Source organism: Paenibacillus sp. FSL R10-2736, assembly GCF_038000245.1.
Classification (GTDB): Bacteria; Bacillota; Bacilli; order Paenibacillales; family Paenibacillaceae; genus Paenibacillus_AQ; species Paenibacillus_AQ phytohabitans.
Genome location: NZ_JBBOBN010000001.1, coordinates 3400584 through 3458254, shown reverse-complemented (window position 1 = coordinate 3458254; position 57671 = coordinate 3400584). Strand labels below are relative to the sequence as shown.

The 57671-nt window shown below is 47.0% G+C and carries 48 protein-coding genes and 1 pseudogene (2 of these 49 cut by a window edge); 40 read left to right on the top strand and 9 right to left on the bottom strand.

Going from position 1 to position 57671, the window contains the following annotated elements; all coding sequences use genetic code 11:
* A protein-coding gene (locus NSQ73_RS14935; RefSeq protein WP_445669670.1) for a phosphoenolpyruvate hydrolase family protein crosses the window boundary here: on the top strand, nucleotides 1-698 show its 3' portion. The gene continues 106 nt to the left of window position 1, outside the view; 698 of the gene's 804 nt are visible here — the last part of the coding sequence; its start codon lies beyond the left edge, outside the window; the stop codon is at nucleotides 696-698.
* Between the two features lie 160 nt (nucleotides 699-858).
* Nucleotides 859-1035 (top strand): hypothetical protein, encoded by a 177-nt coding sequence (locus tag NSQ73_RS14930; RefSeq protein WP_340987049.1) that lies wholly within the window; start codon nucleotides 859-861, stop codon nucleotides 1033-1035.
* 46 nt (nucleotides 1036-1081) lie between these two features.
* On the opposite strand, the gene NSQ73_RS14925 is transcribed toward NSQ73_RS14930, so the two are convergent.
* Complete coding sequence (locus NSQ73_RS14925) at nucleotides 1082-1732, bottom strand: helix-turn-helix transcriptional regulator (protein WP_340987048.1); 651 nt, start codon at nucleotides 1730-1732, stop codon at nucleotides 1082-1084.
* Between the two features lie 166 nt (nucleotides 1733-1898).
* Between NSQ73_RS14925 and NSQ73_RS14920 the strand changes: the two genes are divergently transcribed.
* The 7 genes from NSQ73_RS14920 to NSQ73_RS14890 all read left to right on the top strand — a co-directional run bounded on the left by NSQ73_RS14920 (nucleotide 1899) and on the right by NSQ73_RS14890 (nucleotide 8603).
* Nucleotides 1899-3302, top strand: a complete 1404-nt coding sequence (locus NSQ73_RS14920; protein WP_340987047.1) for an MFS transporter — start codon at nucleotides 1899-1901, stop codon at nucleotides 3300-3302.
* 17 nt (nucleotides 3303-3319) lie between these two features.
* The gene (locus tag NSQ73_RS14915) at nucleotides 3320-3679 is read left to right on the top strand and encodes a HesB/IscA family protein (RefSeq protein WP_445669512.1); all 360 of its coding nucleotides are present in this window, start codon (nucleotides 3320-3322) and stop codon (nucleotides 3677-3679) included.
* 242 nt (nucleotides 3680-3921) lie between these two features.
* Nucleotides 3922-4377: a GntR family transcriptional regulator gene (locus NSQ73_RS14910; RefSeq protein WP_340987046.1), complete on the top strand. Its 456-nt coding sequence runs from the start codon at nucleotides 3922-3924 to the stop codon at nucleotides 4375-4377.
* Nucleotides 4370-5059, top strand: coding sequence for an ABC transporter ATP-binding protein (locus NSQ73_RS14905; RefSeq protein WP_340987044.1), 690 nt, complete (start codon nucleotides 4370-4372; stop codon nucleotides 5057-5059). Before NSQ73_RS14910 ends, NSQ73_RS14905 begins: the two co-directional genes overlap by 8 nt.
* Nucleotides 5056-5868, top strand: a complete 813-nt coding sequence (locus tag NSQ73_RS14900; protein WP_340987043.1) for a hypothetical protein — start codon at nucleotides 5056-5058, stop codon at nucleotides 5866-5868. The genes NSQ73_RS14905 and NSQ73_RS14900 overlap by 4 nt, the downstream gene beginning before the upstream one ends.
* A gap of 14 nt (nucleotides 5869-5882) precedes the next feature.
* Nucleotides 5883-7139, top strand: coding sequence for a hypothetical protein (locus NSQ73_RS14895; protein WP_340987041.1), 1257 nt, complete (start codon nucleotides 5883-5885; stop codon nucleotides 7137-7139).
* Nucleotides 7140-7355: 216 nt separating this feature from the next.
* On the top strand, nucleotides 7356-8603 hold the full coding sequence (locus tag NSQ73_RS14890) for an MFS transporter (RefSeq protein ID WP_340989278.1): 1248 nt from the start codon (nucleotides 7356-7358) through the stop codon (nucleotides 8601-8603).
* A gap of 161 nt (nucleotides 8604-8764) precedes the next feature.
* Here NSQ73_RS14890 and NSQ73_RS14885 read toward each other — a convergent pair whose 3' ends face one another.
* Both NSQ73_RS14885 and NSQ73_RS14880 read right to left on the bottom strand, forming a co-directional pair.
* Nucleotides 8765-9643, bottom strand: coding sequence for a carbohydrate ABC transporter permease (locus NSQ73_RS14885; RefSeq protein WP_340987039.1), 879 nt, complete (start codon nucleotides 9641-9643; stop codon nucleotides 8765-8767).
* A gap of 32 nt (nucleotides 9644-9675) precedes the next feature.
* Complete coding sequence (locus NSQ73_RS14880) at nucleotides 9676-10611, bottom strand: ABC transporter permease (protein WP_445669669.1); 936 nt, start codon at nucleotides 10609-10611, stop codon at nucleotides 9676-9678.
* A 139-nt stretch (nucleotides 10612-10750) separates the two neighbouring features.
* Between NSQ73_RS14880 and NSQ73_RS14875 the strand changes: the two genes are divergently transcribed.
* The 7 genes from NSQ73_RS14875 (at nucleotide 10751) to NSQ73_RS14845 (ending at nucleotide 23122) form a co-directional block, all read left to right on the top strand.
* A complete protein-coding gene (locus NSQ73_RS14875) occupies nucleotides 10751-12514 on the top strand; it encodes a cache domain-containing sensor histidine kinase (RefSeq protein WP_340987038.1) in 1764 nt (587 codons plus the stop codon).
* Nucleotides 12492-14102 (top strand): response regulator transcription factor, encoded by a 1611-nt coding sequence (locus NSQ73_RS14870; protein ID WP_340989275.1) that lies wholly within the window; start codon nucleotides 12492-12494, stop codon nucleotides 14100-14102. Before NSQ73_RS14875 ends, NSQ73_RS14870 begins: the two co-directional genes overlap by 23 nt.
* A gap of 111 nt (nucleotides 14103-14213) precedes the next feature.
* Nucleotides 14214-15941 (top strand): extracellular solute-binding protein, encoded by a 1728-nt coding sequence (locus NSQ73_RS14865; protein ID WP_340987037.1) that lies wholly within the window; start codon nucleotides 14214-14216, stop codon nucleotides 15939-15941.
* Nucleotides 15942-16103: 162 nt separating this feature from the next.
* The gene (locus tag NSQ73_RS14860) at nucleotides 16104-17243 is read left to right on the top strand and encodes a hypothetical protein (RefSeq protein WP_340987036.1); all 1140 of its coding nucleotides are present in this window, start codon (nucleotides 16104-16106) and stop codon (nucleotides 17241-17243) included.
* A 35-nt stretch (nucleotides 17244-17278) separates the two neighbouring features.
* Nucleotides 17279-20296 (top strand): beta-xylosidase family glycoside hydrolase, encoded by a 3018-nt coding sequence (locus NSQ73_RS14855; protein ID WP_340987035.1) that lies wholly within the window; start codon nucleotides 17279-17281, stop codon nucleotides 20294-20296.
* Between the two features lie 315 nt (nucleotides 20297-20611).
* A complete protein-coding gene (locus NSQ73_RS14850; RefSeq protein ID WP_340987034.1) occupies nucleotides 20612-22474 on the top strand; it encodes a beta-L-arabinofuranosidase domain-containing protein in 1863 nt (620 codons plus the stop codon).
* Between the two features lie 345 nt (nucleotides 22475-22819).
* Entirely contained in the window at nucleotides 22820-23122 is a 303-nt protein-coding gene (locus tag NSQ73_RS14845; RefSeq protein ID WP_197074245.1) for a MazG-like family protein, read from the top strand.
* Nucleotides 23123-23221: 99 nt separating this feature from the next.
* On the opposite strand, the gene NSQ73_RS14840 is transcribed toward NSQ73_RS14845, so the two are convergent.
* Entirely contained in the window at nucleotides 23222-24826 is a 1605-nt protein-coding gene (locus tag NSQ73_RS14840) for a M4 family metallopeptidase (RefSeq protein WP_336100285.1), read from the bottom strand.
* A gap of 552 nt (nucleotides 24827-25378) precedes the next feature.
* Here NSQ73_RS14840 and NSQ73_RS14835 point away from each other — a divergent pair.
* From NSQ73_RS14835 to NSQ73_RS14815, 5 genes are all read left to right on the top strand, one after another.
* Nucleotides 25379-29155 carry a glycosyl hydrolase 53 family protein gene (locus tag NSQ73_RS14835; RefSeq protein ID WP_340987033.1) on the top strand — a complete coding sequence of 1259 codons (3777 nt, stop codon included), beginning with the start codon at nucleotides 25379-25381 and terminating at the stop codon, nucleotides 29153-29155.
* A gap of 275 nt (nucleotides 29156-29430) precedes the next feature.
* Entirely contained in the window at nucleotides 29431-30273 is an 843-nt protein-coding gene (locus NSQ73_RS14830; protein ID WP_340987032.1) for a hypothetical protein, read from the top strand.
* A 327-nt stretch (nucleotides 30274-30600) separates the two neighbouring features.
* Nucleotides 30601-31041, top strand: coding sequence for a hypothetical protein (locus NSQ73_RS14825; protein WP_340987031.1), 441 nt, complete (start codon nucleotides 30601-30603; stop codon nucleotides 31039-31041).
* 312 nt (nucleotides 31042-31353) lie between these two features.
* Nucleotides 31354-31830 carry a MarR family winged helix-turn-helix transcriptional regulator gene (locus tag NSQ73_RS14820; RefSeq protein WP_445669509.1) on the top strand — a complete coding sequence of 159 codons (477 nt, stop codon included), beginning with the start codon at nucleotides 31354-31356 and terminating at the stop codon, nucleotides 31828-31830.
* Between the two features lie 45 nt (nucleotides 31831-31875).
* A complete protein-coding gene (locus NSQ73_RS14815) occupies nucleotides 31876-32814 on the top strand; it encodes an NADP-dependent oxidoreductase (protein WP_340987028.1) in 939 nt (312 codons plus the stop codon).
* 176 nt (nucleotides 32815-32990) lie between these two features.
* On the opposite strand, the gene NSQ73_RS14810 is transcribed toward NSQ73_RS14815, so the two are convergent.
* Nucleotides 32991-33359 (bottom strand): winged helix-turn-helix transcriptional regulator, encoded by a 369-nt coding sequence (locus NSQ73_RS14810; RefSeq protein ID WP_340987026.1) that lies wholly within the window; start codon nucleotides 33357-33359, stop codon nucleotides 32991-32993.
* A gap of 217 nt (nucleotides 33360-33576) precedes the next feature.
* Here NSQ73_RS14810 and NSQ73_RS14805 point away from each other — a divergent pair, with 217 nt between their 5' ends.
* The 4 genes from NSQ73_RS14805 to NSQ73_RS14790 all read left to right on the top strand — a co-directional run bounded on the left by NSQ73_RS14805 (nucleotide 33577) and on the right by NSQ73_RS14790 (nucleotide 38785).
* The gene (locus tag NSQ73_RS14805; protein WP_340987024.1) at nucleotides 33577-34545 is read left to right on the top strand and encodes an NAD(P)H-dependent flavin oxidoreductase; all 969 of its coding nucleotides are present in this window, start codon (nucleotides 33577-33579) and stop codon (nucleotides 34543-34545) included.
* A 102-nt stretch (nucleotides 34546-34647) separates the two neighbouring features.
* Nucleotides 34648-35073, top strand: a complete 426-nt coding sequence (locus tag NSQ73_RS14800) for a MarR family winged helix-turn-helix transcriptional regulator (RefSeq protein WP_340987023.1) — start codon at nucleotides 34648-34650, stop codon at nucleotides 35071-35073.
* An 873-nt stretch (nucleotides 35074-35946) separates the two neighbouring features.
* A complete protein-coding gene (locus tag NSQ73_RS14795; protein WP_340987021.1) occupies nucleotides 35947-37305 on the top strand; it encodes a glycoside hydrolase family 28 protein in 1359 nt (452 codons plus the stop codon).
* A 40-nt stretch (nucleotides 37306-37345) separates the two neighbouring features.
* Complete coding sequence (locus NSQ73_RS14790) at nucleotides 37346-38785, top strand: glycosyl hydrolase family 28 protein (RefSeq protein WP_340987019.1); 1440 nt, start codon at nucleotides 37346-37348, stop codon at nucleotides 38783-38785.
* 565 nt (nucleotides 38786-39350) lie between these two features.
* On the opposite strand, the pseudogene NSQ73_RS14785 reads toward NSQ73_RS14790, so the two are convergent.
* Both NSQ73_RS14785 and NSQ73_RS14780 read right to left on the bottom strand, forming a co-directional pair.
* A pseudogene (locus NSQ73_RS14785) lies at nucleotides 39351-39863 on the bottom strand (C40 family peptidase); the annotation flags it as partial.
* Nucleotides 39864-41098: 1235 nt separating this feature from the next.
* The gene (locus NSQ73_RS14780; RefSeq protein WP_340987017.1) at nucleotides 41099-41641 is read right to left on the bottom strand and encodes a TetR/AcrR family transcriptional regulator; all 543 of its coding nucleotides are present in this window, start codon (nucleotides 41639-41641) and stop codon (nucleotides 41099-41101) included.
* Between the two features lie 158 nt (nucleotides 41642-41799).
* Here NSQ73_RS14780 and NSQ73_RS14775 point away from each other — a divergent pair, with 158 nt between their 5' ends.
* From NSQ73_RS14775 to NSQ73_RS14765, 3 genes are all read left to right on the top strand, one after another.
* Nucleotides 41800-42636: an aldo/keto reductase gene (locus NSQ73_RS14775; RefSeq protein WP_340987015.1), complete on the top strand. Its 837-nt coding sequence runs from the start codon at nucleotides 41800-41802 to the stop codon at nucleotides 42634-42636.
* 93 nt (nucleotides 42637-42729) lie between these two features.
* Nucleotides 42730-43473 carry an SDR family oxidoreductase gene (locus NSQ73_RS14770; RefSeq protein ID WP_340987014.1) on the top strand — a complete coding sequence of 248 codons (744 nt, stop codon included), beginning with the start codon at nucleotides 42730-42732 and terminating at the stop codon, nucleotides 43471-43473.
* A 421-nt stretch (nucleotides 43474-43894) separates the two neighbouring features.
* On the top strand, nucleotides 43895-44875 hold the full coding sequence (locus NSQ73_RS14765) for an aldo/keto reductase (protein ID WP_340987013.1): 981 nt from the start codon (nucleotides 43895-43897) through the stop codon (nucleotides 44873-44875).
* 500 nt (nucleotides 44876-45375) lie between these two features.
* On the opposite strand, the gene NSQ73_RS14760 is transcribed toward NSQ73_RS14765, so the two are convergent.
* A complete protein-coding gene (locus NSQ73_RS14760; RefSeq protein ID WP_336100994.1) occupies nucleotides 45376-45921 on the bottom strand; it encodes a TetR/AcrR family transcriptional regulator in 546 nt (181 codons plus the stop codon).
* A 196-nt stretch (nucleotides 45922-46117) separates the two neighbouring features.
* Here NSQ73_RS14760 and NSQ73_RS14755 point away from each other — a divergent pair, with 196 nt between their 5' ends.
* The 9 genes from NSQ73_RS14755 to NSQ73_RS14720 all read left to right on the top strand — a co-directional run bounded on the left by NSQ73_RS14755 (nucleotide 46118) and on the right by NSQ73_RS14720 (nucleotide 54217).
* The gene (locus tag NSQ73_RS14755; RefSeq protein ID WP_340987012.1) at nucleotides 46118-46450 is read left to right on the top strand and encodes a carboxymuconolactone decarboxylase family protein; all 333 of its coding nucleotides are present in this window, start codon (nucleotides 46118-46120) and stop codon (nucleotides 46448-46450) included.
* Between the two features lie 45 nt (nucleotides 46451-46495).
* The gene (locus NSQ73_RS14750; protein WP_340987011.1) at nucleotides 46496-47215 is read left to right on the top strand and encodes a flavodoxin; all 720 of its coding nucleotides are present in this window, start codon (nucleotides 46496-46498) and stop codon (nucleotides 47213-47215) included.
* Nucleotides 47216-47235: 20 nt separating this feature from the next.
* Nucleotides 47236-47931: a DUF4405 domain-containing protein gene (locus tag NSQ73_RS14745; protein ID WP_340987010.1), complete on the top strand. Its 696-nt coding sequence runs from the start codon at nucleotides 47236-47238 to the stop codon at nucleotides 47929-47931.
* Nucleotides 47932-48003: 72 nt separating this feature from the next.
* Nucleotides 48004-48600, top strand: coding sequence for a cyclophilin-like fold protein (locus tag NSQ73_RS14740; RefSeq protein WP_340987009.1), 597 nt, complete (start codon nucleotides 48004-48006; stop codon nucleotides 48598-48600).
* 70 nt (nucleotides 48601-48670) lie between these two features.
* Entirely contained in the window at nucleotides 48671-49264 is a 594-nt protein-coding gene (locus tag NSQ73_RS14735; protein ID WP_340987008.1) for a cyclophilin-like fold protein, read from the top strand.
* A gap of 51 nt (nucleotides 49265-49315) precedes the next feature.
* Complete coding sequence (locus tag NSQ73_RS14730; protein WP_340987007.1) at nucleotides 49316-50395, top strand: cyclophilin-like fold protein; 1080 nt, start codon at nucleotides 49316-49318, stop codon at nucleotides 50393-50395.
* A 130-nt stretch (nucleotides 50396-50525) separates the two neighbouring features.
* Nucleotides 50526-51077, top strand: coding sequence for a sugar O-acetyltransferase (locus NSQ73_RS14725; protein WP_445669668.1), 552 nt, complete (start codon nucleotides 50526-50528; stop codon nucleotides 51075-51077).
* A gap of 515 nt (nucleotides 51078-51592) precedes the next feature.
* Nucleotides 51593-51802, top strand: a complete 210-nt coding sequence (locus tag NSQ73_RS34975) for a GH32 C-terminal domain-containing protein (RefSeq protein WP_445669508.1) — start codon at nucleotides 51593-51595, stop codon at nucleotides 51800-51802.
* 36 nt (nucleotides 51803-51838) lie between these two features.
* Nucleotides 51839-54217 (top strand): alpha-L-arabinofuranosidase C-terminal domain-containing protein, encoded by a 2379-nt coding sequence (locus NSQ73_RS14720; RefSeq protein WP_340987004.1) that lies wholly within the window; start codon nucleotides 51839-51841, stop codon nucleotides 54215-54217.
* A 609-nt stretch (nucleotides 54218-54826) separates the two neighbouring features.
* Here the strand turns inward: NSQ73_RS14720 and NSQ73_RS14715 are convergent.
* Complete coding sequence (locus NSQ73_RS14715; RefSeq protein WP_336100988.1) at nucleotides 54827-55720, bottom strand: LysR family transcriptional regulator; 894 nt, start codon at nucleotides 55718-55720, stop codon at nucleotides 54827-54829.
* Nucleotides 55721-55944: 224 nt separating this feature from the next.
* On the opposite strand from NSQ73_RS14715, the gene NSQ73_RS14710 reads away from it, so the two are divergent.
* From NSQ73_RS14710 to NSQ73_RS14700, 3 genes are all read left to right on the top strand, one after another.
* Nucleotides 55945-56331, top strand: coding sequence for a DUF2255 family protein (locus NSQ73_RS14710; protein ID WP_336100987.1), 387 nt, complete (start codon nucleotides 55945-55947; stop codon nucleotides 56329-56331).
* A gap of 70 nt (nucleotides 56332-56401) precedes the next feature.
* Nucleotides 56402-57145 carry an SDR family oxidoreductase gene (locus NSQ73_RS14705; RefSeq protein ID WP_340987003.1) on the top strand — a complete coding sequence of 248 codons (744 nt, stop codon included), beginning with the start codon at nucleotides 56402-56404 and terminating at the stop codon, nucleotides 57143-57145.
* 60 nt (nucleotides 57146-57205) lie between these two features.
* A protein-coding gene (locus NSQ73_RS14700) for a cyclophilin-like fold protein (RefSeq protein WP_336100985.1) crosses the window boundary here: on the top strand, nucleotides 57206-57671 show its 5' portion. The gene runs 71 nt beyond the window's last position; 466 of the gene's 537 nt are visible here — the first part of the coding sequence; it begins with the start codon at nucleotides 57206-57208; its stop codon lies beyond the right edge, outside the window.

The window sequence follows — 57671 nt, the reverse complement described above, 5'->3', positions numbered from 1 at the left end:
TGATTATATATAATTCCGGCCGTTACAGAATGGCAGGCCGCGGTTCACTCGCGGGCTTGCTGTCCTATGGAGATGCCAATCAGATCGTTGTTGATATGGGCGCTGAGGTGCTGCCCGTTGTCAAGCATACACCTGTTCTGGCCGGGGTATGCGGTACCGACCCGTTCCGGGTGATGGAGGTATATCTGAAGCAATTGAAGGAGCAGGGCTTCAGCGGTGTTCAGAACTTTCCTACGGTAGGCTTGATTGATGGGGTGTTCAGACAGAATCTGGAGGAAACCGGTATGGGGTACGACCTGGAGGTTGAAATGATCCGTATCGCGCATGAGCTGGATTTATTGACCACCCCATATGTCTTTGATCCTGTACAGGCCAAAGCCATGGCGGAGGCGGGTGCTGACATTCTGGTTGCCCACATGGGCTTGACGACCAAAGGCACGATCGGTGCCAAAACAGCGCTGACCCTGGATGACTGTGTTGAACGAATTGAAGCAATTATTGAAGCAGGCCGGGCGGTGAACCGGAATATTATGATTATTTGCCACGGCGGACCGATTGCAGAGCCGGAGGATGCCACTTATGTCATTCAGAGAACGAAGGGCATCGATGGGTTCTTCGGCGCATCGAGCATTGAGCGCTTTGCGGCAGAGAAGGGCATTACCCAGCAGACCGAGTTTTTCAAATCGATTCGTCAATAACCACGGATACCAGTCGTTGAAGTAAAAAGGCTTTCCCGTAGCACGGCGGTAAATACCGTTTCATGGATCGCCTTCATTTGCTGGAAACGGAAAGTCTTGCAACAAGCAAGTGGAAAAAGGTATCTTAATTCGTCAATTTCTGAGCGATGTAAGGAAGCAAGTGGAAAAACAACATCTAATATTGGTGGTTTCACTAATTTGGGTGAAACGGAATGATTTAAGTGCTGTTTTTCCAACTCCTGATTTAACAGGAGGCATTGTCTCATCAGCAAGTGTAGAAAATCCAACTGCTATTTCTGGTCTCTATAGCGGGCTGTCCCAAGCTGTCATTTCATGACTTAGGACAGTCCCTTTTTGATACAAACCCAGAGCCGAAGCTCCTATTATTGCCTAATCCTATACACGCAGTTTCTTCCTCCGGCCAGAATGTACTCTCCCCGTTCAATATCAACCTTATTTCCCAGCACAGTCTTAAACAAGTGCAACTCATTCTTACATAACCCGGTGCATGCAGCAGCAGCTTCACAGATCGGACAATGCTTCTCAATGAATAAAAGACTGCCATCCTCCTGCTCCTTAACCTCGGCCATATAACCTTCATTTGTCCGAATCTCGGCCAGTTTCTCCAGCCTCTCTCTAACGTCAGATGAATCGCCCAGATGCTGAAGATATTGTTCTTGCATCTTCTTATTCCGGACAGCCAGCAGCTTGTCCAGCCCCTCAATTCCGAAGGCTTCCTTCATGGAATTGATCAGACTGACGGATAAATCCGAATAGCCGTTTGGAAAAAACTGATTAGCCGCGGGAGTTAATATCCATAGCTTAGCTGGTCGGCCCATGGGACGGGCTTCTTCTATATTGGTAACCAGCCCTTCTTCTTTCAGCCCGTTCAAATGTTGACGAATAGCCATTCCAGATAGCGAAAATCGGGAGGAGAGGGCCGCAACATCCATTCCCCCTTGCTCCTTTAACAGATTAATGATCGCTCTTCGGGTACTGGTGGAGACATCGTTTGTGGTTTGATTCCGGCTCATAATGCACCTCCTTTTGAAGCAGCTGAATCCACATCACTGACTACATTTTAAACATAAATGTTGACAAAGTCAAAGCGGAACTGTAGGTTATACATTATAAACAATAATGTTTACTAAGTATCCGGATACGATGTATACATACCAAATTTCCTGGAGGTCTCATTTCATGCCGTCTACACCTCAAAGCATTTTCAGTCCGCATTATTTTGCACTAACCATCGGGATTATTCTGTCCGTGATGGCCGTCGGCTTCGAAGGCCTGTCCGTAACCACGATTGCCCCTTCGATTGCCGGGGACTTGAACGGCCTTAGCCTGTTTGGGTGGATATTCAGTACGTATCTGCTTGCACAGATTATAGGGACTCTGGTCGTCGGTCGAATTATAGATCGAAGAGGACCTGCAGCACCGTTCACTTTCGCACTTCTGTTGTTTATCTTAGGGCTTATCGCCGCCGCGACATCAGGCGATATGTACACCATGATTGGATCACGGGTCCTGCAGGGTCTGGGTGCCGGAGCTATGATGACTTGCGTGTACACTGCAATATCCTTAAGCTACCCGGATGAACTGCGTGCCAAAATCCTCGGAGCATTCGGCACGGCTTATGTTCTTCCGTCCATGCTCGGTCCATATATTGCAGGACTTATCGCAGATCAGTGGTCCTGGCGGTTTGTTTTCTGGGGAATACTGCCAATCCTGATGATTTCAGCACTGCTTAGCTTACCAGCGTTTACGAAATTAAAAACGCAGAAGACGAAAGGAGACAACGGGTCTTCATCGACTTGGATGGCCTTACTGTTAACGCTGGGTACAGGGATTTTCCTGGTTGGTCTAAGCAAGCTTCCGGGCATTATGGGATTTGTTCCAGTCATTATCGGCCTAGTACTTATGGTATTTCCGCTCCGCAAACTGCTGCCGAAGGGAACACTTACGTTCCGAAGAGGCATGCCGGCTATTCTGGCATCACGCGGGCTGTTCTTCGCTGCCTATGCCAGCACACAGAATTTCCTGGTCCTGGCTTTGATTGAGGTTAAAGGAATTACACCTTCTCAGGCCGGATTAATTGTGGCAAGTGCTGCGCTCAGCTGGTGTGTCATTGCCTATCTACAGGGACGGTGGGATTCGGCAGATCTGGGCCGTGGGCGTCATACGAGAATTGTTCTGGGTGTATTGCTGCTTGCCGCAGGGATTGCCATCGTATTTTGGGTACCTGTTGTGACCGTTACGGTTGCAGTTGTGGGCCAGATTATCGCTGGAATCGGCATTGGATTGGCGCATCCGATAAGCGGTGTGGTTGCTTTTTCCCAGACAGGGGAAGGAGGCGCGGGGCAAACCTCGGCAAATCTGCAATTTGCAGATTCTTTCACCCCCGGGGTAATCATCGGGATCGGCGGTTCCATCCTTGTGGTTTGTCAGGCGGGCGGCATGTCACTTCAATCCGGATTAGTGGTAGCCATGGGCTTCCATCTCTTGTTGATCGTCATGAGTCTGTGTGCCAGCACCCGGATTTCGCCACTCGCTGAACAAATAAGCACGGGTATCCCGTCTATAGGTGTGAAGATCAAATAAACCAAGGAGGAATGACGATGATCATCGGGGTCAGTGATAAAGCATCAGAAAAAATCTCCGAAATCTTACGAAGTGCGGATATCCGAAACCCCTTCCTTAGATTGGGCGTTGATGAAGGGGGATGCAGCGGTTTATCCTACAGTCTTGTCGTGGATGAGCAGCAGGCAGAAGAGGATATTGTATTAAATAAAAAGGATTTCAGAATATTGGTTCACAACAATAGTATTCCATACATTGACGGTCTTGAAATTGACTATGAAGAGAGTGGAATGGTAGGCGGCTTCACCATGAACAATCCTAATGCTAAGGTGTCATGTGGATGTGGAGCCAGCTTCAGAATGGCCAATTATCGTGGCGAAGTCAAAAAATGTGATTAAACGGCATGTTTTCAAACAAAAATCTCCTGATTCACCTAGCCATATACAAAATATTCACTAGTAATAACCCCATGCGAAGCCTCTTCTGAAAGTGGAGGCTCGTTCGGGGTTATTTGCAATGATTTTGTTTTTTGAATGGAGAGTAACAATTAATTGACAACTTAATGTATTAACCTCATAATACACTTTGAAGTGTATGTACCGCTTAATACACACACTTGAGAGCATAAGGGGTGTCACTTTTGAACAAAGTCAACGAATGGGCCGGAATCACCTTCAACAGCCGCGATCCTGTCTATTCTCAAGTAGTCCGCCTTTTCAAGGAGAAGATCGTAACCGGTGTTATACAGTCTGGTCAGACCATACCGTCTAGAAGAGAGCTGGCAGCCCTGCTAAAGATTAACCCTAATACTGCTCAGAGAGCATACAAGGAAATGGAGGATCAGCGCTTGATTGTAACGGAAGGCAACTCCCCCAGCCGCATCACTCTGGAGCTGGATGTATTGAGACAGATTCGGGCAGAGCTGCTCGGCACAGCCGTCGAGGCGTTCGTGGCTTCCATTCGCAACATAGATGTTCCACTGGACGAGCTGCTTAATGTGATTCAGCAAAAATACACAGAGGCACAGGCGGGGAAAAGACAGGAGCCCCCGGAAGCCCCCTTTGAGAGTGGACAAGGAGGAAAGAACGATGATTGAGCTCGTGCGTGTCAGCCAAAGATACACATACAGAGAGGTGTTAAAGGACGTCACGTTCACTGCCGAGAAGGGACAAATCACTTGTCTACTCGGACTTAATGGAGCGGGCAAATCAACGGTACTCAAAACGATTATGGGACTGACGCCGATTCATGGGGGGAGCATTCGGATTGATGGCGAACCGATTAGTCAGAATACTTATGAGCGAGTCTCCTATATTCCTGATCATTTGGCGATTCCGGCTTCCATGAGGCTGTCTGACGCGCTTCGGTTCATGGAAGACTTTTATAGCCGCTGGAACAAGGATAGCGCGAACGAACTTATGTGTTTCTTCGATCTTGATCTCAATGAACGTGCGGGCCGCTTATCTAAGGGGACTGCTGCCAAGTTCAATCTGGTGCTTGGTTTGGCTCAAGACTCCGATTATGTGATCATGGACGAGCCCTTTGCCGGAATAGACTTATTCAACCGGGAGAGAATCGCGGAGGTGTTCTCCAGTGAGCTGGTCGGCAACCGCGGCGTTCTACTGACTACTCACGAAGTGAGAGAGGTCGAGTATCTCATAGACAAAGCAGTGCTGCTGCGTGATGGGGTTGTTGCCCGTACTTTTGAATGTGAACAGGTCCGAAGCGAGGAAAGCAAATCTGTCGTTGACGTCATGAAGGAGGTGCTCTTCACTTGAATAGATATCTAAAGCTCGTCCATCTGGAGGTTCATCGCTTCCGGTACGCTCTCTTCAGCCTGATGTTCTTGACGGCGGCCATTCAGATCATCGGACTTGTGCATACTACGCAGGTAAGAGTTAAGGGGTGGAGAGAGACAGCCCGCCTGGGAGAGCATTCTTCACGTAACTTTTCATTTGCCGATGTCATCGGAGATTCGCAGTTCTTGTTTGCCGTACCTATTTTGATCAGCATTATAGTATTGGGTTTATATGTCTTTTTGATTTGGTACCGTGACTGGACCGGCAGAGATAAGTTTGCTTATCGGTTGTTTACCCTGCCGATGGCAAGGCGGAACGTGTACATGGCCAAAGCCACTGCTATCTTTGTATTCGTCTTTGCCATGGTCACATTCCAATTGTTGATGCTACTGCTGGAACGCCAGCTGTTTAACTGGATGGTTCCCTCCGAATACTGGATGTCCTCCCTGCTTGCCGAAGCGGTTGCGTCAAACCGGGTGTTCGTCCTTTTCTTGCTGCCGCCGGATGGGATGCAATTTGTTGTCTATTATGGAATAGGCATTCTGGCTGTCTTTGTTATCTTTACGGCAGTATTACTCGAGCGAAGCTACCACCTGCCCGGTATTGTCTATGCGATCTTGTATGTTGCCGTATGTGGGGCTGCAATCGGAGGCGCAGTTTATCTTAATCTGTATAATTATTTCTATCCTCGAGAGATAACAGCCATCCGTTTCTGCATCTACCTTATTGTGATGGGCTTTACGCTCACACTCGGCTTCAGGCTCGTCTCGAAGAAGATAACTGTGTAGGGAGTGAAAGACTAATGAAACGTTATAAGATCACGGGCGCACTTATTCTGTTAATAATGGCTTCGCTCGGAACTTTCTATGCTTATGGTGCAGAATTACGCCTGCCGGAATATCAGCTGCAGACTATAGAAGGGGATCTGGCCGAAGCATCCAAATTGACTCTGCTCGGGAGTTATGTGGGCGGCAAAGGTTCTTATCCCATAGAAGTATCCACATCGGGCAGCAAGAGATCTGAGCAGACGTTCTGGGATCAATGGATGAAAAGCAAGGGACCATTGGACGAGCAGACTTTTTCCGAGTTTAAAGCGCTGTATAAGGAGCATCCCGGGTTCATGAGGGGGAAGAAGGGTACTGATGGCTATTACTCGGATCAAGACGCACTCATTTTTGCGAAAGCGAGTTATACCCATTCGAAAGATACGGATCAGGAGGGAAAGATTCGCTGGAGTATCGATTCGCTGGATTTGGCAACCGGCAAACAATTCCGTTACGAGGATGAACTGCTCGATTCCGTGCAATATGCTAACGTGATAGACGTACAGAAGACCGGATCAGAAATACACGTTCTTACCAACGTTAATAGAGTAAACCAAGATAATGAGATCATCGACAAGGTGTTCAACGCCGAAACGGGTTCGCCCATTCGCAGTATCCAAGTGCCATTAGGTGAATCCTCCAGAAACGATCGTGAGCTGCGAAAACAGATCATCGCCGAAGAGAAGCCGACAGCGGCCAACCCCCGAGTGCTGTTTTTGGTGAAAGAGAGCAGCAAGCACTGGACTGATGGTAGAGTATCAGCAAGCGATACTATTCCTGAAGTGTTCTCTGAAAGACTTTTTGAGTACCAATACGCTTCTGGAGAAGTGAAGGCATTGCCGCTTGCCGCCGGGGAAGAAGAAAACAGACAGGGGCTTTCGACTCAACATATCCTGGAAGGAGTTACCTATACTACCTTACGCGTATCGGAGGAAGCGGTGACAGTGGACCGCTATGACCTATCAACCGGCCTTGTTCATCCTCAAGTAATTATTACAGCAGGTCAACTCAACAAGGGAAAATTCAGTCAAGCTCAGGCAGCGGACGGACGGATTTATCTGCTGCTGCAAACCGGCGAACCTCTTGCGAACAACAGAATGCCTATTACAGCAGTAGCTGACATAGCTGACGGACGGATTCTCTACCAGGGTACGCCTGCTCCCGTTAAAGCAAATGGAAGACCGGATGACCAATTAGAGGATGCGTGGTTTTTGAATATGAAGATCATGCGATAATCACTCCATCACGGGACGAAGTAAATCCAATAGGATAATTCTATTACAACTGCGGTGCCGAACTTGGTGCCGTGTTTTTTTGTAGAACCTGTTAGCAAATCAGCCGATTTATCTTTAAAGATCCGGGTCTGGTCCGTATAATAAGGAAGGGAAAGGAGACCCTTGCCTATCATTAAGGGAAGTATATTTATGGATCAATAGGAGGTATAAAGATTGATGAGGCCTGAAACAAGCGCAAACCCGCCGAGCCTGTTCCGTAACCGGTTCCTGCAGACAATTCTTTTATCAAGCGTGCTGCTGCAGATTGGCATTTGGGTGCGTAATTTTGCTATTCTCCTCTATGTTGCCGACAGGACCAACAATGATCCCTATGCTATTTCCCTGATCAGCGTAGCTGAATTCGCGCCTATTTTTGTTTTTTCATTCATCGGAGGTACGTTTGCCGACCGGTGGCGGCCGAAGCGGACGATGATCTGGTGCGATTCACTATCCGCAGTATCGGTGTTCGCCGTTCTGATGAGCATTCACTTCGGTTCCTGGGAATCTGTGTACCTGGTGGCCTTCATCTCGGCTATTCTTTCCCAGTTCTCACAGCCTTCCAGCATGCGGTTATTTAAATACCATGTGCCTGAAGAACAGCTTCAGCAGGGCATGGCGCTCTTCCAATCGCTGATGGCCATCTTCATGGTGCTTGGGCCCATGCTGGGCACTTTCGTTTATAGCACCTTTGGCCTGGAAACCTCAATCGCTGTAATGGGTGTTGTTTTTCTGCTGTCTGCGCTCGTCCTTGTTCGTCTGCCCGAGGATCGGATGGAATCCCAAACGGTCAAGGTAAAAGGTCAATTCCGTAAAGATTTCATCGAAGGCTTTCGTTATGTCTGGCAGAGCCAGGTGCTGCGTATGCTCGGACTCGCGTTTATTCTGGCTGGACTTTCGGTTGGAGTAGCTCAAGCACTCAATCTGTTTATCGTAACAGAGCGGCTGGGCCGAAGTGAGGAGTTCCTGCAATATATGCTGATGGTGAATGGAGCAGCCATGCTGATCGGGGGAGGGATTGTAGCCGTCTTTGCCAAAAAAGTACCGCCCCAGCTTCTCCTGGCAATAGGCATGCTGACAGGCGCCGTCTGTACCACGATTGTCGGGTTTTCGACAAGCGTTCCGCTCACGCTGACCATCCAGTTTCTGAATGGGCTTGTTTTCCCTTGCATTCATATCGGGATCAGTACGATGATTCTGAAATGGTCACATACATCCATAGTCGGCCGGGTCAACGGAGTGCTGAATCCGATGTTTGTCGGTATGATGGTCGTTTCCATGTCCTTCGCCGGTGCGCTTAAGAATGCCTTTTCACTGAGTACAATCTTTAGCGGAGCAGGGGTATTATTTCTCCTCGGCGCAATGGTGATGTTGCCGATTCTGAATCAAAAAGCGCCGGATCATACCCCTGCTGCACAAGAAATATAATCTCACGGATAAAGATGGTGTACTTACTTTATTCCCTTCTGATATTGTGTGCAAGATGCGAAGCAGCATTCCCCGTTATCGGAGAATCGCTGCTTCATTGACGTTTTACGGGTGCTGCATAAACAGTTCTTAATGGGCTGTAATCCCTGTCAGGGTTCAACCTACTCCTTAACGGCACCAAGCACGATACCCTTGACGAAAAAGCGCTGGAGAAAAGGGTAGACCAGCAGGATGGGCAGCATGGCGATGAAAATCTGCGCGGATTTGACGCTCCGGTTGGAGAGCGTTTGCAGATCCTCGAAGCGGATACCGGTCTTACTGAAGTCCTGCACAACGACGATAGTCTGCAGCAGCGTGGCGAGGGGCCAGCGGTCGGGCGAGGTCATATAGAGCATGCCGTCAAACCAGGCATTCCAATGGCCCACAAGGGTGAACAGGGACAGGGTGGCGATGGCCGGAAGCGACACGGGAAGATAAATCCTGGACATAATCTGGAAGGAGGTTGCACCGTCCATAATCGCGGCTTCATCCAGGTCGCGCGGCAATGCCCGGAAGAAATTCATCATCAGGATGATATTCCAGACATTGACCAGGCCCGGGAGGATGAAGATCCAGAAGGAGTTGATCAGGTTGATCTTCTCCATCAGGATATAATGCGGGACGAGCCCGGCGTCGAAGATCATAATGATCAGAAAGAACCATACATAGAAGTTCCGGCCCCGGAATTCCCGGGAATTCCGCGAGAGGGGGAAGGCGGCAAGCACCGTTACGCACATGGCCAGTACCGTGCCGACAGCGCTGCGCAGCACCGAGATTTTAAGTGCCGACAGGAAATTACTATTCTCGAAGGTACGCAGATATCCATCCAGCGAGAAATCCACGGGAATCAGTCCGACCAGGTTGGAATCAGCCGCAGATTTGCCGCTGAGGGATACCGCAAAGATATGAACCAGCGGCAGCACGCAGACAACGGAAATCAACACAAGGAAAGCGATATTGAACAGATAGAATACGCGGTAGGTGGGATTTTTATAGTACATGAGGCCGTTCCTCCTTCAAATTGACAAGCATGTCAGAAAATCCGGTAATTTGCCCACTTGTAGGCTGAATAGTAGCCTCCTCCAATCATGATGAAGCCGATCACCGACTTGAACAGGCCGACGGCGGTGGATAGGCTGTATTGGCCTTCCTGGAATGAACGGTAGACATACGTATCAATAATGTCGCCCTTGTCCAGCACCAGCGAATTGATCAGATTATAGATCTGGTCGAAGTTGGCGTTCAGCATGTTGCCGAGCGACAAGGTGAAGACCACAACGATGATCGGCAGCATCGAGGGGAGCGTGATGTAGAGGGTCTGCTTCATGCGGCCCGCCCCGTCAATCTCCGCCGCTTCGTAGAGCGCGGGATTGATGCCGGACAGTGAAGCCAGGAAGACGATGGCGCTGAAGCCGAATTCCTTCCACAAGTCACTTAGAATAACGGTGAAGCGGAACCAGTTCCCTTCACTGAGGAACATCACGGGCTGCATGTGGAAGAAGCTGAGCAGCTGATTCACTATCCCTTCCAGGGACAAGAGATCAAGGAGAATGCCGCCCAGAATCACCCATGACATGAAATGGGGCAGATAGACCAGGGTTTGAACCGAACGCTTAAGCCCCATCTGGCGGATTTCGTTGAGCAGAAGGGCGAATATCACCGGAACTACGAGCCCGAAGGCAATTTTGAGACAGGAGATAATCAGTGTGTTGAGAATGACCTGCCGGGAATCATGCATCGAGAAAATCAGCTCGAAATTGCTCCAGCCCACCCACGAAGAGCCGGAAATGCCCTGCCAGGGCTTGAAGTCCTGAAAAGCGATGATGATGCCCGGCATAGGGGCATATTTGAATATCAGCGCGATGATGACGGCTGGCACCAGCATAAGATGCAGCCTCCATGTGGCGGCAAACTGCCTGGCTATTGTGCCGGTTCCGGGATTGGCCTTGGGAGCGGCATTGGCCGCCATATCTGTGCCTGGCTTCATACGGGTCTCCTCCTAAATGTCCGCCGCTTGCGGATTCTACAACCATATTAGGCTTGACAATCCTGAACTGTACAGATATAGATATTTAAGGTAACTGTCAATTTGTTAAGGGGGTGCTGCCATGCGGAGATACCGGCCGGTATTTGTCAAAATCACTGCTGTTATTTTTATGCTGATTTTGCCAATGGCTCTGCTCTATACGTATTTCAGTGAGAAGAGTCTTGAAGTCATCGATGGACAGATTACAGATAACAACGAAAGCCGCTTGTTTTTCCTGAAGAATCAGATTGAGTCGAACATCGACCGGTTGTCCTTATCCTCCAGTGTGCTGACGAGAGATTCCTCCATTACGGATTTGCAGCTCAATCTGCTTACCGAGGATTATTATCAGACGCTATACTACCAGACACAGGTCAAGGAAAAGCTGCAGCTGCAGAGCCTTTCCAGCAACTGGCGCAACGATCTGTCCGTCTATTTGCCGGAGAGCCGGCGACGTATATCCACCAATCCGGGCGACACGTTCGACATGAAGGAGATGAAGCTGTCTCCAGCGGGTGTATGGAGGCTGCATCCGGGCACCGGTGCGGTGAATCCGTATTATCAGATGTTCGTCTGGGACCCTTATCTTTCGCAGGAGCAGAACCAGGAGCCCGTTGCTGTATTCGAGGTACGGTTCACGGTCGACAATATCCGGCGGATGCTGGGTGACTACAAGCAGGATAATCCGGGCAAAGCTTTTCTGCTCACGGCTTACGGTACAGCTTACGGCGCGGCATCCGCAGACGATGCCGCCGCAAGGGAAACCGGGCGCCGGCTGCTCAAAGACCCGATGGAGGAATCCGGACACCGGAGCCTTGAAATCGGCGGGGAGGATACTTTTATCAGCTATGCATATCTGCCCTCCCTAGGCGCCTATCTGGTGGATTATGTCCCGCTTGATGTTATTCACGCACCGATTGTGCAGAGCCGCAGAATGTTCTATCTCAGCTTTGTTGTCTTGGCCCTGCTGGCGCTTATTGCCTCTTATCTGCTGTACCAGCATGTGCAGAAGCCGGTGTCAGAGGTGGTTAAGGGCTTGCGGAGCTTTGAGCGGGGTAATTATTCCTTTCGCATAAGAAAGCGCTTTAATAACGAATTTGACTACATGCGCCTGCGGTTCAATGAGATGGCCGAGCAGACCCAGCATTTGATCAATGACGTCTATGAGGAGCAGAACCGTTCAAGGCTCGCAACACTGAAGCAGCTGCAGTCCCAGATTCATCCCCACTTTCTGTACAATTGCCTCTCCTTCATCGCCGCCTGCGCCAAGGCAGGGGAAACGGAAACGATCCGTGAGATGGTCTATCATCTGGGTGATTATTACCGCTATACGACACGGGTGGAGAACCAGCGTCCGCTCCTGGAGGAAGAGGTACAACAGGCCAGGAACTATCTGCATATCTACGCCTTCAGACTGGAGCGTCTGGATTTCGGGCTGAATATTCCGCCTGACATGCTGGCTGAGCCTGTCCCCCGTTTGTTTCTGCAGCCTGTAGTTGAGAATGCCATTATCCATGGTGTGGAGCCGCAGCCGGGAGCGGGAACGATACAGGTCACAGGTGTACAAGAAGGGGAGTATAATCTGCTGCAGGTTGAGGACAGCGGGGCGGGCATGACGGAGGAGCAGATCGCCGGCTATTTGAAAGAGCTGGAGCTGCCCATGAATGAGCAGACAGGCTGCGGCCTGTGGAATGTCAATCAGCGTCTGAAGCAGCAGTACGGTCCGGGGTCCGGCATCAGGCTGGACGCCTCGCCGGGTCTCGGCGGTTTACGGGTCACCCTGCGCTGGAAAAGGGAACATGAAGGAGGACAGCCAAGTGAAAATGCAGCTGATGCTCGTAGATGACGAGCCGATGATTCTTAAGAGCATGGTCCAGAATGACTGGGCTTCCGCCGGTGTGGAGCATGTGTATCAGGCAGCATCCGGTCTGGAGGCGGCAGAGCTGCTGAAGCATCATCCGGTCGATATTGTGGTCACGGATATCCGCATGCCCGGAATGGATGGTTTGGCCTTATGCAAGCATGTGCATGAGCATTATCCAAGAACCCGCTGTGTGCTGCTGTCAGGCTTCGGCGAATTTGAATACGCCCGGCAGGCGATTGAGCACCGGACGGTAGGCTATCTGCTGAAGCCGGTCAAGGATGAAGAGCTGCTGGCCGAGGTGAAGCGGGTTGCCGCCGGCCTCCGCACGGAATGGGAGCAGATTGCTTCCCAGGAACGGGCGCGGCGGACCTTGCACCAGCATATGCCGATGCTGCGGTCGGGATTTCTGAATGATCTGCTGTCAGGCCAGCTGCCGGAGACTAGAGCGTTAGCCGAGCGGTTGAAGGAGTATCAGTTACCCTTCCATGCGGAGGATTCGCTGCTGCTGGTGATGGTGCGGCCCGAGAAGGTATTCGGCAGCGGAGAAGAACCGGATGCCCTGCTGTTTGAATATGCGGTGCGGAATATTGCCGCAGAGATTCTGGAGCCGGACTGTGATGTCTGGCACTGCCGCGATGCCTATGGCTATCTCGTCTTTGCGCTGCGCAGCCGGAAGCAACCGCAGGAGATGGATGAAATGGAGGTGAAAGCTCTGCATACCAAGGCACATGAACTGCAGCTGAAGGTGTCCGGCCTGCTCAAGGGGCAGGTCTCGCTTTTGCTGAGTGAACCGCTGCGCTTTCCCATGGAGCTGGCGCAGGTCTACCGCAAATCACTGAACGAATTCCGGAAAATCCCGCGCAGTGAGCAGGAATTCCTGGCTCTTGCAGGCGGCAACCGGACGGTTGACCGCACCTTGACCTCACTCTATGCGCCGCCCGCATTCCTGCGGCTGATGGAGGGAGGCCGGTGGGAGGAGGTGCGCAGCAAGCTGGCCGCCATTGTCCGCGAAATGGAGGAGAAGCTGCTCGATTCCGAAGAGCATCTGGCCGAGCTGTACCATACGCTGGTGAGCGCTTTTCTGGCCATTGCCCACCAGCAGGGAAAGACCCTGATGGAGGCGACATCCGGGAAGGGAGAGATTGGTGAATCAGCCCGGATTATGCGCAGTGCCGGCACCATTGCGGACTGGGCGGAAGAGATATTGTCCTGTCTTGCGCAGTCGGAGAATGCGGAATACAACGATCACAAGCGCCAGCTGCTGGCGAGAATCCACCGCTTCATCGAAGAGAATCTTGCCCGGGATGTCTCCCTGCAGAGCATTGCCGACCACGTGAAGCTCCATGCGGTATATCTGTCCTCCATGTACAAGCTGGAGACGGGCGAGAATCTGAGTGATTACATTATGCGTTACCGGATGGAGCAGGCGGCGGTGCTGCTGCGCTCTACGGAGATCCGGATTTATGAGCTGGCCGCCCGGCTGGGCTTCCAGAATCCTCCGTATTTCAGCAAGCTGTTCAAGAACTATTACGGGATTACGCCGCAGGAATACCGGGAACGCCTGCTGTAACAATGCTTAAGAATTTAGCATATCACCTTAAATCTTTCTCTCTTACTCCCGTGAAAGCGTTGTAATAAGATGAATGCGTCAGAGATTACAGGAACACAGGGAGGCTCTTGCATGAAGAGGACAAAAAAAAGGTTCGCGCTGCTGCTGTCGGCAACGCTGCTGCTGTCGCTGCTCACAGCCTGTTCACCGAACAGCAGCAACGGGGCTGCCGGCACAGCGCCGCCGTCATCCGCCCAGCCGTCTGCGCCTGCTGAGGCGGAGGGAGACGCTGCCCGGATTGAAGGGATCAGGGACGGGACATACCGCTTCGATACCCCGGTCACAATTACTACGGTTACTGCCACGGATTCCAGCTTTAAGTACAAAAACGGGGAGACGCTAAGCGACAATGTGCATACCCGTTGGGCGAAGGAGCAGCTGGGGATTGATATCCAGCATCTGTGGGAGGTGCCCGGCGAGCAGTTCGCCACCAAGATGCGGCTGATGCTGACAGCCAAGCAGGAGCTGCCGGATGTCGTCACAACGATGGATATCGGACTGATGAATGAGCTGATCGAATCCGGAGCCTACAAGGATGTTTCAGCCGATTTCGACAAGTATGCCTCGGACCGTGTGAAGGAGATCTTCAGCTCCCACCCGCTGATCTGGAGCCAGGTGACCTTTGAAGGCAAGCATATGGGCCTGCCTTACTTCGCCAACGCCGGGAACGATAATGCTGTCATGTGGGTCCGCCAGGATTGGCTGGACGCACTGGGCATGCAGGCACCGGCGACCTTTGAGGAGCTGGAGGCCTTCATGCAGGCGCTGCTTGATAAGAAGCCGGGCAATACGGATTCTATCATTCCGCTAGGCGTGAGTCTCGGCTCGGGCGGCGGCCACCCGAATCCGCTGGCAGGCTGGCTCGGGGAGAGCACCTGGATCTTCGGGCCGTTCGGAACCGTCCCTTACCAGTGGAACCAGGGCGCGGACGGTAAGCTGGTGCACGGTTCGACCGTACCGGAGATGAAGAAAGGCCTTGAGGTAATGCGGAACTGGTACCAGAAGGGCTATATCTCCAAGGAGGCCGGGCTGCACGATGAGAACAAGCTCGCTGAGCTGATTGGCCAGGGACGGGTAGGGGTTGTGGTGGCTCCATATTGGCTGGGCAGCTGGCCGGTTCCGGACCTGCAGAAGAACGTGCCGGGAGCGACAATGAAGCCGTACCCCATTCCCGCTGAGAATGGCAAGGCGGGAGCGCGGGATACCACGTTCCTGAAGGGAGGGATGCTCGTAAGGGAAGGCTTTGAGCATACCGATGCTCTGTTCCTGTATCTTAACCGTCTGTTCGCCGGAGTGGACAAAGAACCAGGCAGCGAATTCGAGCACGGCTGGGCCGAAGACTATGACTATACCCTCAAGGCGGACGGAACAGTCTCCACAGTTAGCGAGGATATCCCCGGAGGCTCGGTAGGGGTCTACAAATACTTCCTGTATGAGCCAAAGGACCCGTTCAGTGTGCTGCAGCAATCCGCAGACAAAGGGGATTTGCTGGAACAGGGAAATCTTACAGACGCTGAAGCTGCGGCTCTTGGCAATCCCGATATTCTGAAGGCGGCGCAGATCGTCGTCGATGGATGGGCCAAGGACAGCTACTGGGCGCCCAAGTTCCTGGGTGCCAGTACACCGGCGATGCAGTCCAAGGGAGGCATCACGACCAAGCTTGAAGGAGAGGCGATCATGGCGATCATCTACGGCCGCAAGCCGCTGGAGGATTTCGATACATTCGTCAAGGAATGGTACAGCATTGGCGGAGAGCAGATGACGAAGGAAGCCAATGAATGGTTTGACAGCACGAAGTGACGGGCGAACCCAGCAGGAGTTATCCGGGCTAAAGCTGCCTGCTACTGCCGGAGTCTAGCCGGAAGGAGGAGGAGAAACGGACGGGAAGCCGGGATCATCTCCTCCTTTTTGCTGCCTGGTGAATATGCAATGTATACCTGTTAAGGAAGGTGGGAGAATGCGGTGAAATGGACAAAAAGCAGAGCCGCCGCAGCTTCGGGTGTCCCGCTGTGTCTGGCCGTTATCCTGCTGTTAAGCGGAAGCGGAGTCCCGGAAAGGCTCGTTGGGCCTGAGGGAAAGGAGAATGCTTCCGCCAAGGCCCAGGGCATAACGGAGCGGATGGCAACGGACGCCGAGGTGGCAAGGATCAACGGGCATGCAGTGACGGCGGCGGAACTGCAGTATGCGATGGGACTCCAGCGTACGAAGGTGATTGAATACTTCCGGGATACTTACCATCAGGCGTATGAAGGGAACTTCTGGGAGCTGGAGATTGGCGGGGTGAATCCGCTGGAGCTGCTCAAGCGTGAGGCGCTTACGTCCTGGACACGAAGCCGGATTCTGCTGGAGATGGGTCATGAAGAAGGGCTTGTTGACAGCACGGACTTTGACGGGCTGCTCTCTGAGATGGAACGCGAGAACAAACGGCGGGCTCAGGCAGCGGCTGCCGGGATAGCGGTGTTTGGTCCAGCCGAGCTGGATGAAGGCAGCTTCATCCCCTACTATCTGAGCAATCTGGAGGTTGCGCTTCGGGAGAGGATGACAGTGCCTGGGGAACACGGACGGGATGATGAACCGGCACGGGAGGATCAGGTTAGCAGCATTCCTGAGGAACAAGAGCTTACGTTTACCCGCATTTCCATAGCATACCGGAGCAAAGGGCAAGGTGTAGCGGATAACAAGCCGGGAACACAACAGCTTCTGTCTGAGGTGCGTCAGCTGCTTCTTGAGGGCAGAAGCCCGGAAGAGGCGGTTTCAGAACCGAGAAATGATAACGCTTCCTTTCCTGGCTTGACTCTAAGCAGTGAAAGTCTGGACAGCACTAACGCCAGAGTGTATTTCCGCGAGCAGGGCCAGCTCTATGCCTGGCTGACCGGAGAGCGGGAGTCCGGCGAGGTCAGCCCGGTCATGGATGAAGGCTTCACCGGGGAATGGGTAATGGCGGTGCTTGGTGATGTAAAGCCGCAGAAGCCCGAAACAGCAGCGGAGGAGCGGAACAAGAAAGCGGCGACGGAGACAGGCTTCGGGCGGGAACTGGAGCAGCGAATCCGTTCCGCCCGGATTGAACTAACGGAGCCGGGATATTCCGGCCTGCAAATGTAGTAGCTTACCATTCATTACGGGAGGTTTAAGCGAAGATGACAAGAAAACCATGGCATCAGATGAACAAGCTGATTTTGGCGGCAATCCTGATTCTCGCATCTGTTCTGTCCGTATTAGTCCCGTCAACGGTCCGCGCAGACGGTACGTCCTATTATGTCGATTCGGCTGGGGGCAGCGACAGCAACACAGGCAGCTCCGAAACACAGGCCTGGAAGACGCTGGACAAAGTGAACGCCACAGTATTTCAGCCTGGAGACCGCATTCTGTTCAAGGCGGGCGGGGTCTGGACGGGGACACTGTCACCCCAGGGCTCGGGCAGCGAAGGCAGTCCGATTCAGATTGACCGCTACAGCGAAGGGGCTAAGCCGCTGATTGCGGGGGGAGGGGCCGCCGCTGCCGTATATTTTTACAATCAGGAGCAGTGGGAGGTCCGCAATCTCGAGATTACCAATAATGCAGCCAGTCCGGGCGAGCGCAGAGGCATTCATGTCAGCGGCAGCAGCGGAAGCTGGACCAATCCCAAGGTCTATAAGCATTTCGTGTTCGAGAATCTCGACATCCATCAGGTCAAAGGGACGACGGCCACCGATTATGTGCATAATGGCGGAATCATCGTCTGGGGTCCGGACTGGGATCTGCATGTGTCGGATGTGGTCATCAAGAATAACCACATCTATTCGCTCGACAGTGTAGGGATCTATCTGAATGGAGCCCAGCGCACTTACTCCACGGGGCTTAAGGTGCAGAATAATGTAATTAACGATGTTGCTGCCGATGGTGCGGTTGTACTCAATACAACGGGCGGCCTCATCGAGCATAATGTAGTGTACGATACCCATGTCCGCGCGTCCGGGTATCATGTGCCGCTGTGGGTATGGGGCACGAAGGATGCGGTCATCCAGTACAATGAAGTGTACAACACTGCCCCCGGCGGCGACGCGATGGCCTACGATGCGGATTATAACAGTGACGGCACTATTATCCAGTACAACTACAGTCACCATAACGCAGGAGGTATGGTACTGGTCGTCAATGACGGGACAGCTGCCTCCAATTATAATACCAATGCGCTCGTCCGCTATAATATCAGCGAGAATGACGGCGGGGCGGTGTTCAATCTGAACGGCCCGGTCAGCGGCGCGAAGTTCTATAACAATACGGTCTATCTGCCGCTCACTTCCAGCACCAAGGTGGTCAATTACGGCTTTTGGGATGGCTATGCTTCAAATACGGCCTTTTACAACAACCTGATCTATAATCTGGGCACCGGGGGATACCAGTTCGGCTCCAGCACCGGCAACATATTCGATAATAATCTGTTCTACGGCAACCATCCATCCAGCGAACCGGCTGACCCTCACAAAATCACCACTGATCCGAAGCTCGCTTCGCCAGGCTCGGGTGGCATCGGACGCGGCACGCTGGCCGGTTATCAGCTGCTGAATACCTCTCCGGCCATTGGCAGCGGCAGAATCATCAGCAGCAACGGCGGCAGCGATTATTTCGGCAATCCTGTTCCGGCAGGCACTACCCCCAATATTGGGGCCTACCAGGGAGCGGGACTGGACCCGAACAATCTGCCTCCGCTGCCGCAGCCGCCTTCCCAGAATAATCTGCTGCTTAATCCGGGGTTTGAGACAGGTGATTTCAGCAACTGGCCGCTCCATTACAATGGAGCTTCTATCGTGAATACCGGAGCGCACAACGGTGCCTACGCTGCGGCACTTACCGGCAACTATGCCGGAATGGAGCAGAACATTGGCGGCCTGCATCCGAACACCATGTATAAGCTTTATGCTTACGGAGCAGCCAGCGGCGGCGGCTCAGCCGTATTCGGAGTCAAGAACCACGGCAACGCCGAACAGAGTGTCTATATGACTGCAGCTGATTATACCCGCAAGGAAATTACATTTACAACAGGGGCCTCCAGCACTAGCGCTACAATTTTTCTGTACAAAGCCGGAGGGGCGGGGCAGGTGATGTTCGACGATTTGGAGCTGATTCAATTCAGCGCATCTCCTGCCGGTCCAACCGAACCGGTGTTCACCGAAGGAGGAAGTGACGAATTCAGCGGGGCGGCTCTGGGCAGCCAATGGACCTGGGTGCGGGAGAACAGTGCAGCCTGGTCGCTGACGGCCAATCCCGGCTCTATGCGGATTACTGCCGAGAACGGAGAAATCGCAGAGGGGGCTGCAACGGCCAAGAACCTTCTGCTCACCGGAGCGCCTGAAGGGGACTGGACCCTCGAGACTAAGCTGACGGGATTACCGGCGTCCCCATGGGCCCAGGGCGGACTGATTGTCTATGAGAGCGATGCGACCTTCGTCCGGATTACCCGGATGTACGGCAACGGCAACGAATTCCAGTTCACTGCGCAAAAAGACACCGTGCGGCAGCATGTCGAAACTGCCGATACCCTGGGATCGGCGGTTTACCTCAGACTCGTAAAGACGGGCAATACGTACAGCGGCTTCTATTCCGCTGACGGTGTGAGCTACCAGCAGGCCGGAGCGGATCAGACAGTGGAAATTGCGGAGCCGAAGATCGGCCTGTTCACGGGAGGCGGTACAGGATTTACGGCGAACTATGATTATTTCCGGTTCATTCCCGTGGAGACCGAACCGGAACCGGAGCCGGTCAACCTGCTGCAGAATCCCGGCTTCGAGAGCGGTGATTTCACCGGCTGGGCAGTCCATTATAATGGTGCTGCGATCTCAGACACTGCCCCGTATACAGGGAACTATGCTGCCCGGCTGAGCGGGCAGGCTTCAGGCATGGAGCAGACGGTCTCCGGCCTGCTTCCGGACACGACCTACAGGCTGTCCGGCTTAGGACAAAGTGCAGACGGTGGTGTAGCGGTATTTGGAGTCAAGAATTACGGCGGCACATTCACGGATGCCTGGGGCTTCGAGCAGGGCACAGGATATGTGCACAAAGAAATTGAATTCACAACAGGAAGCGCCAACACCAGCGCCACGATTTATCTGTATAAAGGCAGCGCCGCCGGTGAAGTCCATTTCGACGACCTGGTGCTGTCGGCGGTGCAGCAGTAGAAGCCAAGGTAACACAATAGATCAACAACCGTATTGAAGCGGTGAAGTGGATTACGATAATTCCGGTATAACCGGCAATCAAAAGGGACGGTTCTTCAAGTCACTTCAGTGACTTAAAGGACCGCTCATTTTAAAAAAAACGAGGCTAACAAACCGAAAGTGGAGACAATCTATCATAATTTTATTTAACACCGGCTTTCAGTTTATTACTCAGTATGGATCAACTTTATATTAGGATTAATCATTGGATTGATGGAAGCGCTGCTATATACTTTCATTGTAAAATCAATGTCAGTATATTAAGGGGCTGCAGCAATGAGAGAACTTAAGGGCAAGCATGTCGTTCTTCATGATAATGATCTGACACGCAGGGAGGAAGCAAACCGGCGGTATTTAATGAAACTGACAAATGATAATCTCCTGTTTAACTATAAAGTAGAAGCGGGAAGATATCATGGCAGAGATATTCCAGAGGATGCACATGGGGGATGGGAGACGCCAGTCTGTCAGATCCGGGGACATTTTCTTGGACATTGGCTGTCTGCGGCAGCTATGCGGTTTCATGAGACCGGCGATCTGGAACTCAAGCTCAAAGCGGATCTCATCCTGGACGAGCTTGCCGAATGCCAGAAGGACAACGGTGGACAATGGGCAGCGCCTATTCCGGAGAAATATTTACACTGGGTTGCTCAAGGTAAAGCGATATGGGCTCCGCAGTATAATATCCATAAGTTATTTATGGGACTGGTGGATATGTACCAATTCACCGGCAGTCAACAAGCGCTCGAGGTGGCCGATCGTTTTGCAGACTGGTTCGTCACATGGAGCACTACCTTCACCAGAGAGAAATTCGATGACATTCTGGACATGGAGACAGGCGGGATGCTTGAGGCTTGGGCGGACCTGCTCCATATTACAGGGAATGCTAAATACAAGACCTTGCTGGAGCGTTATTACCGCAGCAGACTTTTCCGCCCGTTACTGGAGAACAAAGACCCTTTGACCAACATGCATGCCAACACCACCATTCCTGAAGTACTCGGCTGTGCCAGAGCCTACGAGGTCACCGGCGAACAATGCTGGATGGACATTGTCGCTGCCTACTGGAAATGTGCTGTCACGGAGAGAGGCGCTCTGGCAACTGGCGGAAATACGGCAGGCGAAGTGTGGATGCCCAAAATGAAGATCAAAGCACGCCTCGGGGATAAGAATCAGGAGCACTGTACGGTTTATAATATGATTCGTCTGGCAGAGTTTCTTTTCCGGCATACATCAGATCCGGCATATGCGCAGTATATTGAATATAATCTGTACAACGGTATTATGGCTCAAGCCTACTACCAGGAATATCATCTGACCGGCAATCGGCACGACAATCCCGGAACAGGGCTGCTTACCTATTTTCTGCCGATGAAGGCAGGCTTACGGAAGGATTGGAGTTCGGAGACCGATAGCTTCTTCTGCTGCCACGGAACAATGGTACAAGCCAATGCAGCATTGAACAGAGGCATTTATTATCAGAATCACAACGATGTCTATGTATGCCAGTATTTCCATTCAGAGCTGACCACAGAGATCAATGGAGAGAACGTCCGCATTCATCAATCTCAGGATCATATGAGCGGAAGCATGCTGAACTCTTCGAATACGGCAGGACAGCAGGAATTGAATGAGATTACAGCGCTTCACGAGAATCTGCCGAATTATAAAAAGTATGATTTCGTCATCCATTCTGACTCTTCTAGTGAATTTGCCATCCATTTCCGGATTCCGGACTGGATCCTGTCGGAAGCCGTCATCTATGTGAACGATCAGCTTCACGGGAAATCTGCGGATCATAGTGCATTTTATACCCTGCTGCGGAATTGGAAGGACGGCGATCGAGTCAGTATCATTCTGCCTGTCGGTATCCGCTTCATTCCTTTGCCGGACGACGAACAGACAGGTGCGTTTCGTTTTGGTCCTGAAGTGCTGGCTGGGATTTGTGAGAATGAGAGGATTCTCTTTACACAGCTAGATGATGTTGCCTCTGAGTTGATCATGGAAAATGAACGGGAGTGGGGCAGCTGGCGCTATTTCTTCAAGACGGCCAATCAGGACCCGGGAATTCAGCTGAGAAGAATTCGCGATATCGGTTATGAACCCTATCAAGTGTACTTCACGGTAAAAAAAGCTTAGGTCCTTATTGTTGAAATAACCACCTGCGTAAGTTATAGTGGCTGACCATCATTATAGGCTGCTTGAAAGGATGCCATGATTAGTGGCATCTTTTTGCGCTGCAGATTGGCCATATGAGTCAGCAGCAGCCCGTTCGTACCATAGTATCTTAAAGTCACCCTGCGCTCAAATCGCATAGAATTCTATATTTTGGAATGTTAAACTTTTTGGTAAGCACTGTAGATATAAATGGTGATCGGGAGGATTGTTGTCTGAAATACAAGAATAATCCTGCGGAGCTGCTTGAAAGGGTTGAAATACTGTTTTTTGTACATGAAAAATATTTGTAGAATAGGAGAGAATACAATGATTGATTTATTACAATTACAAAAAAGAGTTTATCAGAATAAAGTTGCGAAAGGATTTAATGTTACAGATATTTTCCAGGAATTCTGTTTCATATATGGCGAATTATCAGAGGCTTGCGAAGCTTATCTGAAAAAGAAAGACGATTTGGGCGAAGAATTGGCTGATGTTGCACTCTACTTAATAGGACTTTCGGAACTTCTGGGAATTAACCTGGAAGAAGAGATCATACATAAAATGGAGAAAAACGAAAAAAGAATATACGAGAATAAAGATGGTGTGCTTACAAAAGTAAAAGAATAATATATAGATTTCCTGCAATATGATTTTCAGCAGTTGATCGATCCCTTTTACACCAAACAGGCCAATGATCTTGAGGATCATTGGCCTGTTATTCTGTTCTTAGTAGACGCCTACCGCATTGTAAGCTTTGGTTACGGCAGTTACTTGAGCCGAGCCTGCTCCAAACAATTCCGTAGCCGATTGAATGATTGCTGTGCGTGCAGCAGAGAAATTGGATGAGGTTGTAAGATAATATACAAGTGCATTGTAATAGATTTGAACGGCATCCTCACGGCCGATACCTGTGACCGTTACACCGTTAAACGTACCGCCTTGGGCAGCCAGATAGAAAGCTTTGTTATTAATCCCGCTGTTCGTATGCACACCGCCTTCATCACCGGTACCGGTATAGCGGTCGCTGTATTTGTCAGGCTGTCCGTACAATGGGGGATTAGCCAGTGAGCGGAGTGCGTCACCCGCTACACCCGGTGTATATACTTTATCGCCGATCAGCCAGTTCGCACCTTCAATTGAATTTCCGATAATGTCGGAGAAGGACTCATTCAGTGCCCCTGGTTCTCCGTAGTATTCAAGATTGGATGTTTTCTCAGTTACACCATGCGTCAGCTCGTGGCCCACAACATCCAAGTCACCGGACAGCAGTGTAAAGGTAGATCCATCTCCATCACCGAAAACAATTTGCGCACCGTTCCAAAAAGCGTTGTTATAGGAAGTATAGTAATGGACGGTGGAACGGATCTGCAGTCCGTTGTTGTCCAGGCTGTTGCGGCCGAAATGCTGGAGATAATAATCATAGGTTCTCTCAGCATACGTGTGGGCATCAACCGCGGCTTTGTCTGTCCAGACATTGTTGGTGCTGGTTAAGAGCGTCCCCGGAAGAGAGGTCTTGTTTTTGGCGGTATAAGTCACAATGCCCTTGCCGCGGGTACTGTCATAGAGCTGATAGGTTGAACCCGAGAGGCGTGTCTCGAACGTTTTGGTATCTCCAAACACTCCAGTACCCGTACCCGTCAGGTTCTCTAAAATATTATATTTGAACAGTACGCTGCCATTCTCCGCAGAAATGAAGTACCGTATCCGCAAAGGCTCGGGCTCCAGAACATTCACTTCCGTTTTATAGGCTAATTTAGGTTCTCCGTCAACGATGAAATAATATAAATCCGCTGTAGGAGTAACTTGCGGCTCACCAAGCGGTCCATGTTCCAGCGTGGCATCCTGCTCGGCTGCCAGAATGGCATCTGCTCCGGAAATGGTTTGGAGCTGAATCAGCGGCTGCGGAATCGTCTGGTATACATCTTCAACTACGCTTCCCAGCAGGGAGGTAACGTTGCCGGCTTTGTCGATATGCAGAGTTTGATCAGCTCCATATACCGGTATCCCCGAGATATACTGGCTTAACCGGTAGTGCTGGCTGCCGGTCTTGCTGTTTGTATTTTGCTCTGAAATTTTGAATTTCCCCCGAATATCCTCTTTAGCCGAAAGATGCAGGTTACCTTTAACACTTTCAAGATATCCCCATACTTTGTCCTCAGAAGCGGAGCCAGCAGGAGCTTTCCAGGATTGGTCCGTAATCGAAATAGGGGACGAGCCTGAGAAGAGCTCGACAGGATTATTGCGTTCATTGTTTTCAGCAGCAGTGCCCACCGAGGCAAAGGACCCAAGTGCTACAACACCTGCAAGAAGTGAAGCTACAGTCTTTTTCATAATTAATACTCCTCCGATCAAAATGGTTGGTTTTAAGTTATGCCGGGTTCTTGTAGACATCCTTTTATCTAGCCTGTGTACTCAAGCTGCGATCTGGGGTGCAAGGACTTAGGCGGCGAACAACCTTAAATGTACGGAGGGAGAGAGTGTGGAGACGGCAAAACCCCTTTCATGAAATTTACAACTACACTCTTGTTCACAGGCCCCCAAAATGGATATATATGAAAATAATGTAATTATAGTGTTTTTATTATATTTTGGAAATTGAATATCAACTGTGATAAGAATCACAATTAATGCAATAAATTTGATAAATGATAATTATGCAATAGCGAAGTTTAATACCCATACAGAAACAGGAATCTCTACAATATGTAATCAAATTTATTAATTCAATTAAAGGGAGCTTTGGATTAATAATTTTTTTTAGTTTGTTGCAGAGGTATTACTTATAGTTGATCTGCTCCATCCACACCTGATCTTTATTTCTTTACAATAAGGATGTTAAAGGCTGGAAACTGCAGTTATTAAATGAATAATGGAGGTTGAACTATGAGAATCAGCAAAAAGGTTGTTGTAATCATTCTTACATGGGCGATGATTCTGTCGGTAGTATCAGTTGGTTTGCCCGCGAATGTAAACGCTTCATCGGTTTCCGGAGGCTTTTCCAAAGGTGCAGATATCAGCTGGCTGCCGCAAATGGAGGCTTTAGGCTATAAATTCTATAATGATAATGGCCAAGAGGAGGACCTATTACAAATACTTAAGGAGCACGGCATCGATTCCATCAGAATCAGGGCCTGGGTTAATCCGTCAGATGATCCGGCCAGTGGTCATAACAGCACACAAGAGGTTGTTGCACTGGCTTCCCGGGTAAGTGCCTACGGGTTCCGTGTGATGATTGATTTGCACTACAGCGACAGCTGGGCTGACCCTGGTCAACAGGTTACCCCTCAAGCCTGGAAGGATGACAATATAGAACAGCTGAAGGCGCATGTCTCGCAGTACACTACGGAAGTGATGCAGGCGCTCAAAGATGCAAATGTAACACCGGAATGGGTGCAGATCGGAAATGAGATTAATAATGGAATGCTGCATCCTTTAGGAAGCTACAGTAATACAACCAACCTCGTTCAGTTGATCCAGGCCGGTTCACATGCTGCCAAGGCGGTGTTCCCGGATATTAAGGTCATCATCCATCGGGCCAGCGGAGCTGAAGCAGGGGTTGGACCATTTTTTGCCGGTCTGACAGCGGCCGGTCTTAAGGATACGGATTACGATATCATCGGCTTATCTTATTATCCTGATGCCATATTCACCTCTACCCTTAACGATCTCAGCAACAATATGAATGCGCTGGAAGCTAAATATGGCAAAGAAGTAATGATCGTTGAGGTTGGAGGTAATGTTTCAGAGGATGTTGATAGCGTATACAATATGCTCGTGGCCGTTCAGAATAAACTGAAGGCTGTTCCGGACAATAGGGGAACCGGTATCTTTTATTGGGAGCCTACCGGTGTATTGTTTGGCTATCCGTTATCGGCATGGAACATTGACGGCACACCGACATTGGCTATGGATGCCTTCATCGACGGTGCAGCCGAAATCAACCGCCATCCGGTTACCGCGGTGTCCTTAGATAAGCCTGTAACCGCTATTGAAGTAGGCGGGACGGATAAATTAACCGCCATTTTCGATCCGTTGAATGCAACCTATAAAGGAGTGAGCTTTACAAGCTCTAAGCCGGAGGTTGTTAAAGTAGATCCTTATAGTGGAATACTTTCCGGGGTTTCTGTCGGAAGTGCCACCGTGACTGCAGTTACCTATGACGGGGGATTCTCTGCATTCAGTGAGGTCACGGTAATTCCAAGTTCAAATTTGATACAGAATCCCGGGTTTGAAGATGAGTTGAACGCATGGGAGCTTTCAGGAGATACAAGTGCAGTCAATATTGAAAAAGATGCACATTCGGGGTCATCAGCCCTGCATTACTATAGTGCGACTCCTGCTGAATTCAGGACTTCGCAGACGATCACCGGTCTGGAGAATGGAACGTACACTTTGTCGGCCTGGGTATCCGGCGGGGGCGGTGAAGAGATTTCAGAAATTTTTGCCGGCAGCAGAACACAGCAGTTTACAAATACGGGATGGCAGAAATGGAGCAAGCCGGTTCTGGATCTTATTGAAGTTACGGATGGAACCCTCACCCTGGGCGCTCATCTTAAGCTTGCTGATGGACAGTGGGGGAATATCGACGATTTCGAGCTGATTAAGAAGGATACCAGCAAGCTGCTGGATTTGAGGGTGAACGGCGCTACGGTTAGCGGATTTGATCCAACCGTTCAGGACTACAGTGTAGTTCTGCCGTATGGCACGACTGTATTGCCAGCGGTTGAGGCGGTTGCAGAACAAGGCATATCGGCAGAAATTACACAAACTGCTGCGCTGCCTGGAAGTGCAACCGTTGTTGTCAAGGGAGAGGTAGTGAGAACCTACACCCTCCACTTCACGGTGGATTTGAACCCTGTGGTTAACTCCGGCTTTGAGCAGGTGAATGAAGCGGGTCTGCCTGATGGCTGGACCATTCCTGATCCTGCTGCCCTGACCGCGAGTTCGGATGGCCGTACCGGTGCAAGATCACTGGGATTCTGGAAGGATTCCGCCTTTACACTGGACGCCTATCAGACACTTACCGCTCTGGAGAATGGAATCTACATGCTGACGGCCTGGTCGCAGGGCGCCGGGGATGAGACGAAGAATCAGCTGTACGCCTTGAATGGCGAGAAGACCCTTCTGAGCTCAAGCTTCGCAAACAAGGGCTGGAATGTATGGAACCAAGCGGTTGTTGAGAATATCAAGGTTACGGATGGAACACTGAAGATCGGGATTTCCCTTGAGGGGAACGCGAAGGACTGGGGCTCTTATGATGATATTGTGCTGGTTAAGACCGGTGACACTCCAGTAGAACCAACACCAACACCGACACTAACGCCTACATCATCACCAACGGCGATACCAACGGTGACACCAATACCAACACCAAATCCAACAGCTTCCAGTGAAGATAACGGGTTGACTTCAACAGGGGGCGTCAGTACTGCAACCAGTACTCCGGCGCCAATTCCGGCAGCCGTAATCTCTGGCACTGCTGCTGACGGCAGCACTACTTATAGTGTGAAGATCAAAGCAACGGCAGGCAAGGAAGCAGGAGCTGCCATCGTCAAGCTGGATTCCACTATAATCAGTGATCTGGTCGGCAAGGTCAAGCAAGCCGTAGCGGCCGGTCAAAAGGTTGTCATGGAGATTCAGATGAATCCGGAAACAGGCCAATCATCTGTTGATGTAGTTATAGCTACGGATGCTCTCAAGCAGTTAATGGAAGCCGCCGGGGCAGAGCTGAAGCTGAATACAGGCATTGCTGATATTACCTTTACGTCTAAAGCAGTAGCTGCAATTGGAAGTGCAGCAGCAGATAGCACAATCAGCATTAAGAAGCTTGCTTCATCAAGCTTGCCGGACAAAGCCCGGAGCAAGCTTGGAGACAGACCGGTTGTAGACTTCTCTGTAACAGCCGGAAATGCTGAAATTACTGCATTCAACGGTGAAACAGTTAAGATCAGTGTACCTTATACGCCAAAAGCAACTGAAAAGTCAAATGCCATTGTTGTGTATTATATCGATCAGACAGGAAACCTTCAGCTGGTTAATGGCGGCTACGATGCAGCAGCCGGAAAGGTTAATTTCCAGACCGCCCATTTTTCAAATTATGCTGTAGGGTATAACGAAATCAAATTCAATGATGTTGCACCGGGCAACTGGTATTCCAGCGCTGTCGATTACTTGGCAGCGAGAGAGGTGGTTAAGGGGGTAAGCAGCTCTGTGTTTGCACCCGAGGCCCAGGTGAAGCGGGCTGACTTTCTGATGATGGTCATGAATGCTTTCGGCATTAAGCCTGATGCAGATAGCGCCGATAACTTTACAGATGCAGGGAATAAATACTACACAAGCTATCTCGGTACAGCCAAGAAACTGGGCTTGATTTCCGGTGTGGGCGGCAACTCCTTTATGCCGGAGGCCGTCATCAGCAGACAAGAGGCATCGGTAATTCTGTACAATATCATGAAGCAGCTGAACCGTCTGCCGGATGGCAGCAACGTTCAGAGCTACGACAGCTTTACAGATGTCAGTGCAGTAGCCGGATATGCCCAGACAGCAATGAAGCAGTTTGTGGAAGCGGGAATACTCACGGGCTTGGGCAAAGAGCTGAGTCCAGGGGCTGCCGCGACCCGGGCAGAGGCAGCACAGATTATATATAATTGTATTAAATAACAAGCTGAATAGCCGGCTGCCAGCAGATTCCTGGCGGCCGGCTATTTGTGTGAGTGGATAAGAATGGACCCGGTCTCAAAATCGATCCTTTATGAGGTTGATAATTAAGAACCTTAATGGGGCAGCAACAAAAAACACAGGACAATTTTACCTGCTAAGTTATATAATATCAGAGGAAAGCATTTTGCTGTTTGCTGCCTGCAACCTATTCATGAAATGTTCTAGCAAAATTGGTAGATGCTTTACTATTAATAATTAAGCGGGGATAAGGTTATATGAAACGAAAGAGTTTGATTTATTCGTTATTGCTAGCAATTATAGTATCGGTTGTATCCGGGAGTGGTAGTATTCATGCGGCTGCACGGAACATCACCGACATTGTTAAAGTGACCAAACCTGCTGAGATTAAAGTTGGGGAGTGGAAGTCATACGAGATAGCCATAACTGACTGGACCGATGCAGACGTTACGGAACATGACTTCACTCCAATCTCTTCAGATGAGAATGTTGTCAAGGTCGTACGGAAAACGAATTGGGTTTCTGAACTTCATGCAATAAACAAAGGGATTGCTACCTTAACTGTCAATATTGGAGAAAATTTTGAACCTTATGTATTCACTGTTCAAGTGGTGGATGATTATACAGTCATTCCTAAACCAACTTCTGAGCCAACAAAGCCGGTAATTATAAAGGAACCTACCCGTGAAGAAATCATGTTACAGGATATGGAAGATTACAATGAACAGTTGCAGCCAATAGCAAGCTATGAAGATAAAGCCATAGATACGTTTAATCAAAATAGACTCCTGAACGATTCAACAAGAAAGTCACTCTTTCTTACTTTAAACAATACTGTATTGCCCAATTATACTAAGTTTGTATCCGGGTTAAAAAACCTCAGACCTAATAATGCAGAGTTGAAAGAAATACATAACTACTTTCTGGCAGGGGCAAAACTCCAGCTGGAAGGGTTCATTATAATGCGGGATAGCCTGAAGACGACCAAAATAAATTATTCCAAATTCAATGCAGGTGAAAAGAAGGGGGCAGAAGGTATTAAGCAATTGGACAAAGCTGGGATGCTTCTTGACAAGTATAAAAGTAAATATATCAAATAAATAATTCACTATACAGGTTGTATTTCGAATTACTTTGATATCGCGTGGACGAGACCGAGTAAACAAGGTCTCGTCTTTTTTTAAAAAAACTATATCTATTAATATCACTGCATCTTCCATCTGCCTGGCAAGAAGAGAAGGAATAGTGTAATTCACAAATATTATAGCCGGGCTTCAACAAGTATGCACATCAGGCCCTTACGCTACAGAAGCAAAGCTGTTATCTCTTGGTTATGGGGAGGTTTCAGATGAAGCAGCCGCGGATATATTACAGGATATCAAGTCCGAAACTGAGGTACGTAAAACTATCATAAAAGGGGATTAGCGATGAGGATTAAAAATCTGATTGCAGGATTAGTATATGGATTCACTGCCAGCCTGGTAATTGGTTACCTTATAGCAATTTTCGGAAATGGTGTTGCAGGAGGAGCAGGAAGTGATGGCTGGTTATGGTTTTTCTTGACTTTATGTGTTCCGTTATCCTTGTCGTTTGCTATATCCGGTTTTCAATTCCACCGTATCCAATTTAAAGGCGCCAAATTTGTGGTGTTATGTATGATCATCGCATTTATAAACGTGTTAATTATGGGGACAGCTGGTGCCATTATTGTTAGTGGTGAAACCTGGGGATATGAAACCGTTAACATTGAAGGTTATTTGCAATGGGGTCCTGTCTACGCTGTTCTTTTCCTCCCCTTATCTACACCTTTGGTAGCAGGGCTTTTACTCGGATTACGAAAATCATTGAATATGATACAAGTTAAATGAATACGACAGTGATTTTTTATACCATACCGATTCTGGAGCGGGCAAACTTCGATAATCCCCCTCATGTGTTTTGCTCGTTGACTGAGCACCATATGAACATACTTCCATTAGCACCCGCGCTATGCGCGGGTTTTCTGTGGAATAAAGAAAGAGACGGAGATTGCTGTAATAGAAAGAGAAAGCAGGAAAAAATCGGGTATCTCTACTGATGAAATTCAAGATTTAGCTGTGTCTGATTGCATTTATGTTGACGGCAACATATTTAAATGTTACTGTAGGTGTGCAGATATGTTGACGACCACATAAAAGGAGATGACTTTATTGAAGCCTAGTGACAACAGCGAAACCATTGAGGATGAAATCAGTGCGCTCATCCATTTCCCCGTGAATTTTTCGATCTTCAGTCTGGCTCGTTCCCATCACCGGATTGCGGGACAACTGCTTCGGGAAGCAGGCTTATACCCGGGTCAGGAACTGGTGCTGATGCAATTATGGCACCGGGACAGCCAATCTCAGAATGATCTTACAAAATCGTTGCGGCTTGATCACTCTACCATAGCGAAGTCCGTTCGCCGTTTGGAAGCTGCGGGTCTCGTCACCTGCAGCCGTTCCGAACAGGATAAACGGGTAACCATCGTGTCACTCACCCAAGAAGGGCGTGATATTGAAACCAGAGTCGATCAGGCTTGGCGCAAGCTGGAGGAGATTACAACGGAACATCTTAATGATGAAGAAAAAGTACAGTTTGTAGCTTTGGCCAAAAAAATAGCCGCAAATCTGGAAAAGTAAATGGAAGTTAACCAAACCATGAATCATATAGGAGGAGAGATAAGCATGTCGAAAAAATTTATGCAAGCTGTTCTGGTCAACGAATACGGGGGTCCAAATGTTTTGAAGGTAGAAACCATTGATCGCCCTCAGCCGCAAGCGGATGAAGTCCTGGTTCGCATCGTGTATGCTTCGGTCATTCCGCTTGATTTTAAAATTCGGAATGGTTGGCTTCTAAATGTATTTCCTGTAACCTTTCCCTACATCCCTGGTTTCTACGCTTCAGGAGTTGTCGAAGAGGTGGGGCAAACGGTAACGGAATTTAAGTCCGGTGACCGCGTTTTTGGCGGCATCAGAGGAGCTTATGCAGAATATGGAGTTGCGAAGGAACAGGAATTAATGAAGATGCCGGAAAATCTCACTTTTGAGGATGCTGCAACAATCAAAGCAGGAGCAGAAAGCGCCTGGAAAGCCTTGTTTACTGAAGGTGAACTCCAGTCTGGGCAAACCCTTCTCCTCCATGCGGCAGCAGGCGGTGTTGGACAGTTTGCAATTCAGTTGGCAAAATGGAAGGGGGCAACCGTGATCGCCACGGCTTCATCCTCTAACATAGACTTCGTTAAATCACTCGGGGCTGATCAAGTCATTGATTATACCACAACCAAATTCGAAGATATCGCAAAAGACGTAGATCTGGTGGTTGATACCGTTGGAGGCGAGACAGAAACCAGATCCTGGACGGTTCTAAAAAAAGGGGGAACCCTAGTTTCTTTAACTCAAGATCCATCCCAAGAAAACGCGGAAAAATATGGCGTTACAGCTAAGTTCAATACCAAGTTTCCGAACCGGGATGACTTGCAACATCTAACGAAATTAATTGCCGAAGGAATAATTAAAGCGGAGATTGATTCCATATTCCCGTTAAGTCAAGCGGATAAAGCACTGGAGAAAAGTGAAGCCAGACATGGACGGGGAAGAATTTTGCTCAAAGTTAGCTCCATCTAACAAATCCCGGCCGACCATAATTATGAGGCTGATCAAAACACCTTCAAGAGAATGGAACCCTGTCCAGTCGTAAAAATAGGGAGATAATCTTGGAGGTGTTTTTGTGTTAATGTCGGTGGACAAGTCCGGATGGCGCGATTTTATATACTGGCTGATTAAGGGGTAGCCTTTATCCCTTATCCTTCATCTAATTCAGGCTTCTCCCCATATTCTTTACCGAATTCCTCCATCTTCTTTAGGACAGGCAGCAGCTTATTTCCTTTCTCTGTCAGCGAATATTCGACCCGTGGCGGAACTTCCGGATACACATTGCGCAGAATAATTCCGTCGTCCTCCAGCTCCTTGAGCTGCTTAGTGAGGGAGCCTTGCGACAAGCCTCCGAGGAATTTTTTGATCTCGGTAAACCGGCGTCTTTCCCCTTCCAGATACCAGATAATGAAATATTTCCATCGCCCCGAAAGTACATTTTGCGTAAAGGCTATTGCGTACATATCTCTTTTTTCATCAATAAACTCTTTTTCAAATCCTTCATTACATACCCGCATGATATCGCTCCCAGTCTAAAAGTACAAAAATATGTACTACGTTCATTTAAATTGCCTTCTTCGCAAATGAAACATATGGACGTATGATATTGCCAAGGCTGCTAACGGATACAAATATTATTAGCAAGCTAATGATTATTGTAACATAACCCGTAAAGGAGACCAATTAAGCTGTACAGGATTGCGACTATAGGGTGCCAAAGAGAGGATAATATTAATGAACAATCGTGTAGCAGAGATTCTTGGAATTGAAAAACCCATTTTACAAGGACCTATGAGTTGGATTACGAATGCTGAATTTGTTGCTGCCGTGAGTAATGCGGGAGGGTTAGGGATTCTTGGTCCTAATGCCGGCCAAACGACAATTACAACCTCACCGGAGGAAACCGCGGAACGTATGCGCCGTGAGATCCGGAAGACAAAGGAACTGACGGATAAACCATTTGGTACAACTTTAATTACTGATGCAGATATGAAGTTTACTTGGCCCATTTTGGAAGTTGTCATTGAAGAAGGTGTGCAAGTTATTCTTCTTAATGGTGTTGAAGGAACGCTAACTGAAAAAATAATCACCCCACTAAAAGAAGCAGGCATTAAGATTGTTTACCGTCCTTTAACTCCAACGATCGAAGATGCAAAGTCTGCTCAAGCTATGGGTGTTGATGTTTATGTTGCTACCGGGTTTGATGAGGGTGGAACATTGCCGACAAGTATTATTGGTACGTTTACAATAACTCCTATAATCGTTGATGTGCTTGATATTCCAGTGATCGCTGCTGGTGGAATAGGTGATGCTCGCGGTGTTGCAAGTGCCTTTGAGTTAGGGGCAGAAGGTGTCTTTTTAGGAAGCCGTTTTATTCCTACAGTTGAAAACCCCGCAGCACAATCAGTAAAGCAAAGGATAGTGGATTCATCTGCAGCAGATTTGTTGTTGTACCGTACTTTACCTGCTTACTACCGTTCGTTGCCTACACCGTTTGCTGAAAAATTGGTGGCTATGGATAACCAGGGCGCATCTCGTGAAGAAATTGCTAAGGTAGGAGGTAGCTCTAGTGTAATCCGTATCGGTATGCTTGAAGGTATTGGCGAAGGTGGTATTATCACTGTTGGTACCGGAATTACGCCGATCAACAAGATCCAAACTGTACAAGAAGTGGTTGATGAGCTGGCAGCTGGTATCAAGTAAAATATAGGCCATCCACGTAAAGCTCCGTTCACCGGTAGACACCTCAATTTCACCATGTTATAGTTAGTTCGCTAAAAATACTTTACAAGTTGAGGGTAAACTATGAATGATACAGTGGATTGTGATATCCGTCAGTCGCTAGACCGGATTTCTTCCCAAATGCGCCGGGATTACAGTGAATCTCTAAGAGAACTTAACCTTTATGTTGGCCAGGATAATTTGCTGTATCGCTTGTGGTTAGGCGATGGGATTACACAAATGCAAATAAGCGAACATCTGAAATGTGAGCCGCCTACGGTTACCAATATGGTTAAGTCACTGGAGCAAAACGGATTCATATACCGCAAGCGTGATGAACAAGATGCAAGGGTTATGCGCATTTTTTTAACAGATAAGGGAAAAGAGTTAGAACAACCGATTGAAGTCAAGTGGAGGCAGCAGCAAGAGAAATTACTGAAATCAATTTTACCCGAAGAGCGCTTACTGTTAAGACGGCTTTTGAAGGAAATGGAGAGTAACTTATTCTAAGTTCTCTCTTGCTCATATTGTGCAAAGAATATTTGTACTTAATCAGTTGCTTCTAATTTATGAGAAGTGTAGAGCTGAACAAGTGAGATGCTGTTCCGGTGAGTATTTCAATCGGAAAGTAGCAGGAATTGAAAATTCAGAAATGAATTTGCAATTCGAATAACGAATTATTTTGTCCAAGCGCAGACGAGACCGGGAAAATAAGGTCTCGTCTTTTTTATTGAAAACTATGTCCATTAACATCACCGAACCACCCATCTGCCCGGCAAGAAGAGAAGGAATAGTGTAATTCTGAAGCAACGGAGAGGCCATCAGCTGCCATTAAGCCTGGTGGTCTCTTTTTTATGAGTTCCCGTGCTGACGCACCGGCTGCCGGTCAGGTAAAGGTATGACAAAATATAAACATTTCAGGTGAATTTGCAGAAACTTTTAATACACGCTCGGGAATACAATTAAGCGATATGAAGAGCACCAATTTAGCACAATGGGAACGGAGGTAGAACTTGAAGCAGATTCTTTCAACGGAGACAACTATCCGAACGGCTTCTCGCAGGGACGAACGATGCGTGGTGCGGAAACAACATCTCTGTTCCATTATGACGGCCAGGTAGTGGAAGTGAAGTTTTCACGATCACATCCATGTACGCAGCGGCCCCCTTAAACACGGAACTCCATACCAATTATTGAAAGCGGGAATAACCATGACGTAGAGAGCAGATTCGTTATTGGAGCGGGGAGAAGAAGGAAGAGCTAGGCCGGTCCATGGACAAATTGAAGGCCGAACTGAGAGGTTTCAATCAGATAAAAGACGGAGAAGCACTTATCACGGAGCTTGAATAATGATCGTTTTCATCAAGATAATTGGAGGAGCGAATGATGAATGATAGTTTTGATCCGAAAGAATATGGCGCTGTGGCCGACGGCATTGCCGTAGATACGGGAGCAATCCAGAAAGCGATTGATGTTTGCTTTGAGGCGGGCGGCGGAACCGTGATGCTTGCGGGCGCTACATTTGTCTCGGGAACCATTTTTCTGAAATCCAATGTGTATTTACAGGTGAACCCGTCTGCTGTGCTGCTGGCCAATCCGGATATCAGTGACTACCCGGACGGAACGCATTATAACCGTTACATCAATGAACAGGATATGGATAAATGCTTTATTTATGCCGAGAATGCGGTGAATATTGGGGTAATCGGCCAAGGTGAAATAAACGGCAATGCGGAGAGCTTCCCGAATGAGGGCAGCATTTATCGTCCGATGATGATGCGGTTTCTGCGCTGTACGAACATTCAGGTCAAGGGACTCCGGCTCTACAATTCGACTGCATGGACAACGGCTTTTTTGGACAGTGAGAATATATGGTGCGAGGATTTGGACATTCGTAATGACAGAAGATATAACGGGGACGGCCTCGATTATGATGGTTGTAAAAATGTGTTTATCTCCAATTGCAAAATACTAGGTACCGACGACAATCTTTGTTTACAAGCCAGCAGCAAAGAGTATCCGATGAAGAATGTGCATATTGTCAATTGTCATTTCACTTCTATCTGTGCCGGAATCCGCATTGGGCTGAAATCTGTAGGCGATATCTCTGCTGTCACCATCCACAACTGTACATTTGAGAATGTATGGCGTGAAGGAATCAAGCTGGAGTGCACAGAAGGCGGCAGCATTACCGATATTGTAGCACAGGGCCTGGTCATGCGGAATGTAACCCGTCCAGTCTTCATGATCCTGAACAACCGGCTGGACGTAATCGGTTCTTCGGTCGGTCTTGAGGTTATGCCGGAAATCGGGACCATGGAGCGGATTACGCTGGCGGATATTACGGCGACGGACGACGAGGAGATGCAGCATACCCACTACCGTTTCACTGACGATGTAATGGGCTCTCCATCCTTCAACGGAATCCGGATTGATGCCTGCGACAGTTATCCCATCCGCGATGTAACCTTAAGGAATATTACGTATACCTTTATTGGAGGCGTTGATAAAGAAGACATCCCCCCGGCTTATCCCAAGGTATGGGACATGCGGTATAACAATCCGGAACAAGTATCCGAGAACTATTATCCAACCTGGAGCCGGGCGGCGTTTATGGATATCCGTAATGTGGAGCGGCTGACACTGGAAGGGATAAAGCTTCACGCTATTAATAAAGATACAAGAGCGCCGTATATTATCGAGAACTGCACGGTCTTTAAGCAAGAAATTGTGGAGTACTAATGTTACTAATCATTAACTACAACATCGACATGGAGGAAAAATGAATAAGACGATTGTTTATAGTGCACCGGGTGGGGCAATTAACACAGATGACTTTGCGGTGTATGTCAGGAATCCAGGACAAGCTTGGGAACAGCTGTTTGTGTACGAGGCTAAAGTAGATATGCACCAGGTGCGGCAAGCTTCTATGGCCTATTTTGATATGAGCGGAAGGGTAGAAGTACGGATTGAGAGCCTGAAGCAGAGCATTCAGGAAGCGGTTATTCGTCCGTTGTCAGCGAACCTTTCTTTTGAACATACGGAGAAGACACTTTCCTTCACCTTGGACCGGCCTCTGAAGTTATCGGTAGAGATTAACGGAGAGCGGTTCAGCAATCTTCATCTGTTCGCAAATCCCATTGAGGCGGTTACGCCGGACCCGATGCAAGATCATGTTCTCCTGCTTAAGCCGGCCATCCACCGTACGGAGGATATTTACCGCCTGCTGGCAACACCCAAGGTGGAAGGGGGCAACCTGCCGGATACGATCTATTTCGCTCCGGGGATGCATTATTTGGAGCAGACGCTGCTGCAGATTCCTTCGGACACGACCGTGTATATTGCCGGCGGGGCAATTGTTGTCGGTTCAATGGTCTGTGACCATGTGAAGAATGTCTCGATACGCGGCAGAGGCATTCTCTACTTGTCTGACTTTCACCGCTTCTCGGCATTCCGCGGAATCCGCATCGTCTTCTCGGAGAATATCTCGGTTGAAGGGATTATTACGCTGGATCCTCCGCATTACAGTATTTATTTGGGACAATCCAAGCATGTGCATATCCAGAATTTCAAATCCTTCAGTACCCGGGGCTGGTCCGACGGCATTGATATGATGTCTTGCTCGCATATTGATATCGACGATGTGTTTCTGCGTACTTCAGATGATTGTATAGCCATATACGGCTCACGGTGGGATTACTATGGTGATACCAGCCATATTACCGTGCGGAACTCTGTATTCTGGGCAGATGTCGCTCATCCCCTGATGATCGGAACCCATGGGAACCATCGGGAGAATGGAGATATTATTGAAGATATTCTATTTGAGAACATCGACATTCTGGAGCACCATGAACCGCAGCCGAATTATATGGGAGCGCTGGCTATCAACGCAGGTGATAATAATTCGGTCCGGAATGTGGTCTACCGCAACATCCGTGTCGAGAATATTGAGCTGGGCCGTCTCATCGACCTAAGAGTAGTATGGAACAAAGACTATAATCCCGTACCAGGCTTCCGGATCGAGAATATCAGCTTTGAGGATATCACTTACAATGGCGACACCAGTCATCCAAGCCAAATCTTTGGCTATGATGAAGAACGGACGATCAACAATATCAGCTTCACCCGCCTTTCAGTCAACGGCAGACTAATCCTTCAGCCAGAGCCAGGAATTATGGAGATTAATGAGTTTACCCGCGGGGTTTCATTTGACGCTTAGGATACAACTAAAGATGCGGGAGTTGAGAATTTACAGCGTTATACACGGGCGAATCTTCCAAATTCAACGATACCGTTCAATTGTATAGTGGTTGTGGCCGAGCTTGTGAACAGCAGCGGAATTACCCGCAGCGCTGAAATGCTAGTCATCGTCACGAAATAGAATGTGAATGACAAATTATAAACATTTCAGGTCGTGGTATTATAACTCTTAATGTGCCGCTTGGCAGATCTTATACGAACGAAAGCGGCCTTTAATAGGTGCTGCCATCGAACAACTACTACGTAAACAAACCGAGGGTCCTCCGTTGCTAGTAATAATCATACTAAAAACTCCCTCACCAAGTACACGGTTAAGGAGTTTTCATATTATAATAAAACCGCATACTCCATCGTTAAAGATAACTTCATTCTTCTTATGATTAAGTAGCTTATTTAATATTGTTAAGCCAATCCCAAGCATCACCGATCGTCTGATCCTGAGACGAATCAGCGGAGGGAGAAGCTGGGGAGAGTGTGTCCGGAGTAGCAGATCCGCTATCTGAAACAGCTTGTCCGTTAGCAGGTAATACGCGGCGTGCTGTTGTATAATGTGAATCCCACCAGCCTGTATCCAGAGCAGTAATGGTCACTCCATCTTCTCCGTACGTATGAAGTATTTTACCGTTGCCCATATATACCGCTACATGGTGAATCGGAGAATAGAAAAATATAAGATCGCCAGGCTGAAGCTCATTTCTTGGCACAAATGTTCCAGTTGTAGACTGGTCTTTGGAAGAACGGGGGAGTGTGATTCCATTTTGTTCGAAAATAAACTGCGTGAATGAAGAGCAGTCAAAAGAACTCGAATCCCCTGACTCTGCACCGTATTCATAGCGGACGCCCTGATATTTCAATCCTGTTGCAATGACCTGATCGGCAACGCTCGTAGATGCGGAGTCTGAGGCAGATGTACTTGTTGCCGCATATGCTGTACTGCTGCTGCCGGTCAAGCCGGTTGCGCCAGTAAGCAAGACCACGCCTAAGCTGATTACGATACTTAAGTTGCGTAAACGTCTTGTGCCGTGAGTTGTATTCATATGTTACCTCCTGTTGTTGCAGTCTGGTTAATTGTCTGATTCAACTCTAACACAGAATTTATTAACATTAATTGTTAATGACTGCGATTTCACTTCTCCATCAAGGCTTACAAGCCGTTTATTAAAAAAAAATTACGATTTTGTCATTATTTTTTATTGACATGCCTGGTACAGGGACCGCTTGTTGGAGATTGGCCATTCGCTCATGGAGATGAAGGACACCACCGGATTCACCATTTCCTGCAGTGCTGGACAGAAACGTCGTCGAGAGAGTGAGGGCTGCAGTGATCCAAGCAGCTGTTTATTCCGGGCAAGCGAGAGTTATGCCTGTTGACTTGATGGATGGAGTGTCGTAATCAACCCAACAACGGGAAAGGCTGTGTATTTCATTATCCATTAACTGCAAAATTGTAAGGATTCCCGGTAGTTATTTTGCATGGCTGGTCTTTGGATCACAGTGTAATGTCTGTATGCCTTGAGCCAAGTATGATGGTAAAACATATGTACCGGCAAGGATATCCATGGATTATCCAAAAAATTATCAACTGATTAATTATGTAAGTTCTTATATTAAGAAGCATGATTATTAAAAACAACTCCAATTTAGTTGTTTTTTTATTGCTAGAATAGGGGCTTTGTCGGCAATGGGACTAAGTTCTTGTCACAAGGGACTATGTTCTTGTTCACAAACATGTTTTTTGTCGGAAGACAAGAACATAGTCCCATAAGAGCCCGCGCCCAGCGCGGGTTTTCTATTTTAAGGGACCAAGTTCTTGTCCTTTTCTCAGGACAAGAACTTGGTCCCTTTGCCGAAAATGGACAAGAACATGGTACTATTGCTGATTTGATAAATATCTAAATAGCCATCTCGTTGGACGACCTCTAATTATTTCTAATATGCAGTCAGTAACTGCAGACCTTCAACTGTTAAGGCAATCATATGTTCGTATTAGGCGGCGACATTCGGTCCAGCGCTCGTCAGTCCAGCCGTTCGGATCAATAGTCATTTTGTATATACCCTAAATGTATATGTAGAAAAGTGTGAATGGGCGTGATGGACATGCTTGTGGAAGAACAAAAAATTTCACCCTTTCCTCGCTGTGGGAGGAAAGGGTGAACAGAAATTTGGTTCAATAACCATATCATCAGTATCGACGCAAGCTCGCCACGCTTACTAAGTTTAATACTTTCATGAGATCGAATGTCATTTTACGATAATTATAGCATTTTGGAACCTATGACAAATTCATGTCTAACATAAACTCCGCTTGTTTATGCATAACGCTTGGTGGATAGGGCATGCCATTTGTAAACCACCACTCTACGAGTCCTACGTATGCTGGTGCAAAAAAATGGATCATAATGTTCTCGTTTAAACCGTTCTTTTTCCCCTCGATTTTTTCCCACCCCGTGCGAATATCCTCAATAACAAAATCAAGGAATCTGCTGCGGAAGAAGGAAGCCCCCATACTTGTCAGTAAAGCTGAAAAGAATGCATAATTTCTTTCAAAGTATTCAAACCAGGTGATATTGACTTCATCCGAAGGGGATTGGGGATAGCAGATTTCCTGGAGTTCATTGATATGTTCTTCAACGAGCTTATCCAATAAATCGTATTTATCCTTGTAGTGTAAATAAATTGTTTTGCGGTTCACGTTTGCTCTGTCGGAAATTTCCTGAACGGTAATTTGATCAAAATCTTTTTCATTCATTAATTCAACGACTGCTTTTTTGATCGCTTCTTGCGACTTTGCGATCCGTCGATCCACTTTAGACATGCACGATCCCTACCTTCCATACTTGTGCCTCAAAATCTTTGTTTTTGTTACTTATTCCGCAAAGGCTTCGTATCTGGCCATTGCGATATGCTGACTTTATTAGCATAATACACAAGTGAGGTTTAATCCATACGAGAGTATAAAGAGGAGGGCTAGATATGCAAAATGTTATTTTGAACAACGGTATTGAGATGCCTATTCTTGGCTTCGGTGTTTATCAAATTGAGGAACCAAGCCAATGTGAACAGACTGTGTTCGATGCTATTATGGCTGGCTATCGTCTGATTGATACCGCCGCTATTTATTTAAATGAAGAGGCGGTGGGAAAAGCCATCAAACGAAGCGGCGTCCCAAGAGAAGAACTATTTATTACAACAAAACTTTGGGTTAAAGATGCTGGGTATGAGAATACAAAGAAAGCATTCGAAATATCCCTAGAAAAACTACAGTTGGATTATTTAGATTTATATTTAATTCATGAGCCATATGGGGATGTATATGGTTCTTGGCGGGCTATGGAGGAATTGTACCGTGAGGGCCAAATCAGGTCAATTGGCGTTAGCAACTTCTATCCTGACCGTCTAGTGGATTTGATTATTCATAATGATGTCGTTCCCGCAGTAAATCAGGTTGAAACCCATCCTTTCTATCAGCAAACTGAAAGTGCAGAATTCATGAAAGAGAATGGCGTTCAGATAGAAGCATGGGGACCTTTTGCTGAAGGAAGAAATAACCTCTTCCAGAATGAGGCTTTAGTATCCATAGCTAAAGAATACAATAAATCAGTCGCCCAGGTGGTTTTACGTTGGTTGATACAAAGAGGGGTTGTTGTCATTCCGAAATCTGTTAATAAGGAAAGAATCATCGAAAACATCAATATCTTCGATTTCGAAATAAGCCAGGGGGATATGAATAAGATTGCTGCGTTAGATACAGGAAAGAGTTTGTTCTTTTCTCATTCCGACCCTGAAATTGTGAAATGGATGAGTAATTAAAAGACTGGTCAAGACCTCGAACCGGAACACTAAAACGCATTAGCTTGCTTGAACGAAATTGTTTCTAAAAACTAAGAAGAGGTGTTATTTATCATGTCTAAAATCAAAGATAAAGTTGTTGTTATTATGGGTGCATCAAGTGGGATTGGTGAAGCAACTACCAAAAAGCTTGCACAAGAAGGAGCAAGACTGGTGATTGCCGCTCGCCGTGAAGACCGCTTGAAATCACTTGTTGAGTCATTGCCAAATGTTGAAATATCATTTTTAGTTGCAGATGTAACAAATAAAGAGAAAGTTCAAGCGGTTGTTGATTTTGCAGTTGAAAAATATGGTCGTGTAGATGTAATGTACAATAACGCTGGTGTTATGCCACTAGCTCTACTTTCAGAAAACCGTTTTGACGAGTGGCGACAAATGTTAGAAATCAACATCATGGGTGTTCTAAATGGGATTGCTGCTGCATTACCCATCATGAAAAAACAACAATCAGGTCATATTATTACGACTGATTCTGTTGCTGGTCATATCGTCATGCCTACCGCTGCCGTATATTGCGGAACGAAATTTGCTGTTCGTGCCATTATGGAAGGTTTGCGACAAGAGGAACATGAAAACAATATCCGTACCACTATGATCTCTCCAGGGGCAGTGGATACTGAGTTACCTAAAAGTTTCAATGACCCACAAATGGTAGAAATGTTGAAGGAAACTGCAAGTATAGAAGGTTTTGGATTAAGACCAGAAGATATTGCAGATGCAGTAGCTTATGCGATTAACACACCTGAAAGTGTTGCTATCAACGAAATTTTAATTCGTCCAACAAAACAATCTATGTAATAGAATAACAATATTCGCAGTACTAATATTGTAGTCTATGATGACTAATAAGCGGAAAAGCCCCATGATAATCAAAGACATGAAAGACACTATGTTGTTCGATACAGGAGAAGCATACGTGTTTTCTCAATATTTTGTTGGAAAGAGTTATTTGAAAATGCTCACACCAGCACCAAATGCTGTTGGGAAGGTAACGTTCGAACCAGGTTGCCGGAATAACTGGCATTCACATGAGGGAATGTGGTAATCAGTACGCATAAGAAAATAAAGTGAAAAAGAACAGTTGACGTAGATAAATAGCGCAAAATTGAAATACATCCGCGAAAGAGATAATATTGGTTTCAGAGAAAAATTATTATCTGATCGCAAATGTCGGAAGATGAAGAGAGTTCATTCTTTTTTAAATAAAGGAGGAAATTAAATGGAATATGTGAAGCTTGGAAATACTGGATTGGACGTATCACGGCTTTGCCTTGGCTCAATGGGTTTTGGTGATCCGGAGCATTGGGTTCACAAATGGGTACTCAATGAGGAACAAAGTCGACCCGTGATAAAAAAAGCACTAGAGTTGGGGATCAATTTTTTTGATACCGCGAACGTATATTCCTTAGGTAGAAGCGAAGAAGTTCTCGGACGGGCACTCAAAGATTATTCAAATCGAGATGAGATTGTAATTGCAACTAAACTTCATGGGCGTATGCACGAGGGGCCCAATGGTGCAGGGCTTTCTCGTAAAGCAATCATGTCCGAGATAGATAAGAGCCTGAAGCGACTAGGAACCGATTATGTAGACTTATATCAAATTCACCGTTGGGATTATGATACGCCGATTGAGGAAACTATGGAGGCTTTAAATGACGTAGTTAAATCTGGAAAAGCAAGATACATTGGTGCTTCCGCAATGTTTGCTTGGCAATTTCAAAAGGCACTATTTGTAGCAGAGAAGCATGGATGGACTCGGTTTGTATCCATGCAAAATCACCTAAACCTCATATATCGGGAAGAAGAGAGAGAGATGTTGCCACTCTGCAAAGCTGAACAAATCGGCGTAATCCCCTATAGTCCACTCGCAGGAGGAAGACTAACAAGAGATCCCAAGGAATTAACTTATCGATCTGAAACGGATCAAGTTGCGAAACAAAAATATGATTCTACAGCAGCGGCAGATCAATTGGTCGTGGATCAGGTTAGTGTTATTGCAGAACGTCACGAAATTTCCCGCGTACAGGTCGCATTAGCCTGGTTGCTACAAAAACAACCGGTAACAGCACCCATAATTGGAGCTACTAAAATTTCACATCTTGAAGATGCTGCATCTGCAATTTCTATCTCGCTAACATCTGAGGAGATTTCATCGTTAGAAGAACCTTACGTACCTCACCGAATTGTAGGCCATCAGTAATTGTGGGATAAGACACTATTGAGTCCGCAATCTCAGTATTGGTGAAAAATCAAAGGACATCTATCAGCCATTCAACTCTGGTAGGTGTTTTTTGCTTTTTTTTTGCACAAAAACAAGGTTTACTATTAATATCAATCGAGGAATAGAGTAGAAGAACCAACTAGAGAATTTTGATTCAAAGAACCTGTTTGATTAAACTCCAGATGTGCTCAAAACTATCTTAGTAGTCTGGAGAATTCCATGACTTTTTAAAGCATGGGAGACTAAATACCGCAAACGCGGATAGATTCGCCTCTGCCCGCTCATAGTGAGAATCTTGATAGTCCATGAGCCATCGATAATCTGGTAGGAGTCCCAGAGAACATCGTGTAATACCGATGGATTGCTGTCCACATATTGTGTGTTAAGGGTAAACATTTTGGGATTTTAGTTATACGCGGTCTCCCCTCTTTATTTTGAATGAAAAGTGATTTTTATGAAACCTGATATATGTGCGGGATTTATACAACCCTCTCAAGCAATACCCCAACTTGGTTCGCCATGACATGAGGTGGATGTGGCATTCCGTTTGTAATCCACCATTCTACTATTCCTACGAAAGCTGTTCCCATAAAGGAACCCACAATCAATTCATCCAATCCCTGATTTCTTTCTTCGTTCATATTTACTTCACCTTTATATTCTTCAATAAGAAACTCAAGGAACCGTGCACGAAACGAAGGAGCTCCTTTACTCGCTAACATCGTTGAAAAGAATAAATAATTACGCTCAAAATATTCGAAATAGACCAGATTTGCTTCACTCCACTCCATTTCACATGCATATTGGTTGATGTCCTTCATGTTGTTAATATGTTCTTCGATCAGTTTATCCAACAGATCAAATTTATCAGTGTAATGAAGATAAATGGTTGCCCGGTGGACATTTGCCCTGTCGGAAATATCCTGGATAGTAATAGCATCAAAATTCTTTTCAGACATCAATTCAATGACGGCTTTTTTTATCGCTTCCTGTGATTTCAGTATTCTTCTATCTATTTTAGACATATTTGATATCACCCAACTCCCTAAGTTAATAGTCAATTCAGTTGAATTTGTAAAATAATCGACAGATACAGATTATTTAACGATTGTAAGATGCTCGATTCTATATATTATTATACACATGTCGTCTAATCGATCAATATCGATTTTCCATTTGTAGCTCTGAGCAATAAATACATTTTTTCGATGCGATAGGGAAATGTCAAATCATAACGGGGCTTTTGGTACACAGAAAGCAACTGACGATTTTATGCCAGAACTTGATGAACAAAACGATAAGTTTTTTTTGAGAGATGATTATGGACTTAGAATACTGTCTCCGCATGATCGCAATCTAATTAATGTAACAGCTAATTTAATTACGGATGTAGACATAGAGCACCTAAGCTTTCATATAGACTGTGCCAAACAAAATGGTCTTACGGAAGAAGAAATCGTCGAAACGATTATCGAGCTTGCTTTTTATGCAGGTTGGCCACGAGCTATGTCTGCTTATAAAGTTGTCAAAAAAGTTATCGCAGAAGAAAAATAAGAAAGAAGGAGAATTCATTCTTGAATTTATAAGGGGGGATTATACATGAAAAAAACGATTGTGTTACTCGTTATGTTATTGTTAATTCTTTCCGTAACAGCATGCGGAAACAGTTCATCAGATGAAAGTACGGCCGTAATCAACACGCCTGATGGTTCTGCTGGTCATGTTACTGAAAACAGCAATGCAGCTCAGACGGTTCCAAGTGAAAGGGAAATCCTCATTGCGTACTTTTCCCGTGTCGGCAATACGGATTTTGATCCAAGTGTGGACGCCGTTACCAGCGCCAGTCTAAATCTCCAGGATGGTGTGCTTGCAGGCAATACGGAAATTATCGCGGATTTGATTCAGAAAGCTGTAGGCGGCGAGCAGTTTCTCATCGAAACTACTAATAAATTTCCTGCCGATTACGATACGGTTGTAGATTTGGGCCAGGAACAGCAAAAGGAGAAGGCACGGCCGGAGCTGAGCGCTTATGTGGAAAACATGGATGATTACAACACCATCTTTATAGGTTTCCCGAATTGGTGGTACGACCTTCCAATGGCAGTGTATACCTTTTTGGAGGAATACGACTTTTCAGGTAAAACCGTGATTCCTTTTACTACCCATGAAGGCAGCCGGTTTTCAAACAATGACCAAACAATAAAAAACATGTTGACCGCCGCAACCGTATTGGATGGGCTTGCCGTCAGAGGCGGAGATGCCGTCGATGCCGAGCAAGAGGTGAACAAGTGGCTGGATCAGCTTGGAATGACTAACTGAAGCAACTAAGGGGAGGAACGATGAAACCCAAAGCTATGATTAAAATAGTCCTTGATCTGGTCATGAGTATAATGCTGCCCATTCTCATGGCTTTCATCCTGACCGGGCAGAAGGCGCATGAATGGATCGGCGCCGCCATGTTTGTAATGTTCATCACTCACAACCTGCTGAACTTCAGATGGTACAAAAATTTGCGGAAAGGGAAGTATACGGTGTTCCGCATCTTTCAAACCGTGGTGAATCTGTCGGTGTTTATATGCATGATCGGTCTGATGGTCAGCGGCATTATGATGTCCCGTTATCCCTTTGCTTTCTTGTCCATTCCCGGGGGGATGTCTTTTGCAAGGGAATTGCATATGCTTGCTTCCTATTGGGGGTTTATCTTCATGTCCGTGCATGTCGGCTTACATTGGAACATGATTATGATGATGATGCGCAAAGCGGTTAGAATTGCTAGGCCGTCTGGAGCCCGTAAGGTTATACTGCGGGTCATCGCGGCAGGAATTGCCGCATACGGTGTCTATGCCTTTATCTTGCACGATATTGCTTTATATCTTTTTTTGAAAATAATGTTCATTTCCTTTGAATTTGAACAGTATCCGGTATTATTTTTTGCGGACCATTTGGCCATGATGGGGCTTTGCATCTGTGTCGCCTATTATGCAGCAAAAGGCATGCAGCGGATTCCGTCGCCCAAAAGGGGAAAGCTAAAATAATAGCTTTATCCTCATTTTGTATGGCTTACTTATATATTTTTTCGGATTGGAAAGAAAAGGTTGGTGAATGTAATGAGAAAAATTTTAGCGGTTCCCTTTGCAGTACTGTTGATTGTTATGCTTGTAGCCTGCAGTAACGGAAATGGCGTTATTGGCGAGGCCGCACAGTCTACAGCCGGCATACCTGCAGAAACCTCTGAGGGAACTCCGGTACATGATAATCCGATGCGTGTGGCCTCAGACGGCGCCTGGATGCAGATAGAAGACCCTTCCATAGCCACTCGTGTCCTGGAGGGCGGCACTAAAATCAATATGCATTTCGGTGATGTGGTGATTCCCGGCACGCTGAACGACAGCACTGCGGCACAGGATCTAATCTCCAAGCTGCCTTATACCGTACATGTAAACCGTTATTCTCACGATTTCTGTGGTGTAATGGACGATCCACTAGAGTACAGCGAAGAAGATGTGCATTTCGGTTGGCTAAATGGTGATATTGATTTTGCAACGGATGCAAATTATTTTACCATCCTTTTTGAAGATGAAGAGAAATCAGAACAATATGGTTATCAGGTGAACATTGGAAAAATAGACATTAAATTGTCAGTAATCAGTGAACTGACGGGCAGCTATGATGTGCTGATCGAATTGGCAGATGAAGCGGATTAATCAGTATCACGCGAAAATATAGCTTGAAACGGTTCGTATGGGCCATGATTTCTTAAATCAGGAGGTAAACATGCGTAAAATCTTAGGCTTGCTGTTCTGCCTTTCTATTATATTTATGCTAGCAGCCTGCAGCTCGGCAAATAATAGGCCAAGTTCTGGAGCTGCCGCAGAGCGCGGGGAAGGCCCTAATCTGGACATTCCCTTCCCGGGCAGTAAACCCGCTGAAGCAACAAAGCAGCCCGCTGAATCGGCCAAGCAAAACAACGTGATTGTAACAGAAGATAACGTGACGGAGGAAAACAGCATGATTGCCATCCATATTACTGTAGGCGGAAGCACCTTTACTGCGACATTAAATAACAATGAAACGACGCAGGCGCTAGTCGCGAAATTTCCTTTGACCATCCAAATGGACGAGCTGAACGGGCTGGAAAAATACAATGACTTGGCGGAGGATCTTCCTGCTGCAGCTACCGAACGCCCTGCAACTATTCAAGCCGGTGACATCATGTGCTGGTCCGGAAACACGCTGGTCCTTTTTTATCAAACCTTCTCCAATTCTTATGGGGGGTATGTACCGCTCGGAAGAGTTGACGATCCTTCAAATCTGGCAGCTGCGCTCGGTTCAGGAAATGTGCAAGTTACCTGGTCGCTTGCCGAGTAAACCGGCGAGTTTATTTTGAAGTAAAGTTATCTAGAGACAGGAGATGATTTTGTGAGGAAAAATCAAGTATCAAGGCTGATTAGTTTGCTGTTGGGACTTGTTCTGACTATTTGTACGGCGAATCCTGCTTTTGCGGCAGATTATAATGATGTATCGGACAACGCTTGGTATCGCAGCGCGGTAGAATTTGTGACTGAGAACAATTTGATGGCCGGCACCGGAAAAGGGGATTTCGAGCCGGAAACGCCGATGAGCCGTGCAATGCTTGTCACAGTGCTGCACCGCATCGGAGGTTCTCCGGCAGTAGCGGGCAACGGTGGTTTTTCCGATGTTCCTGGTGGCAGCTACTACGCTTCGGCTGTGGCCTGGGCGCAAGCCAACCGGATTGTTACCGGTACGGGCGTGGGGAGATTTTCACCGCATAGCTTGATTACCCGTGAGCAATTCGCAACGATCCTGTACCGTTACGCCGAAGCGAAGAGTTATGACATCTCTGCGTATACCACTTTGGATGGTTATACCGATGCATCAGAGGTCAGCGCTTATGCGAAGCAAGCCTTGCAGTGGATGGTGGGCATACAGAATATACAGGGTAGCGGCGGCAAGCTGTTGCCCGCAGGCTCTGCAACCCGGGCCCAGGCTGCAACCATGCTGACGCGGTTTTTAGCAAACCTGCCAATAGAAGAATCTGCCGAACCGACTGCTCCGGCACAATCCACAGCACCTGGACAGCCGTCCGCAACTGCTCTGGTACAATCCGAGGAGGGTAAAATGAGCACCATGAATATTACTGTCGGGAATAGGACTTTTAAAGCAAAGATGTATGATAATGAAACAACACAGGCATTGATTGCCCAGATGCCGATGACCGTGAACATGTCAGAATTGAACGGCCAAGAGAAATACTATCATTTTCCAAGTGGTTTGCCTGTTGAATCAACAGAAGCACCGGCAACCATTCATGCAGGAGAAATCATGGTGTGGTCCTCCAACAGCCTGGTGCTTTTCTACAATACGTTTTCCAATTCATATGGTGGATACACTAAACTCGGATATATTGAAGACATCTCCGGACTCACAGCAGCGCTTGGGATGGGGGCTGTTCAAGTTACATTTTCCATCAATGACTAATACAGAAGGAGGGGAAGAATGATATGTTTCCCGTAATGTCTGAAGTATTAGCATAGTTGCAACTCTAATGGGCAAAATCAATCTTAAATACTTTATATGGAAAGGAGTATGTCAAATGAATCCGAAAGACATTCTTGAGCGAGATAAAAATGGCGAGTTAATTTCTTTGAATGATCCGGAGTATTATAAAATTCGCGATCTTATTGTTGAAGCACAGAAAATTACAATGGAATTAAACAACTCATACCATGAAGCGGAAGAAGTCGGGAAATTATTTTCGAGGTTAACGGGAGCAGAGGTTGATGCTTCGTTTGGACTTCTTCCCCCTTTTTACACGGATTTCGGCAAAAATATCAGAGTTGGGAAAAATGTGTTTATCAATCACGCTTGTACCTTTATGGACAGAGGCGGTATAACCATCGGAGATAACGTATTAGTTGGGCCTAAAGTTAACCTGATTACAATTAACCACCCATTGGATCCAGCAAAAAGACAATCCACAATATCTACTCCTATTGTTATCAAGAAGAACGCTTGGCTGGGAGCAGGCGCGATGATCATGCCAGGTGTTACGATTGGAGAAAATTCTATTGTATCCGCCGGTGCAGTTGTCACCAAGGATGTTCCACCCAATACGGTTGCAGCAGGTGTTCCTGCGAAAATTATTAAGAAGATTGAATAAAATGTGAGGTTCTACCTGGGAGCCGTACAAACGGGCGGCGTAATCAGACGCGTTGGCGTTCCGCAACCCTTACAGGAGGTCCAGCTCCGATTCGCGCCTATATGGAGAAGCTACTTCCAATTACTCAACTTTTTTCAACTTGAAATTTACTGGGTGCTGGTTTGTTAAAAAAGGGCTGGTTTCAAATAGTGTCAATGAGTTTGATGAGCGATCTGCAATGGAAACTACAATTTGACCTATGCTCATTCCACAATTCAACATAATTTTCTTTCCATCCTAGTTTTCCAGAAGGGTCTACAGCTATGGCATAAGCCTCGATCAACACTGATCGAGGCTTTTATATCAATAACGCTTTTTTAAGAGTATTCTTCTATCCACTTCATATTTTCTTGAATAATCAGCACTTATTGATCATTTGTACAATAATCGACAAATAACGTTAATTTAACGATTGCAAGCAGGTTAATTCTATTTATTATTATACATATGTCGTCTATTTGATCAATAGAGGTTATATGCAGGGGAGATTGAAACGGTCGAAGCCCATATATTATGTTCAGAATTTCAGTTTTAAAAGCGTGATCGAGGTATTCGCAATTGATGAACTATGCATATCCGCAAGAGTGTATCCAATATTGGAACAAAGTAATAGAGTCCGGATATTTGCACAAAAAAGCGTGGAAGTGAAGAGCTTTCAGATATGGGAAATGAATGCCATCTCTTGAAAGTACATTAGCATAAGTGAGGAAGGTTGAGTAACAATGAGTTCATCTGCGAAAATAACAATTCATGCCGGTCATAAGCGATTCCCCGTAAGTAGAAACTTATACGGCCTGTTCTTCGAGGAAATTAATCGATCTGGTGATGGAGGATTATATGCGGAACTGATCCGCAACCGTTCGTTCGAGGATACTTTGATACCCGAACGGTGCCATGTCGATGGTTGTACGTTACACACACCTGCTGGATGGAGTGCCCCTTTTGAACATTCGGATCTGATTCCGGGATGGGAGTTGTTCTGTCCTGACGGTACAGATGCAGAGATGGCACTCGACGAGTCAAAACCCTTAAATTCCGCGAATCCTATGTCCCTACGAATAGATATTGTGAACGCTGCGGGGGGACCTGTGGCTGTGACGAATAACGGCTTTTGGGGAATTCCGGTTCAAGCCGGCTGTAGATATGAATTATCCTTCTTTGCAAGAAAAAGCCTTGAATTCGACGGTGTGCTGGAGATTACGCTGAAAGATACTTCTCAATCCTACGTATACTTGATGCAAAAGGTGCAAATCGATTCGTCAGAATGGCAGAAATATGAGTTGTTGATTGAGAGCAACAGCACGGATCCCAACGCAATACTTATTATTTCCGCAAAAGGGGAAGGAACGTTCTGGCTCGAGTTCGTTTCCTTGTTCCCGAAAGATACGTTCAAAGGCCGTAAAAATGGTCTACGGACCGACCTTATAAACATGCTGCAAGGGCTCAGTCCGCGTTTCCTTCGCTTCCCTGGAGGTTGCTTTGTTGAAGGGTTTTCAATTGAGACTGCGTACAGATGGAAAAAAACGGTCGGCGACCCGACCGAACGGATTTCCCATTGGACGCTTTGGAATTACCGCACCACCAATGGACTTGGGTTCCATGAGTATTTGCAAATGGCTGAGGACATGGAGATGGAGCTGATGTTCGTCGTCAATTGCGGATTGACTTGCCAAGGAAGGCCTGGTGAGCTCGTGTCGATGGATGAACTTGAGGAATGGGTCCAGGACATGCTGGATGCTGTTGAATATGCGAATGGCCCGGTAACGAGCAAGTGGGGCGCTATGCGGGCGGAGAACGGTCACCCGGAGCCGTTCGGACTGAAGTATATTGAAATCGGAAACGAAAATTTCGGTCCGGAGTATAATGTGCGTTACAAAGTATTTTACGATGCGCTTAAATCAGCTTACCCGGATATTATTACGATTTGGAACACGCACTGGGAAGTAGGAACGGAGACCAAGGGGTTGCCTGTTGAAATCGTGGACGAACACTTTTACGCTGATAATGAGTTTTATCAGTTATATCATGACATGTACGATCATTATGACCGCAGCGGCCCAAAAATTTACGTAGGCGAATATGCAATGACCGTTAACAATCAAAATGGAACATTGCAAGGCGCGTTAAGTGAAGCGGCATTCATGGTAGGGATGGAGCGAAATCAGGATATAGTCGTAATGTCCTCATATGCACCCTTGTTTGCGAATACTCATCATACGGTATGGGAACCGAATTTAATCTATTTTGACGGGACGCGGACGTACGGGACACCTTCTTACTATGTCCAGAAGATGTTCGGCCAGAATAGAGGCGACGTAGTGGTTGATTGTCAGGTAGAAACAGAGTGCTTCTTACCGGAAATTCATGGGGGGCTTGGAGTGAGTCTGAGTCAGCTCGGACAGGTCGAGGGCATCTCGGTCATTTCCGGAAAAGATACGTTACTGCAGTTAGATGAGCTTACAAGCAATTCGCTTTCCTGCGAAGTTACCGAAGATGCTCTTTGGATCGGCAAGGCTTCTTGGCAAACTTATGAAGTGAAATTGAACGTAACGACGGGCGAAGCCGGGTTTAAACTGCGCTTTCTCGATCGACACAAGAAGGGGAACGAACAAAACTATTTCTTGTGGGAGTTAGACCCCGACGGAGAAAGCCGACTCGTTCGCATTGTTGGGTGGTCGCGTGTGAAACTCGCTCCGAATGCAAAGGTAGACTTCTCGCCCGGAAAGACAAGACAGTTGCACATTGTTGTGGAATCTAAACGTATCAGATGTTTCATTGACGGGCAACTCATACACGAGCACGCTTACGGTGCCATTCCTTTCATGACTGCGGTGACGACTCTTGACGAATCCGCGAACGAGCTCATCGTGAAGTTGGTCAATCCATCGCCGTTCGATATTTACACAGAACTAGAGATAAAAGGGGCGGCGATGGAACGTATCGTAGGCGAGCAATGTATTTTAACCGCCGACGAGCCTGATGCGTTCAATTCGATGGAACAGCCTGTGCGCGTTTTACCGGTTTCTCTGCCGCTCGAGTTGGATGGAAGTCTGTATAATGTTCCTGCGCGCGCTGTAGTGATCTTGAAAATAAAGTTATAGCAATTACGAACAACCAAAACCGTCATTGCAGTTGAACATGAGGAATGGAACGAAGACAAAGTCTCCGTGATTGATTTATCCGTGGAAAGCGCCCCCCTCCCAAATGAAGGCGCACCAGCTGAATATTGGCAACTGGATTAGTATGGGTTGATTAGTGAAAGTTCTTATCTCGGTATTGGCCTGCCTAGAAGTGATAATCTGCTGCTGGCGTTCCAGTGTTGGTGTGTGTGAGAGGGGATGTATAAACATGGATTTTCAAAAAGCTTTATCAAGCTAAAGGACACACAAGGGGCTAAGTTCTTGTCCTCCAACAACAATGAAATAAAGTCGGTGGACAAGAACATAATCCCATAAGTGCCTGCGCCCAGCGCGGGTTTTCTGTTTTAAGGGACAAGAACAAGTACTATTGCTAATTGTTGCCATATCTGAAGCAGATTGCTTCGCGCCACTTCTAATCCAATTTAGCAGCTACACTGTAGATAGTACGAGGATATCGCGACGAGAAGAAGTCGAGGACAACCTTCCAATGTATCAGTTCTCAGATAACTAACTTCAGTTGAACGGCAGGATAGCTAAAAAAAAGGGGGTTATTCAGGCTGTTTGTTAGTTTTATATGCTGAATTTCCCCTGAATTTCTTTTAAAAACATTTCGGCAACTGCCGAAAAGACCTGATGCTTTTTCCATACCATATTTAAGCCGGATTCAAGTCTTGGCTCCAGGGGTCTAAAGCAAAGGTTACTATCACTAGACGTATTCACGATTTTATCAAGAGTTATTGCATAACCAATGCTTTCTTCAACCATAATGGCAGCGTTATATGCAAGATTGTAGGTAGCCACGACATTTAATCTATCAAAGTCTTCACCAAACCAATCCGCAAATTCATTTTTAGAGAATGTCTGCTTCATAGCCTGTCGTGAACAAATAAGCGGAACTTTAATTAAATCTGCCGTTCTAATGGTGTCTCTGCAAGCAAGAGGGCTGTCTTTCCTCATAACAACGCCCCAAATATTTTTGGCGGGAATGTTAACATAATTATATTTTGATACATCAGCCGGTTGTATTAAAATACCAAAATCAAGCAATCCTTTGTCAAGTTGTGCAGTTACATCATCTTCGTTTCCGCTGTAAAGATGATACCGGATATTTGGATATCTTAACTGTAAGTCTCTTGCTACCCGTGCAATCAGTTTCATGGCGTCCGTTTCCCCACCGCCTATATAAATATCACCACTTATTGTTTCTTCCATAGATTTAAATTCCGCTTCTATTTTATCGACCATATCAACAATTTCTTCCGCTCTCTTTCTTAGTAGCATTCCTTCATCTGTGAGAATGACACTGTGACTACTGCGGATAAATAGTTTTTTTCCTAACTCTTGTTCAAGATCTTTTAATTGTCTTGACAAAGTTGGCTGTGTAAGATGCAAAAAATCAGCAGCACCCGTAATGCTTCCTTCTCTTGCAACAGTAAGAAAATAACGCAAAACTCTAACTTCCATCTGTACTCCTCCTTTATGAATACTTTACACAATTATGAAATGCCCATCAAGCATATCATGGTATAAGATATAAGTATTATCTATGCACAAAAAAACACGTTAAAATAAAAAGTAAAGGTAATAGGTTTGCTAATTTCGCAGAAAATTCGATGTGGCGAATGTATCTTATAAAAGGAGTATTAGCCATTCTGTATCAATGGCCCGTTTAAAGGAGGATGTAATTTATGGACACATGGTCGAAAGAAGTACTAGAGAAGATTTCTAAAGCTGATGACCTGCATATTTCCCCGTTCCGAGAAGACGGAATAACCTACGGCACCCCGACTTGGATTTGGTCCGTCGTGGTTGACGGCTCAGTTTATGTACGCGCCTACTACGGACAGAACTCCCGTTGGTACCAGGCAGTACTACGACAGAGGGCGGGGCGAATCACTGTGGCTGGCATGACGAAGGATGTCTCTTTTGAACCGATCAAGGGGGAGATCAATGATCACATCGACAATGCGTACCGCGCGAAATACACCGGCGACGCATACCTAAACTCGATGATCAGCTCGCGAGCTCGTTCTGCGACAGTCAAAGTAGAGCCGCGCAAATCTAATTCTGATTAGAACGTGGGTTCGTGGGAATTCCTAATATATATGAATCCAATTGCACGTAGAAAGGAACTGTGAATCTCCTATGTCAAATATTCAAGGGAAAGTTGTCGTTATATTAGGCGCATCAAGTGGGATTGGTGAAGCAACGACCAAGAAACTTGCGGAAGAGGGATCAAAATTAGTCATTGCAGCTCGCCGTGAAGATCGCTTAAAAGCTCTTGTTGAAGCATTGCCGGACGCTGAAATTTCATATGCTGTTGCTGATGTAACAAAAAAAGAAGAAGTTCAAGCAGTTGTTGATTTGGCAGTCAAAAAATATGGTCGCGTAGATGTGCTATATAATAACGCTGGGATTATGCCAACTGCGTCTCTTTCGGAAGCACGCTTTGATGAATGGCGACAAGTGGTAGATCTCAATATCATGGGTGTATTAAATGGCATTGCTGCGGTATTACCTATCATGAAAAAACAGCAATCCGGTCAAATTATTGCGACTGACTCTATTTTAGGACACGTCGTGAGTCCTGGTTATGCTGTTTACTGTGGAACAAAATTTGCTGTGCGGGCGATCATGGAGGGGCTTCGCCAAGAGGAAAGAGAGAATAATATTCGTTCAACTATTATATCTCCCGGAATGGTGGATACGGAACTTTACACAACGGTCAACGACCCCGCAACTAGCAAGTGGATACAAGAGAACGCGAAAATACCAGGTGTGGGATTGAAACCGAGTGACATTGCCGAAGCGGTAGCATATGCGATTAGCACACCGGATACTGTTGCTGTAAGTGAAATAATGATTCGCCCAACAAAGCAAGTTATTTAATCGCTGCGGGGAATTGAACCCGTAGCGATTAAAATGGTAGAGGAGCCATTGAGAAAAAACATGAAACGCAACAGTGTTATAACCATATTTATAGCTTGCGCAATACTTATCACAGGATGCTTTTACTTTATTTATCAGCAACGAAATTCATCAGAACTTCCTCAAGAATCTGATAATAATCAAACTTCAGAAGTTGAACAAAACCCAGAAGAAATTCCGATTTCTTCTGAAACTGAAAACTCGGCTACACTTCGAATCGTGGTAGGCAATCAAACACTTACCGCTGTCTTATGGGACAATCCTGCTTCAGAGTCACTCCTTGTACAGTTGCCACTAACACTAGAGTTTGAAGACTATGGAGGTCGTGAGCTTATCGCAGAACCACCACAATTGATTACAATGGATGGTATGCCTGAACGAGATTCACCAAAAGCTGGAGATTTGAGTTACTATGCACCGAGCAATGCACTCTCACTAACATATACTGATCTTGGAGAATGGGCGGGTGCTGTACGATTAGGACGGA

Coding starts and splice junctions, on each gene's coding strand:
- NSQ73_RS14925 (WP_340987048.1), bottom strand. CDS start 1,732: ATGAGCCGGAATCAAACCACAAACGATGTCTCCACCAGTACCCGAAGA.
- NSQ73_RS14920 (WP_340987047.1), top strand. CDS start 1,899: ATGCCGTCTACACCTCAAAGCATTTTCAGTCCGCATTATTTTGCACTA.
- NSQ73_RS14915 (WP_445669512.1), top strand. CDS start 3,320: ATGATCATCGGGGTCAGTGATAAAGCATCAGAAAAAATCTCCGAAATC.
- NSQ73_RS14905 (WP_340987044.1), top strand. CDS start 4,370: ATGATTGAGCTCGTGCGTGTCAGCCAAAGATACACATACAGAGAGGTG.
- NSQ73_RS14895 (WP_340987041.1), top strand. CDS start 5,883: ATGAAACGTTATAAGATCACGGGCGCACTTATTCTGTTAATAATGGCT.
- NSQ73_RS14890 (WP_340989278.1), top strand. CDS start 7,356: ATGAGGCCTGAAACAAGCGCAAACCCGCCGAGCCTGTTCCGTAACCGG.
- NSQ73_RS14885 (WP_340987039.1), bottom strand. CDS start 9,643: ATGTACTATAAAAATCCCACCTACCGCGTATTCTATCTGTTCAATATC.
- NSQ73_RS14880 (WP_445669669.1), bottom strand. CDS start 10,611: ATGGCGGCCAATGCCGCTCCCAAGGCCAATCCCGGAACCGGCACAATA.
- NSQ73_RS14875 (WP_340987038.1), top strand. CDS start 10,751: ATGCGGAGATACCGGCCGGTATTTGTCAAAATCACTGCTGTTATTTTT.
- NSQ73_RS14870 (WP_340989275.1), top strand. CDS start 12,492: ATGCAGCTGATGCTCGTAGATGACGAGCCGATGATTCTTAAGAGCATG.
- NSQ73_RS14865 (WP_340987037.1), top strand. CDS start 14,214: ATGAAGAGGACAAAAAAAAGGTTCGCGCTGCTGCTGTCGGCAACGCTG.
- NSQ73_RS14855 (WP_340987035.1), top strand. CDS start 17,279: ATGACAAGAAAACCATGGCATCAGATGAACAAGCTGATTTTGGCGGCA.
- NSQ73_RS14850 (WP_340987034.1), top strand. CDS start 20,612: ATGAGAGAACTTAAGGGCAAGCATGTCGTTCTTCATGATAATGATCTG.
- NSQ73_RS14845 (WP_197074245.1), top strand. CDS start 22,820: ATGATTGATTTATTACAATTACAAAAAAGAGTTTATCAGAATAAAGTT.
- NSQ73_RS14840 (WP_336100285.1), bottom strand. CDS start 24,826: ATGAAAAAGACTGTAGCTTCACTTCTTGCAGGTGTTGTAGCACTTGGG.
- NSQ73_RS14835 (WP_340987033.1), top strand. CDS start 25,379: ATGAGAATCAGCAAAAAGGTTGTTGTAATCATTCTTACATGGGCGATG.
- NSQ73_RS14830 (WP_340987032.1), top strand. CDS start 29,431: ATGAAACGAAAGAGTTTGATTTATTCGTTATTGCTAGCAATTATAGTA.
- NSQ73_RS14825 (WP_340987031.1), top strand. CDS start 30,601: ATGAGGATTAAAAATCTGATTGCAGGATTAGTATATGGATTCACTGCC.
- NSQ73_RS14820 (WP_445669509.1), top strand. CDS start 31,354: ATGACTTTATTGAAGCCTAGTGACAACAGCGAAACCATTGAGGATGAA.
- NSQ73_RS14815 (WP_340987028.1), top strand. CDS start 31,876: ATGTCGAAAAAATTTATGCAAGCTGTTCTGGTCAACGAATACGGGGGT.
- NSQ73_RS14810 (WP_340987026.1), bottom strand. CDS start 33,359: ATGCGGGTATGTAATGAAGGATTTGAAAAAGAGTTTATTGATGAAAAA.
- NSQ73_RS14805 (WP_340987024.1), top strand. CDS start 33,577: ATGAACAATCGTGTAGCAGAGATTCTTGGAATTGAAAAACCCATTTTA.
- NSQ73_RS14800 (WP_340987023.1), top strand. CDS start 34,648: ATGAATGATACAGTGGATTGTGATATCCGTCAGTCGCTAGACCGGATT.
- NSQ73_RS14795 (WP_340987021.1), top strand. CDS start 35,947: ATGATGAATGATAGTTTTGATCCGAAAGAATATGGCGCTGTGGCCGAC.
- NSQ73_RS14790 (WP_340987019.1), top strand. CDS start 37,346: ATGAATAAGACGATTGTTTATAGTGCACCGGGTGGGGCAATTAACACA.
- NSQ73_RS14780 (WP_340987017.1), bottom strand. CDS start 41,641: ATGTCTAAAGTGGATCGACGGATCGCAAAGTCGCAAGAAGCGATCAAA.
- NSQ73_RS14775 (WP_340987015.1), top strand. CDS start 41,800: ATGCAAAATGTTATTTTGAACAACGGTATTGAGATGCCTATTCTTGGC.
- NSQ73_RS14770 (WP_340987014.1), top strand. CDS start 42,730: ATGTCTAAAATCAAAGATAAAGTTGTTGTTATTATGGGTGCATCAAGT.
- NSQ73_RS14765 (WP_340987013.1), top strand. CDS start 43,895: ATGGAATATGTGAAGCTTGGAAATACTGGATTGGACGTATCACGGCTT.
- NSQ73_RS14760 (WP_336100994.1), bottom strand. CDS start 45,921: ATGTCTAAAATAGATAGAAGAATACTGAAATCACAGGAAGCGATAAAA.
- NSQ73_RS14755 (WP_340987012.1), top strand. CDS start 46,118: ATGTCAAATCATAACGGGGCTTTTGGTACACAGAAAGCAACTGACGAT.
- NSQ73_RS14750 (WP_340987011.1), top strand. CDS start 46,496: ATGAAAAAAACGATTGTGTTACTCGTTATGTTATTGTTAATTCTTTCC.
- NSQ73_RS14745 (WP_340987010.1), top strand. CDS start 47,236: ATGAAACCCAAAGCTATGATTAAAATAGTCCTTGATCTGGTCATGAGT.
- NSQ73_RS14740 (WP_340987009.1), top strand. CDS start 48,004: ATGAGAAAAATTTTAGCGGTTCCCTTTGCAGTACTGTTGATTGTTATG.
- NSQ73_RS14735 (WP_340987008.1), top strand. CDS start 48,671: ATGCGTAAAATCTTAGGCTTGCTGTTCTGCCTTTCTATTATATTTATG.
- NSQ73_RS34975 (WP_445669508.1), top strand. CDS start 51,593: ATGCAGGGGAGATTGAAACGGTCGAAGCCCATATATTATGTTCAGAAT.
- NSQ73_RS14720 (WP_340987004.1), top strand. CDS start 51,839: ATGAGTTCATCTGCGAAAATAACAATTCATGCCGGTCATAAGCGATTC.
- NSQ73_RS14715 (WP_336100988.1), bottom strand. CDS start 55,720: ATGGAAGTTAGAGTTTTGCGTTATTTTCTTACTGTTGCAAGAGAAGGA.
- NSQ73_RS14710 (WP_336100987.1), top strand. CDS start 55,945: ATGGACACATGGTCGAAAGAAGTACTAGAGAAGATTTCTAAAGCTGAT.
- NSQ73_RS14705 (WP_340987003.1), top strand. CDS start 56,402: ATGTCAAATATTCAAGGGAAAGTTGTCGTTATATTAGGCGCATCAAGT.